The organism is Pontibacter anaerobius (genome assembly GCF_026241195.1).
GTDB classification, from domain to species: Bacteria; Bacteroidota; Bacteroidia; order Cytophagales; family Hymenobacteraceae; genus Pontibacter; species Pontibacter anaerobius.
The window spans coordinates 403,701-457,418 of sequence record NZ_JAPFQO010000003.1; the positions used below are offsets into that span (position 1 = coordinate 403,701).

Below are 53,718 nucleotides of genomic sequence, written 5' to 3' on the forward strand. Positions count from 1 at the left end.
GACGCCCTTTAAATTGCCAAATGGATCAATTCACTTGCTCCTGCCAGTAAAGGTGCTTCTAAATAGGTAGGGCAGGGGCACATTCTGTTTTTTATAAAAATGCATGCTGCAAGCCTGAGATGGAGGAGAACACACTTTTACTTATCAAATGCTTCTGTTGAAGGTGTTTATATTTAGTCCTTTCGGTTTTCTCAGCGCCTCTGTAGCTTATCCTTCTGTTCTATACAGGTTTTAGGGATTTAATATTTAAATACCGCTTTACTTTCTTCTATGGCTCATACTTCACTTATGGATACTTTCCAGTTCTGTGATTATAACAGCTTTAGCTAATTGTTGGCTTAACATAAGGTGTATTGCTGCCTCTGTGATTGATTACTTACTTTAAATAGAAATAAAAGAATAGAATAATTTTGCATATATAAATACATTAATTAATTTAACTCGTAGAAGAACAAGGACATCCAAAGCAATGGCTGCATAGCTCCATAATTCAGGGATGTTTATTAGGTATATTTCTTTTTTAGGAAGTCTGATTAATCACTTTTGTGTACTTGCAGCAAGGGTGGTTACATAAGATATATGAGTTGCTGGGTTAAGCCAATGGAGTTTTAGATCTGGTGGTAGCCGATAGCAAAATTATAAAGCTTCAAGGTTTTGCTAAAACGTTTTAGTATGCCTTTGTTTTTATCTTATAAGAAAATAAAATCCTATGAAACACCACTTTACAGGTTTGTTGAATGGTAGCAGTGTAAAGCAAAAGGGGCGGGTTTTCTGTACCGGGCTGCTTTCCTTTACAATGTGTGCGGGCATGACCGTCACACAAAGCTACGCAGCTGAAAAAAATCAGCTTAACACGCTCTCTTCGGCTCTTGTCCCTGCTAGCGGGGCAAGCACTTTTTCCAAGTATGATGTTCCGGTAAGGGGTACTGTAAAGGATGAAGATGGCACACCTTTACCGGGAGTAACAGTTCTTCTAAAAGGCACAAGCAGAGGCACCTCCACAAATGCGGATGGTAGTTTTTCCCTGAATGTGCCGGATGAGCAGCGAAATGGCACACTGGTTTTCTCTTTCATAGGTTTTGCAACACAGGAGGTTGCAATTACTGGGCAGGAGGTGATTGATGTAACCCTAGCTACTGACACCAAGGCGCTGGAAGAGGTGGTAGTGACAGGGTATGGCACCCAACGGAAATCAGATGTAACAGGCTCTGTAGGTGTTGTAAACTCAGACGAGTTGCTGAAAGCACCCGTTACAAACGCCCTTCAGGGATTGCAGGGGAAAATAGCTGGTGTAAACGTGAAGCTGAACTCCGGCTCGCCAACAAGTAGCCCCCGAGTCGTAATCCGGGGTGTCGGGACGATCAATTCATCAACCAGCCCGCTGTATGTAGTGGATGGTGTGGTAATGGAGGATATCCAGTTCCTCAACCCGAATGATATAGAAAGTATAGAGGTGCTGAAAGATGCATCTTCCACGGCTATATATGGAGCGCGCGGAGCCAACGGTGTGATCTTGGTGACTACCAGAAGAGGGGCGCTGACAGAGGGCGTTGAGGTAGGGTATGATGGCTTTGTAAGCGTTGGCAAACTCCGTAAAAAAATGGATTTGCTAAATGCGGAGGAGTGGCTGCAGGTAGTAGAGACTGGTATGGCAAATACTCCGAAATACCGACCTTCCGTAAACCCAGTCTTTACAAAGTCTGACCCAAATCTGTTTGATGCTAATGGCAACCCGCTGTACGATACAGACTGGCAGGAAGAAGCCACCCGCACCGCAGTATCGCACAACCACCAGCTTTCTTTACAAACAAAAGGTGATAAATCTTCTTTCGGCACGTTCCTGAACTACGCCAGGATGGAAGGTATTATGCTGAACAGTTGGCTGGAGCGTGTGAACGGTAAAGTTGCGTATGACGCGAATCCTAAAAAATGGCTCTCGGCAGGTGTAAACCTTCTGGTGAATTACACCAATGAAAATGAGGCTGAAGAGGGTGGAGGACATCAGATGCCTCGCCGAACTATGATCGAGATGCCTCCTATCTTTCCGGTTAAATTCCCGGATGGCACCTGGAGCAACAGTAGCCTGATCAGTGATGCCTATAATCTGGAGGGTATGGCCAACCCTGTGCACGTACTCCAAACCCAGGACCGCTTGAGGGAGCGCACGCAGTACTTTGGTAACACCTACCTTACCTTCCACCTTTTACCTGGCTTGGACCTGAGAACCCAATTCGGTTTCGACAAGCATAACAGGAGTTTCAAAGAGTATTACCCAACAGATCTGCTGAACATATCATCGCCTCTGGGAAGAGCATACCTGGCTGATGAGCAGGTAACATACTGGCAGGAGGAAACTTTCCTATCCTATAACAAGGAGATGGGTGACCACAGGATCAACTCGGTTCTGGGCCTTAGCTGGCAGGAGCGCACAGTAGAGTTCAACTCTGCCGAAGCGAGAGGATTTGCGGATGATTTCTTTCGGTTTAATAACATAGGGGCTGCCAGCCAGCCGGGTGCACCGCAGTCCGGTTATGACAACTGGGCCATGAACTCATACTTTCTGCGTGGGGGCTATGCTTTCAAAGACAAGTATTTGCTAACGCTGACAGGCAGGGTAGACGGGTCATCCCGCTTTGGAGAGAATAACAAGTATGGCTTCTTCCCATCACTGGGTGTTGGTTGGGTTGTCTCTAACGAGCCCTTTCTTCAGAATGTCAGCAGCTTAGATCAACTAAAGCTAAGAAGTAGCTATGGCGTTACGGGTAACACGGAGATACCAACCTACCAGTCGCTGGCAACAGTCTCTTCCGGTACTGTGCTGATCGGGGGGGAGCGACAAACGGCGAGTTATGCCAACAGGATGCCAAACCCTAACCTGCAGTGGGAAAGAACAAAGACGTTTGACATCGGCATCGATTCACGCTTCTTCAATAACAGGGTTGCGTTTGAATTTGATTACTACTATAAGTTAACAACCGATCTGCTGCTCGACAGGCCTATCCCTCATTCAACAGGTTTCTCCTCTGTAAGAGACAACATCGGTTCAGTGTCTAACCGTGGTATCGAGACCATGCTAACCACAACCAATATCGATAACAGTGACTTCAGATGGGAGTCTACCCTGAACTTCAACTACAATAAGAACAGGATTGAGAAACTCGGAGAGAACGACGAAGACATTGAGCCAGGCCCTTGGTGGGTGTCTGGTAGCCAAACCATCCTTCGCGTTGGCGAGCCGGTTAGCTCTTTCTGGGGCTATGAACGCCTGGGCGTTTGGGGTACAGATGAGGCGGATGAAGCAGCAAAAGTTGGTGCCGTGCCTGGAGAAGCGAAGCGTGCTAAGGAAAAGTCCATACTTGGCAAAGGCCTGCCAGATTGGACAGGCAGCTTCATCAACAACTTCAGGTATAAAAACTTTGACCTGACTGTTGACCTGCAGTTTGTTTACGGTGTGGATATCTTACAGCAGTTCTACCACTCAACCGAGGATCGCTCCGGTATCGCAAATGGCCTTCGTACTATCCTGACGGAAGGGTGGACGCCTGAGAACCAGAACACCATGGTGCAGGAAATCCGCAACCAGGCCTATGCAGGTCAGAATAGTGAGATTGACAGCCGCTGGGTGGCAGACGGTTCATACATACGTGGCAACCTGATCTCACTCGGCTACAACTTTGACAATACCTTCCTGCCAGCTCTGAACCTGAAAGCATTAAGGGTATATGCCAGCGTACAAAACGCGTTTGTCGTTCACTCAGATGATTTCCAGGGTTACGACCCGGAAGCAAGCTCTTGGGGAGGTAACCAATGGGGTCAGAATATCTTCTTCTTCCAGTACCCTAGACCTAGAACATACACATTGGGTTTAAATGTAAAATTCTAAACGATTCAAATGAGAAGAGATATGAAAAAGACAAGTCTAATGATATTGTTGGCAGGGATGATGTGCTTTTCCTGTGAAGATTTTCTGGATGAGGTGCCAAGGGACGAACTAAGCGCCAATCAGAATTTTACATTGCCAGCCCATGCCTATAACGCGGTAAACTCCCTGTACAGAAACGGAGCGCCACAGTTATTCGATGGCGGCGTGTACGGTGGAGCCGAAGCCATCCTGGGCAACTATATGTCCGGCTTCTTCGACAACGAATATAAGGGGCAGGAGGTGCATGTACAGCACGCTCAGCAACTGACGCTCAACGGCAATAACCTGAATGGTTACTTGGGAGGCATCTGGGACGATTTGTACCGAGGTATTTCCAGGGCTAACAATGCTATCAAGTATATCCCTACCACACCGGGGCTTACAGAAGAAGAGAGCAATCGGCTAGCTGCAGAAGCCAGATTCTTCAGGGCTTATGCTTACTTCTACCTGGTAAGAATGTTCGGAGAGGTGCCTGTGATAACAGAGCCATACGAATCGCTTGACAATCTGTATGTGGAGAGAAACTCAGTTAAAGAGGTGTATAACCTGATTGAGGAGGACCTGAAATTTGCGGTTAACCAAGGTGGCCTTGCGGAGATATCCATGGCTAACAACGGGAACCGCATTACGAAAGGTGCCGCCGCCACGCTGTTGGCAGACGTTTACCTGACCATGAGCGGGTACCCGCTGCAGGAAAACAGGTATGCAGATGCAGCCGCTATGGCAGAAACCGTGATCAACAGCGGAGCCTACAGCTTAACGCAGCATGACATGGCTGGCGGCAATGTGGTGATGGAGAACAGTGCCTACAACAAGATTCGTAAGAGCGATGCTGCGGCAAATGAGTATGTACTTTTCCATGAGTATGCAGTAGGTATTTCGAACAACTCTTACCCGCAGTGGTCTTACCCTGTATCAATGGCGCAGCATGTAGCTTATGCCCTTACCAACGGTGCATACCAGCCGGTAGATGCCTTCTTGTGGGGATATGACACCGAGAATGACCTGAGAGCACAGGAGAAGCAGTATTTCCATACTACCTTAACCCTGGACAACGGAACCGTTCAGACATTTGAGCCAACCCCATACATTTGGCACGATGACAACGCCATGTTTGAGACTGCCAGCTCTGGTAAAGATGTGGTGATGTACAGCTACTCAGATGTACTGCTGACAGCAGCCGAGGCGATAGCTAAATCACAGGGTGTAACAGCAGACGCTGTTAACTACCTAGCCCAGGTTAAAGGCCGTGCTTACTGGAAGCAGGATATGAACCAGATCAGAACCGAACTAGCCTCTTTGTCAGCGGATGAGTTTGTAGAAGAGGTTTGGGAAGAACGGTACAGAGAACTGGTATTCGAGTTCCGCCTGTGGTTCGATATGGTTAGAACCAGAAAGTACCCTGAAACATCAGCAAGCAATCCGGGCGAAATAAACTTTGTGGAACTGGTAGGCCATGCCAACACCTGGAACAAAGTATTTGAAGAGAAACACTTGCTGTTCCCGATCCCTGAAGCGGAAAGACAGAGAAACCCAAGTTTGGGGGCACAGAACCCAGGCTATTAATCGCTTTCAAGTATAAAAATTACTGACTTAGCAATCTGGCGATGCTATTGCCAGATTGGTATAAAAGGCCTTTACAGGCTGCCTATTAGCTTTACTTAACCTTAGGGGCCTGTGTCAGGAATACCTGAACAGCCTCTAAGGTTATATGTCTACTGAATGCTTTTAAAGCAACTATTGATTTCAGAGGGCTACTTCACCCTTGTATAAAGATTTTTATGGAAGACTTCCAGGTTAAAAAGAAAGTAAAAAAGTATGATGCTGTCATCGTTGGCTCAGGGGCGGGCGGCGGCATGGCTGCCTATGTTTTAGCCAATGCAGGTTTAAAAGTATGTTTGCTCGAGGCGGGCGCTATGTATGATCCAGCTACCGACTCAGCGCAGCTAAAGAATCCCTGGGAATCCCCTCGAAGAGGTGCCAGCACTAAGTTCAGGCCTTTCGGTGATTTTGACGGATGCTACTGGGGATGGGAAATAGACGGCGAGCCTTACACAAAGGCGGAAGGAACCGAGTGGGACTGGTGGCGCGCCCGCATGTTGGGAGGAAGAACCAACCACTGGGGCCGCATCTCGCTGCGTTTCGGACCGAAGGACTTTAAGCACAAAAGTATAGATGGGCTGGGGGAAGACTGGCCTATCGGGTATGAGGACGTAAAGCCATACTATGATAAGGTAGACCGTTTGATCGGGGTGTTTGGCACCAACGAAGGGTTGGAGGATGAGCCGGATGGTATTTTCCTGCCCCCGCCGTTGCCTCGCCTGCACGAACTGATGATCAAGAAAGCAGCCACGGGAATCGGCATTCCTGTTATACCATCCCGCTTGTCCGTACTTACCAAGAAGATAAACGATGAGCGGGGCCAGTGCTTCTACTGTGCCCAGTGCGGCCGAAGCTGTAAAGCCTACGCAGACTTCTCCTCTTCTTCCTGTTTGGTGAAACCAGCCGTGGCAACCGGTAACGTGGATGTTATTCCGCATGCGATGGCGCGTGAGGTACTAACCAACGCAGAGGGTACAGCAACGGGTGTGTCGTATGTAGACACGCTGGACATGCTGGACTACCAGGTAGACGGCAGAGTGGTGATACTGGCTGCCAGTGCCTGTGAAAGCGCGCGACTGCTGCTCAACTCGGTATCCCAGCGCCACCCGAACGGCCTGGCGAACTCCAGCGACGTGGTTGGTAAATACCTGCACGATTCGACAGGAGCTGCCGTGGGGGGCGTGCTTCCGCAGCTGATGGGCCGCAAGCGCTATAACGAGGATGGTGTTGGCGGTATGCACGTTTACACGCCGTGGTGGCTGGATAACAAAAAACTCGATTTCCCGAGAGGGTACCACATAGAGTACTGGGGAGGTATGCAGCAACCGGCCTACGGGTTTGGCTGGGGCATAGAGAACCTGAATGGGAAAATGCAGGTACATGGCAAAACGAAGGAAGCCGGCGGCTACGGTAAGTCCCTGAAAGACGACTATCGTTTTATGTACGGGGCAAGCGTGGGGATGGCCGGCCGTGGGGAAGCCATCGCTTTCGAGAGTAACTACTGCGAGATCGACCCCAATGTGGTGGATAAGTATGGCATTCCGGTTTTGCGGTTTAATGTGAAGTACTCCGACTACGAGATCAACCAGGCCAAGCATATGAACGAAACGTTCAAGGAGATCATGCATGAAATGGGGGCCGTCATTACGTGGGGTGGCGATGCCGGGCCGCACAACAACTGGGGGCTGGAGAATCCGGGCAAGATTATTCATGAGGCAGGTACTGTGCGCATGGGCAACGATCCAAAAAAATCTGCTCTGAACAAGTATAGCCAGGCGCATGACTGTAAAAACCTGTTCTGTGTAGACGGAGGCCAGTTCGTGTCGCAGGGAGACAAAAACATCACCTGGACCATAATGGCGCTTTCGATGCGGGCATCTGAGTACATTGTAGATCAAATGAAAAAGCAAAACCTCTAGCCCTGCTTTTGAGGTAAAAATTATACTTATATGGACAGAAGAGAATCTTTCAAAGCCATTGTGCTGGGCACTGTTTCTTCAGTGTTGCTCCTGGAGTCCTGCGACACCAAAACCGATGAGCAGGTTGTGCAAGTCATCGATAAGCCTGATGCTTCCGCCACGGATGGGCGTATGCCGGAGGAGGTTGCGCGCCTGAAGGAGATCAAGTCTAAAACTTTCTTCACCGAGCAGGAAATGGCTACCATCACAGTGCTTTCTGATATCATCATTCCGGAAGACGAGGTAAGTGGAAGCGCGTCTGAAGCCGGAGTGCCTGACTTTATAGAGTTCATCGTGAAAGACAAGCCGGAGTTACAGACACCAATGCGCAGTGGACTTAAGTGGTTGGATATACAGTGCCTGAACCGCTTTGAAAAACCATTTAAAGACTGTAAGCAAAGGCAGCAACTGGAAATGGTGGATGCCGTAGCTTACCCTGAAAAGGCAAAACCTGAGATGAAGAAAGGCGTGTCGTTCTTTAACCTGATGCGCAACCTGACGGCAACCGGCTTCTTTACCTCTGAAATGGGTGTGAAAGACCTGGACTACCAGGGAAACCGCCCGAACCAATGGAAGGGAGTGCCTGAGGATGTATTAAAGCAGTACAAGTTGGCTTATACAGAAAAAGAGTTGAGGGAATGCGTGACCTTTGACCGCACTGCATAACCTGGTTTTCATAAAAAGGTAAGAATCGCGGACAGATAAAATAAAGCACCAGATGACATCTAAACTCGTAATGATAGTCCTGTTAGCAGGTAGTTTTTTTATGGCACAGGCACAGCAAAAAGCAAAACCGGAAGATACGGAAGTATGGGAGCCCGTACCCGAAGTTGTAAAGCCCGGGCAAGTAAATATAGAGGCTCCGGCCGATGCAGTTTTCCTGTTCAATGGCGAGAACCTGGATCAATGGGTGTCTACTAATGACAGGTCCAAGTCTGCTGGTTGGGCAGTATCGAATGGGGTGATGACTGTAAACAAACAGGCAGGCAACATCGAGACGAAGGAGGCTTTTAAAGACTACCAGCTGCACATTGAGTGGCGTATTCCGGAAAACATCAACCTGGAGGGGCAGTCGCGGGGGAACAGCGGTATTTTCCTGGCCTCCACAGGCAAAGGCGATGCCGGTTACGAGCTGCAGTTGCTGGACTCCTATAACAACAAGACCTATGTGAACGGGATGGCAGGAAGTATATACAAGCAGTTTGTTCCGTTGGCAAACCCGGCCAGGAAACCCGGCGAGTGGCAGAGCTACGATATATTCTGGAAAGCGCCAGAATTTGAAGCGGATGGTTCGCTGAAATCTCCTGCGCGGGTAACGGTGCTGTTTAACGGCGTGCTGGTGCAAAACAATGTAGAGTTGTTGGGGCCTACGCAGTATATCGGTAAGCCATCCTATAAAAAGCATGGTGCAGCCCCCATAAAGTTGCAGGCGCATGGCGATAAGAGCGAGCCTATCAGCTTCCGTAATATCTGGATAAGAGAGCTGTAGCAATTCTCTCCGGCCAGTTGCCAGGGAGTACGATCCCTGTAAAATTAAACCTGAGTTATTGATAGATTGGTTGATTAGTAATAGTTTAAGGTGAATTTGCTGATGATCCTGGTACCAGTAATGGAATCAGGATCATTATGCTTTCTTTAGCCTGTGAAACAAACTAATTTATACTTTGGCAGCCCGCCGTAAACTTACTCTGCTCCGGATAGGTGGGACTAGGCTGGCTATACTTTGGGAAATGATATAAAGTATAAAATTCGTGGAGCAGGGCCCGGTTTTTAAGTAATAGCGATGAAGCTTACCCACTGAGCTTCTACCTTCCGGAGAACAGAGTAAAGCTTTGCTGTCCCATTTCCGTGAACCATAAAAGCTACTGATGAAGAAGTATAGTTTACTGTTAGCCGCCGCCTTGGCGAGTACCTTCCTTTCCTGTTCAACGAGCAGTACCAACACTGCAGTGCAGGCTGTTGCCCCGCCACAACCTGTGCTTCCCGTTCCTTCAGAGGCACAAATGGCCTGGCACGAGATGGAGATGAATGCCTTTATCCACTTCACAACCAACACCTTTACGGACCTGGAATGGGGCTACGGAGATGAGAGTCCGGCTATTTTCAACCCCTCTCAGTTGGATGCGGAGCAATGGGTGCGCACACTCAAGGGTGCCGGTTTTAAAGGAGTTATCCTTACCTGTAAGCACCACGATGGCTTTGCGCTTTGGCCTAGCAAGTATACGGAGCATTCCGTGAAGAACAGCCCCTACAAAGACGGAGAGGGAGACGTGGTGAAAGAGGTAGCGGATGCCTGCCAGAAGTATGGGATGAAGTTCGGCGTGTACCTCTCGCCCTGGGACAGGAACCGTGCGGATTACGGAAATCCCTCCTACATAGCATACTATAGAAATCAACTCGAAGAAATATTTACCTCCTACGGGCCTTTTTTTGAGATGTGGTTTGATGGAGCCAATGGCGGAGACGGTTACTACGGCGGCACCCGTGAAACCCGCAGAATAGACCGTGCTACGTACTACAATTGGCCTGCCACCCTACGTATGGTAGATCAGTTGCAGCCTAGCCCCGAGGTGTTGTTTTTCAGTGATGCAGGGCCTGATATACGCTGGGTCGGAAACGAGAAAGGCTTTGTCGGGGAAACGAACTGGAACACCATCAGCAACGATACGCTGTACGCAGGCAAGGCTGGCATCGAAGACCTCTTGAACACAGGTTCGGCAGACGGCGACAAATGGATTCCGGGAGAGGTAGACGTTTCGATCCGGCCAGGCTGGTTTTACCACGCCAAAGAAGACTCGCTGGTAAAGACGCCTGAGAAGCTGTTCGAGATATACCTGACCTCTGTCGGCCGCGGCTCCACACTACTCCTGAACGTGCCGCCAGACAAACGCGGGCTCATCCATGAAAACGACGTAGAAGCCTTGAAAGGGTGGAGGCAATTATTGGATGAAGCGTTTAAGACGAACCTGGCAGCGAAGGCAAAAGTCAAGGCCGATACCTTTCGCGGAAAAGCAGCAGCATACGCAGGAGCAAACGTGACAGATGGCGATAAAGAAACCTACTGGGCAACAGACGATGGAGTAACTTCGGGTACTCTGGAGCTAGATTTAGGCAAAGTACAGCTCGTAAAATATGTGCTGCTGCAGGAATACATAAAACTAGGGCAACGGGTGAAATCATTCACAGTGGATGTATGGCAGGACAATGCCTGGAAACCTGTGGCTGATGCAACCACCATTGGTTACAAGCGAATCCTTAAACTCGAGCAGCCTTCTGCCACAGATAAAATCCGCATCAATTTCACGGATGCCAGGGCAAACCCGGTCATCTCAAATATAGAAGTATATTAGGGAAGTGAATCGCAAAGTATAAATAGCCAAACCGGGTGGATTAATTGTTTATCAAGGTATGTAAAGGACGCCCGGTAAACGATTGGCCTCGGAAAACGACACAAGTATAAAAACTGGGGCCACGACTACGTTGCCCTAATCCATAAAGTATAAAACATGAGCACCAGACGTAAATTTATTAAGTTATCTGCCTTGGGCGCGACCTTTATGAGCGGAGGGTTCCAGTTTGCAAGCGCCTTTGGCGGTTCGCTAAAGACTGCCAAAAGCAACAAGCCCGTCGTGATCTCCACCTGGGAGCACGGCATCCCGGCCAACGCGGCGGCCTGGAAAATCCTCTCCGGAAAAGGCAGTGCCCTGGATGCCGTGGAGGCCGGGGTGCGGGTGCCGGAGGCCGATCCTGAGGTGCGTACCGTAGGCTATGGCGGCTTCCCGGACAGGGAAGGTAAAGTCACCCTGGACGCCTGCATTATGGACAAGGACAGCAATTGTGGTTCCGTGGCCTTTCTGCAACACATAAAGCACCCGATATCGGTGGCCCGCAAGGTGATGGAGGATACCCCGCACGTGATGCTGGTAGGGGAGGGTGCCCTGCAGTTCGCCGTGGAGAAGGGTTTTAAGAAAGAAAATCTGTTAACGCCCGCCTCGGAAAAGGATTGGCAGAACTGGCTGAAAGAGTCCAAGTATAAACCGGTCATCAACATCGAGAACCACGACACCATCGGCCTGCTGGCGCTGGATGCCAACGGAGACCTGGCCGGCGCCTGCACCACCAGCGGTGCCGCTTACAAAATGCACGGCCGCGTGGGCGATTCCCCGATCATTGGGGCTGGTTTGTTTGTGGATAACGAGGTGGGGGCCGCTACGGCCACGGGCCTGGGCGAGGCCGTGATTCGTATGGTGGGCAGCCACCTGGTGGTGGAACTCATGCGCCAGGGCAACTCGCCCGAGGACGCCTGCCGCCTGGCCGTGGAGCGCATCATATCGAAACAAAAAGACGTGAAGGACCTGCAGGTGGGCTTTATTGCGCTCAACAAGAACGGCGAGTATGGCGGTTACTGCATTCACAAGGGCTTTAACTATGCTGTACAGGAAAAAGCTGGCGTGAAGCTGATTGATGGAAAGAGTAAGTTCTAACCCGGTGCCGGTGCTGGAGGTCTGCATCGATTCTGTGGCCTCGGCCTTGGCTGCTGAGCAGGGCGGGGCCCAGCGGGTGGAACTCTGCGACTACCTGGCCGGCGGCGGCACCACGCCCAGCGCCGGCATGATCGGAGTGGTCCGGCAAAGTATAAACATTGGCCTGCACGTGCTCATACGCCCACGGCGCGGTGACTTTTTATATTCGGCTGCCGAATTCGAGATCATGAAGCGCGACATCAGGGTATGCCGTGAATTAGAAGTGGACGGGGTGGTGATCGGTGCCTTGACCAAAGGCGGAAGTATAGACATGGCTGGCACGCAGGCGCTGATCGAAGCCGCGGGAAGTATGAGCATCACCTTCCACCGTGCCTTCGACCTGGTGGCAGACCCGCACAAAGCACTGGGCGATTTGCTGCAACTGAACGTGCACCGCCTGCTCACCTCTGGCCAGCAGGAAACGGCGCTGCAGGGTGCCGACCTGATCCGGGAACTGAACGTACGGGCGGCGGGCAAGCTCATCATCATGCCCGGCGGTGGCGTAACGCCAAACAATGTACAGGAACTGGTCACCAGAACCGGGGTGCGGGAAGTACACGCTTCGCTCCGGAAATCAGTGGATAGCGGGATGCTTTTCCGCAAAGACTACCCGCCCATGTCCGGCAATCGGGTGCTTTCGGAGTTCGAGCAACTGGTGGCCGATGCAGAGCAGGTAACGGCTATGCGTGCAGCTTTTAAAGTATAACTGTTACGGTTAGCTGAGATGGATTATGGGGAGATGCACAATGAGCGTTTTTGCGAGCAACCTTGATGCCTTGGGTATAAGCGTGTTACTAACATTTTGCTGATCAAAATATCATACATGCCAGAAGCCTGCAAGCGGAAATGCTTGCAGGCTTTTTTGGTCGCGGGCGATGTTGGCTTTGCATGGCAGCACAGAGGTGGCAGTTTCTTTTTATGACACATAAAGCTGCGCTAAGCACCGTTTCATTCGATTTAATCGTAATTTCATGCTCCCTATACTTTGTGCCGATGCTTGAGTAGAGGTAGCATTTGTGTTGATCATACTTACCATATTCATGAAAAGAACCACCTTCAAGTCAAGTATACTTTTCACCCTTATGGCCTTGGGTGCCTGCCAGTCGCAGAAGCCTGCGGCCGAGGTTGGCAGAAGCGCCATCTGGCAGTCGGAAGCTTACACTATCTACCCTGACAGCGTGGTGCAGGGGGAATTTGTGGCGCGCGTACTGTCGCCCACAGAGCTGACCTCAAACTACAAGAGCCCGGCTAACGCCTTCCAAAGCCCACGCGTTACGTTCAAGTTCGCCATCAACGGCCGCGACAACGAGATGAAGTCCGGCACCGACCACCACTTCAACTGCCTCGGCGGCGACTGCCAGACCCCTGTCATCACTTTCGGGCAGCAGTTTAACGACTCAACCCAGGTGCCCAACGATGTATACCTGGCACCCAACACCGAGATGACGGTGCGCCTGGACATGCGCCCGGTGCTGGAGGCTTTCGAGAAGCAGGGGTTTTATACTTCGGCCACGGGAGATAAGATCTATAAAGAGGATTTCAAGGGCGTATACATTGCAGGTAACACCGCGCCACTGAGCTGGGACTTCGACAACCTGGGCGGAAAAAAGGAGGCGGAACTGCAGGACCCGGACGGTAACGGCATCTACGAGATCACCCTCACGCTCAACTCCCCAAAGGATGACAAATCTACCGCCACCCGTTGGGAGCTGACAAAAGATGTGGCCGCCTTCCCGCAGTATACTTCCACTTACCCGGTTAGCGATGCGCTGTACAACCTGGCGCTGGAGGAGATGGTAAATGCCGTGGAGCCAGACAGCACCTTCCGGACGGGCAAAGAGTGGGCTGGCGTCTGGACCCGTGATATCAGCTACAGCATTATCCTGAGTATGGCGCAGCTGCAGCCTAAAGTTTCTAAGTATAGTCTGATGCGCAAGGTGAAGGATGGCCGTATTGTGCAGGACACCGGCACGGGGGGGGCTTACCCTGTCTCCACGGACCGCATGGTTTGGGCCGTGGCTGCCTGGGAGGTTTACAAAGCAGCCGGCGACGAGCAGTGGCTGCGCGATACCTACGCCATCATCAAAAAATCCCTGGAGGAGGATTACTTGAACGCCTACGATTCTGAAACAGGCATGGTGCGCGGCGAATCATCGTTCCTGGACTGGCGCGAGCAGACCTACCCGCTCTGGATGCAGCCCGCCGATATTTATGAGTCTGAGAACCTGGGCACGAACGCCGTGCATTACCAAGCGAACCTGGTGGCCGCAAAGATGGCGGAACTACTGAACGACAAGGAGGCCATCGCTCAGTTTGAGCAGGTAGCCCAGGGTATAAAGGAGGGTATAAACAAGCTGCTGTGGCAGGAGGAGAAAGGCTATTACGGGCAGTACCTGTATGGGCGCAACTATGCCGTGCTGTCGCCGAAGGCAGAGGCTTTGGGCGAGGCGCTGAGCGTGCTGTACGGCGTGGCGGATACCGACCGTAGCAAGACCATTGTGGCTAGCACGCCCGTAACCGATTACGGCATTCCGAGCATTTACCCACAGATACCCGGCATCCCGCCCTACCATAACAATGGCATCTGGCCTTTTGTGCAAGCCTATTGGAGCCTGGCGGCGGCCAAGGCCGGCAACGAAGAAGCCCTCACCGAAAGCATCAGTGCCATCTACCGCCCGGCTGCCCTGTTCCTGACTAACAAGGAGAATTTTGTGGCTAGCAACGGCGACTACGCCGGCACGCAGATAAACTCCAGCAACATGCTCTGGAGCCTGGCCGGTAACCTGAGTATGGTGTACAAAGTGTTCTTTGGGATGAACTTTGAGGCCGATAAAATCGTGCTGAAGCCGTTTGTGCCGAAGGCCTTCGGCGGAGACCGCAAACTGACCAACTACAAGTATAGAAATGCGGTGTTGAACTTTGAGATGAGCGGCTATGGCAACGAGATCAAGTCGATCACCATGGATGGCAAGCCGCTGGAGAACGCTGAGATACCGGCAAGTATAACCGGCGAGCACAACATCAAGATTGAATTGGCAAACAAAGAGGCAGGAGGGGAGAGCAACCATACCGTGGATTATACTGCGCCAGACATGCCAAGGGTAAGCTATACTCCCAGCAAGCTCAGCTGGCCAACCGTGGAGGGTGCCATGGCTTACCAGGTGCTGAGAAACGGGGAGGAACTGGAGAAAACGGAGAGCACCAGCCTACAGGTAGATGCCAATGGCTACGCCGAGTATATGGTAATGGCAGTGGATGGGAACGGGGTAACCTCTTTTGGCAGCGAGCCCGTGGCAGTGGTGCCCGACAAGTATAAACTGGTGTACGAGCTGGAGAAATCTGCCCCCAAGGCCAGGCTGCCGTACCGAGATTTCTCCGGCACCGGCTTCGTGGAGATCAGCAAGAAACAGAACATAAGTATAAAAGTAAGCATCACCGTGGCAGAGGATGGTGTGTACGCCATCGATTTCCGCTACGCCAACGGCAACGGCCCGATCAACACTCAGAATAAAGCAGCCATCCGTACGCTTAAGAAAGACGGCGAGTTTGCAGGTACTATCGTGCTGCCGCAGCGTGGCACGGATGAGTGGAACAACTGGGGCTTCACCAACACCGTGGAAGTGCCGCTGCAGAAGGGTAGCCATACCTTCACGCTCTCTTTTGAGCCGCACAACGAGAACATGAACGGCGAGGTGAACCAGGCTATGGTGGATTACATGCGCGTGGTTAAGATCAGGTAGCCTTACAAAGTATAAACAGGAATCAGGAGCGCCTGCAGCCTAGCGGTTGCAGGCGCTTTCGTTTTTATACTTTAGGGTAACAAATTGAGCAGCTTTTAGGGTTTATCGGGACAAGCTTATCTTAAAACCTATAGGTTATACAAATACCTTTCTTAACCTGAGCAGCTTTTGCATTAGGCGAAAAGCCTGTATTTTATAGTTTAGCCAAATGTATCCCCTTAAAGTAAATAAAGGATTGACTAGTTGTTTGTTGCCTGTTTTTTTGTTTGATTAGTGGTATATTATACAAAGTCAATATAGAAGCTGTTTTTTTACATACTACAGGGTTTCTGTTCGGAGGTTGTTTTGTAGGTAGTGTGTTGTAATTCAATATTTTGTGGTTTTTTTATTTAAATTGCTAAAATGATTTAGCATAATGGTATGGGGAGGCTTGTGCTGAAAGTGTGGAGTTGTTTTAAGGTAATGGCAGATTAAAGCCTGCTATCAACGGAAGAGGCAAGGGATCATATTTGTGTGATAAAGTAAAATCAGCACAGTTTGGCGTCCGGAGTTGGATGTAGGCATTGATCGAGTGCTAACAGGCAGAGGCTGCACTTACATGGAATGTTGCAGGAGTGAATCAACTGAAAGTAATAGCCGGAATGGCTGGCTTATCAAAGTTGTGTAACATGATAGTTTGGGTGAAAATGTCCCATCAAGCAATCAGGCGCTTTTGATTGAGCTTTTTTACTTCTCATGAGAACACCAAAGTACTTTTTTATGAAAGCTGTACAGGACCTTGGCTGGCGCATCGAACCGATTACCTGTCGCATAAGTCTGACATCAGTTCTGCCGTGTACTGGTGCCGGACTTAGCCGCACGCCCATTTCCTCTGCGTTCTAAGTATAAACCGAAAGCCATCTGAAATCAGAATAAGACCAACTATATTATTGAGGAAACAAATGAAAAAAGTATACCTTCTGTTAACAGCCACTTTTCTTTTAAACTTTAGCACGGCGGATGCTCAGAATAAGGAATGGCGTATTGTTGAGGGGAAAATCACTTCCCCATGGGCCGAGAAAGTAGATCCATCTAACCCACTTCCGACGTATCCCCGCCCCCAGCTGGTGCGGGAAAACTGGCAGAACCTAAACGGCTTGTGGGACTATGCCATTACCCCCAGGTCTGAGCAGGAAAGCCTGCCTTCGGCCTTTGAAGGCAAAATCCTGGTGCCTTACCCTGTCGAGTCAGCCCTTTCAGGGGTAGGGAAAAATGTTGGAAAAGACAAAGAGCTATGGTATAAAAGAACGGTAAACATCCCATCCAAAATCAGGCGACATCGTGTGTTGCTCCACTTTGGCGCTGTAGACTGGCTTTGCCAGGTATATGTGAACGGAAAGAAAGTCGGCACGCACCAGGGGGGCTATGATCCTTTCTCCTTTGACATCACTACTGCCCTGAAGCGTGGCAGTAATCAGGAGATCGCCATTAGGGTGTGGGATCCTACAAACGAGGGCCCGCAGCCGCGCGGCAAGCAAGTCAACAAGCCGGAGGGTATCTGGTACACGCCCGTAACAGGTATATGGCAGACGGTGTGGGTAGAGGGGGTGCCCCAGACGTATATCGCAGAGACAAAGAATACACCGGATATTGATAAACAGACCCTTACTTTAGTAGCAGAGGTAGCAAACCAGCAGACAGGCGATAGATTAAGGGTTTCAGCCTGGGACGGTAAGACAAAAGTTGCTGAGCGGGAAGTAAGCGCTGGTGCAGAGGCCGTCCTGGAGATTAAGAACCCTAAGCTCTGGGGGCCGGGCAATCCGCACCTCTACGATCTGCGTGTGACCTTGGTGCGAGAAGGCAAAGTACTCGACGAAGTGGACAGCTATTTTGCCATGCGCAAGATTAGTATAGCTCCGGACGCATACGGCACACAGCGCATGATGCTTAACAATAAGTTTGTGTTCCAGTACGGCCCGCTGGACCAGGGTTGGTGGCCGGATGGGCTTTACACAGCCCCTACCGAAGAAGCCCTGCTTTTCGATATTGAAAAGACAAAAGAGATGGGCTTTAACATGATCCGCAAGCACGTGAAAGTGGAGCCTGCTATTTGGTATGCACACTGCGATAAAGTAGGCCTGCTGGTGTGGCAGGACATGCCTAGCGGCGATATGGGCAACAGGTGGGAGCCACGCCCAGGGGTAACGGGGCGCGGCACGGAGAAGGACCGGACCGGGGAATCGGAGAACATCTTCCGCCAAGAGTGGACAGAGATCATGGATGACCTGTACAACTTCCCGAGCATTGTGGTTTGGGTGCCGTTCAACGAAGCCTGGGGGCAGTTTAAAACCGTGGAGATTACCAACTGGACGATGCAGCATGACCCTACACGCCTCGTGAACAGTGCCAGCGGCGGAAACTTCTATCCCGTAGGGCATATCATTGACCTGCACAACTATCCTGATCCGGCCATGCCCCGACCAGAGCTTTTCGGCGCCAAGCAAGCCATTGTGCTGGGAGAGTTTGGAGGCCTGGGCTTGCCTGTACCAGGTCATACTTGGCAGCAGAAAGATAACTGGGGCTATCAGACCTTCAAGAATGCAGATGAGCTCTTCGAACGCTACAAAGAGTTCACCCAAACGCTGGAGCGGTTAATTGAGGAAGGCCTGTCGGCAGCCATTTACACCCAGACAACCGACGTGGAGGTCGAAACCAATGGCCTGATGACCTATGATCGTAAAGTGATAAAAGTTCCTGCCGAAAAGCTCCGGGAAGTACACGAGAAGCTCTACAATAATACTTTAGTGGAGATGGAAGCTGCTAGCTCAAGATAAGACAGGCTGTGCAGGCACGCCTATCACAGCTGGAAGGGTAGCCTGTTAGGTACCTATTTTCAAAGGCCTTTACTGTGAGTGTATTGGTTAGTTGTGGAAGGGCGGCAACCTAGTCCCCTTGCTACAGGTCAAGGGTTGGGTTGCCGCTTCAACCTTAAAAAACACTGTCTGTAAGCATGTTGCCAGGGCATAGTTTCCTAGCCTATTAATTTACACTAGGCTTGCTATGCGGCGGGCCGGTCAGGCGGACAGAGCCTGTGTGCCGGAGGGGGCTGCCGAATGTCGCTATACAATTAGGATAGCCTTGAACGCAGGGGGCTCTCTAGTGAATTTAACTTGTACATACATGACCATGTCTTAATGTATTTTCATCTATATGAAGAGAAGCAAAATAAACAAAAGGTTAGTGCTATTAGCGCTGGCAGGAGGCCTTGGCGCCGGTAGCCTTGCAGGCTGCTCTAATCCGGAAGGGAACGAGGAGCCCAATGAGCTTACCGCTACAAAAGACCAACAGCAAGGTATGGATATCAGGCAAGTGCCCTTCGGTACGACAAAAGAAGGCAAGGAGACCACGCTTTATACTCTGACCAATGCCAAGGGCATGCAAGTCCAAATCACTGACTACGGCGCCACCGTCACCTCCATTCTCGCGCCCGACCGCGACGGCGAGCTGGGCAACGTGGTGCTGGGCTTCGACAGCTTGGCTGGCTACCAAAGCCCGGAGTACCTGAAAAGCGGTCCGTACTTCGGAGCCATTGTGGGCCGCTACGGTAACCGTATTGCCAAAGGGCGTTTTACCCTGAAGGGGCAGAAGTACAGGCTGGCCACCAACAATGGCGAAAACCACCTGCACGGTGGCACCAAGGGGTTTGATAAAGTAGTGTGGCGGGCCGAGCCGCTGCCTGATCAGAACGCCGTCCGCTTCACTTACGTGAGCCCCGACGGAGAGGAAGGATACCCCGGTACGCTTACCTCAAGTGTCACCTACACGCTTACTGAGGATAACGCTCTTAAAATTGACTACAGCGCCACCACCGACAAGGCGACGCCAGTGAACCTGACGAACCACAGCTACTTCAATCTGGCTGCCGGACAGGCTAGTGACGCGCTGGACCATGTGATCACGCTAAATGCCGACAGGTATACTGTGGTGAATGCTTCGCTTATCCCAACAGGAGAACTGCGGGAGGTTGCGGGTACGGTAATGGACTTCACCGGACCACATGCTATCGGTGAGCGCGTAAAGCAGGTGGAAGGTGGTGGCTACGATCATAACTACGTGCTCAACGGCGAGAACGGCACCATGAAGAAGGCGGCCACTGTGTACGAACCAAACAGCGGCCGCGTGATGGAAGTGTTCACCACGGAGCCCGGCGTTCAGTTCTACTCCGGCAACTTCCTGGACGGCACAATCACCGGCAGTGGCAACAAGACCTACAACAGGCACTACGGCTTTGCCCTGGAAACCCAGCACTTCCCGGATTCACCAAACCAGCCAGATTTTCCATCCACTACATTAGAACCGGGCGAGACCTATGCGTCTACTACTATTTATAAGTTCTCTACTAGAGAAAATGATCAACCTGAGCAGCAGTCACGATAAGGAAGTGAGGCTCTTGCTCAGGCATGATATCATAGTGCCTGGTCTTGCCGGCGGCCATTAACAAGGATGTGACACCGATGCAGAACGTGGGCCTAGATCTACGTCCGGCATCGGTGTTATTTTCAGGAAGGTATCGTAGATGGCTGACAGGGTGGTTTCAAGAGGCCAAGCCTTTTCCAAAGTTTAAAAGGTTGCCAAGTAATGGTTAGCCTCGCCTAAGCCGCAATCTTACACGAGGGGATAATTTTAGGCAAGCACTGAAAGAAATAACGAATGAAAAAATTAAAGGGTATTTTATGTGTGTTAGCAGCCTTGTCTGTCTTTTCCTGTACTAAAACAGATCAGCAGGGGCGCAGTGGCGGCACTGAAATCAGCGCTTATCTTAGCGAGCACACGCGTTTGGTCAACACACTGATCGGCACGGCCCCGCTGCTGGACCCACAGGTAATTGGCTATACCCCGCCCAAAGACTGGCGGGTGTGGGCAGGCTTGGTATACCCGGGCAGTTCGCTTCCCAATGCGATGGTACAGCTAAGCCCGATCACCGAGTTCGGTTCGGGGGCAGGCTACGAATACGAGGATACGGTGATCCATGCCTTTACGCATACAAACAAGGGGCACTGGAACCTGTGCAACGTCCCGGTGCTGCCGGTGTCAGGTAGCACCGAGGGCAAGGAGCAATTCTCCTCTACCTTCTCTCATGACAAAGAGGCCGCCTCGCCTGGGTTCTATAGCGTAGTTCTGGAGGATTACCAGGTGCAGGCGAACCTGACTTCGACGCTCCGGGGCGGCTATCACCAATATCACTATCCTACGGCAAAAGACCGCAGCATCGTCTTTAAGCTCTCCAGGGCCAACAACAGGGTGCACAGCTGGAGCATAGAGCAGGTAGATGACTTTTCTGTGCAGGGAGTGCAGGACATCGGAGGGGACAGGATCTATTTCTATGCTCTGCTTAACAGGGAGCTGGAAAGCCTGGAGAAGAGAGGCGAAAACACCAAGAGCGGGCTTGCGATCCTGCACCTTAAAGATGGTGGTGGCAAAACAGTAGAGATGAAAATAGGGCTTTCTTTTGTGAGTGCCGAAAATGCCAGGCAGAATCTGGAAAGCGAAATGGCAGGAAAGACGTTTGCCCAGGTAAGGAGTGAGGCCAACCAGACATGGGAAAACCTGCTATCGAAAATAGAGGTGAAGGGTGGTAGCGAGAAACAGAGGCAGCTGTTTTATACTTCGCTGTACCGGGCTTTTCTCTGGCCTGCCCTGCGTAGCGATGTGAACGGGGAGTACACGGATGCAAGCCGGAATGTGGTGAAGGCGGATTTTAGTTATTATACCATTCCCTCCTTGTGGGATACTTACCGCAATAAGCTGGTGTTGCTTAGCATCATTTCACCTAAGGTTACAGAGGATGTGATCAAGTCGCTGAAGGATATTGGCGATAAAACAGGTTACATACCCACCTTCTTTCACGGCGATCATGCGGCTGCATTTATCACCGGCTCATACCTTAGGGGCATAGACGGCTTTGACGTGGAGGGGGCTTACAAACTGCTGCTCAAGAGCGCCAACCAAGATGGCGGCAGCCGTCCGCACGCCAAGGAGTATATTAAGAAAGGGTATATCTCTGAGCCACATATTGACAACCCGCATGTGGAGACGAAGGCAAAGGCAGGCGTTTCCAAGACGCTGGAGTATGCTTATGATGATTATTCACTGGCCCAACTGGGCAGGGCACTGGGTGATACGGCCAACTACCGCGTCCTGATGCAACGGTCCCAGAACTACCGCAACATGTTTGACCCGAAGACGAGGTTTATGCGGGGCAGGCTGGAGAATGGCGAATGGATAAAGGACTTCAACCCGCAGTACCCTTACTATGAGTACATGTACCGCGAGGCCAATGCCTGGCAACTGTCCTTTTTCGCGCCGCATGACATGCAGGGACTGGTGGCCCTGTACGGCGGTGCAGAAGGTTTCGAGTCGAAGTTGGACTCGCTCTTCACCTTGCCCTGGAACCCAAATCACATCGCTCGGAATGTGTCTAGCTTCATCGGCCAGTACTGTCACGGCAACCAGCCCGACCATGAGGCTCCCTTTGCCTACCATTTCATCGGCAAGCCCGAAAAGTCACAGAAGATCATCGATAAAATTCTCAACGACCTCTATGGCATCGGGGAGCACGGCCTTGCCCTGAGCGGCATGGATGATGCAGGGGAGATGTCTTCCTGGTACGTATTCAGCGCGCTGGGGCTCTACCCTTATTCTCCGGCAGACGACGAGTACCTGGTGACCGTGCCGCTATTTGATGAGGTGCGCTGGAAAATGAGCAATGGAATGGAACTGGTGATAAAGAAGCCGAATGCTGGCAGAGCCTTAGAAACAATTCTTGTGGACGGGAAAGAGCATGAAGGTTATTTCGTGTCGCATGACCTATTCCGCAAGGGAGGTGAAATCAACATACAGACAGCTGATCAGGCCGTGCCGGATGAACATTTTGATAAATAATGATCTCCGTCTGAAGCCGATAGGTGCCCTGGACCTCTGACTTTAACCTGTTACCTTGTCTGAGGCCATTATATTGTTGGTGGGTTGGCTATTCTGCATGTATGTTTGAGTTTAGGTTATGGCCCGGCAGGCTTCTCAGAGCAAGCCTGTAACCGCCCCCTAGCTGTTGATAGAATAGATGAGAAATTTTTAGAAAAACAGAGAAAAACTCTTGGTAACTTCCGGCGTCGAAACGGAAGCCAAATGCATCCTACGCCTGGAGGCCCATGAGGTCTGAGCTTTCTTTGGCTTTTTTGTAAGCAATTTCTTCACCATACACACAGTTACATGCACCCACTTTTTACCAATTCTGTCAAATTCTCCGCTAAAAAACATTTGCTGCCGCTGCTGTTTATGCTCATGCTTTTTTCGCCGCACAAGCAGGCTTTCTCTCAGGTTTTATATGAGGGGGGCTCAAACATTCAGCTGCTCTACGGCAGGCACCTGAACCAATCAGATGATCTGGTCACCATCACGTTTGAGCATTTCGGCATGACGGGTGCTTTCGAGCACTTTGGTTTTGCGGATCTTTCCAACGATGTCACTCTGGCGGGGCCGTCGCTATATTCGGAGTGGTACCCAAAGCTTAGCCTTAGCCGTGCCACCAAAAGCGAGGTGGCGCTGGGGCCGATAAGTGATGTACTGTTGGGCGGCGGTGTTAACGTGCTGTTCGGCGGCGACGAGGACTTTTTTGTGTACCTGCTGGGGCCAGCCTTCAAGTTCCGCCTGCCGGGTCAGGGGCTGCTACAGCTCGAAACATTCTACTATAAGCAAAACGGCTCCGAATATGAGGGAACCTACCAGTTTACCCCGAGCTGGGACATTCCTTTGCCAGCCTCCGAGAAAGTGCACCTGCGCTTTCGTGGCTTCATGGATTTCATTGGCGACCGTGGCCCGGGTACTACACAATACCTGACACAGCCGCAGCTGCTGCTGGACCTGGGTAACCTCCGTGGCAAGCCGGGCAAAGTATTCGCGGGTACGGAGTGGCGCTACTGGCACAATGTGGTAGGTCTGGAGGGGATCAACGAGTCTGTGCTGCAGGTAAACGTCCTGTTTCAGCTGTAGATAAGAGAATAGCTCAATAGTTAAGCGTATCCCAGCAAGAGGGGATGCTCCGCTAAAGACAAAAGCCACTCTGGATTCGCTCAGAGTGGCTTTTGTCTTTAGCGGAGCTAAATCTTTTTAGCAAAATTTTTTATAGCTTCAGGGAGCGGATAGCAGCCAAAGTTAATGTATAAACATCCTTTAGCTGTTCTTTTGAAAATACTTTTATAAGATTTGCTTTTAAAACTGAGCACTCACTTGATTTTCTGCATACTTTCAAATATATTGATTCCTGAAATTGCAAAACCTGCAGGTGGGCTCCATTCTCTTTAAGCTAATTTTTTGCTTTCGGGTATTTGCGCACCAAGTATGGCTTCAGTCTGATTTAATAACTAAATACTCAAGTTTAAGATCTCACCCTTTCTTATGGCGGACAATGTATATGATGCAATCGTAGTAGGCTCAGGTATATCCGGTGGCTGGGCAGCCAAGGAGCTTACTGAAAAAGGATTGAAAACAATTATGCTGGAGCGTGGCCGAAACGTGGAGCACGTGAAGGACTATGTGAATGCTACCAAGAACCCTTGGGATTTTCCGCACCGCGGGCGCAGAACGCAGCAGATGATCGAGGACTACCCGGTGCTGAAGCGTGATTACCCGCTGCAGGAAACTAACCTGGAGTATTGGGTGAACGAAAAGGAAAGTCCTTATACGGAGATAAAGCGCTTCGACTGGTACCGTGGCTACCAGGTTGGAGGGCGTTCTCTAATGTGGGGCCGCCAAAGCTACCGCCTCGCCGACCTGGATTTTGAGGCAAACGCCAAAGAGGGTATCGCCGTGGACTGGCCTATCCGCTACAAAGACCTCGCGCCATGGTATAGCCATGTAGAGAAGTTTGCCGGCATCAGCGGTTCCAGAGACGGTATTCCGCACCTGCCAGACGGCGATTTTATGCCTCCGATGGAGATGAACTGCGTGGAGAAAGACGTGGCGAAACGCCTGAAGGAACACTACAATAATAACCGCCATATGATCATTGGCCGTGTGGCCAACATCACAGAGCCGCACCATAACCGCACGAACTGCCAGTACCGTAACAAATGCTGGCTGGGCTGCCCGTTCGGCGGGTATTTCAGTACGCAGTCGGCCACGCTTCCGGCGGCTATGGCTACAGGCAACCTTACCCTGCGCCCATTCTCTATCGTTACCAAAGTGATTTACGACAAAGATACTAAACGCGCCAAAGGGGTGGAGGTGCTGGACGCTGAGACAAACCAGACCTACGAGTACTTTGCCAAAGTTGTCTTCCTGAACGCTTCTACCCTAAACACTACCTGGGTGCTGATGAACTCTGCCACCGATGTTTGGGATGGCGGCCTGGGCAGCAGCAGCGGCGTATTGGGGCATAACCTAATGGACCACCACTTCCGTGCGGGTGCCTCCGGCGTGGCTGAGGGGTATGAGGATAAGTACTTGTATGGCCGTCGTCCGAATGGTATCTACATACCGCGCTTCAGGAACATAAACGGCGACAAGCGCGATTACATCCGTGGCTTTGGCTACCAGGGCAGTGCAGGGCGTGAAGGCTGGAGCCGTGAGCTGGCAGAGCTAAGTATAGGTGGCGAGTTTAAAGACGCCCTGACAGAGCCTGGGCAGTGGACCATGGGTATTACGGCCTTCGGCGAGACCCTGCCATACCATGAGAACAAGGTAACCCTGGATAAGAACAGGAAAGATAAGTGGGGCTTGCCTGTGCTAGCCATCGATGCCGAGATCAAGGAGAATGAGAAGAAGATGCGCATCGATATGATGGAGGATGCGAAGGAGATGCTGGAGAACGCTGGCCTGAAGAACGTGAACACCTACGATGCCGGCTATGCACTGGGGCAGGGTATTCATGAGATGGGTACAGCGCGTATGGGCCGCGACCCTAAAACATCGGTGCTGAACGCACATAACCAGATGTGGGATGCCCCGAACGTGTATGTTACGGACGGAGCGGCCATGACCTCAGCCGGTTGCCAGAACCCATCGCTGACGTATATGGCGCTTACCGCCAGAGCGGTAGACCATGCGGTAGGAGAGCTGAAGCGACAGAATATCTAAGCAGGTATGCTTGCAAGAAGGCTAAAAGTATAGAGGATATATCTGGAGAAAGTATAACACCTCAACAGGTAGACCCTCTATACATTAGTTATCCTGTGTTTTTCCATACTTTCCATTGTTCCAACTTACCTTAACAAACCATGTCTGAAAAAGAAAGTCAATCCTCTTTAGGCAGCTCCAGGAGGAACTTCATGAAAGTCGGTGCGCTGGCCGCAGCGGGCTTTTTTATTGTGCCACGCCATGTGCTGGGCAAAGGCTACATAGCCCCCAGCGATAAACTGGTGGTAGCAGGTGTTGGTGTAGGAGGGATGGGTGGAAACGACATAGCAGGCGTCTATAAGAGCGGTAAGGCCGAAATCGGTTTTCTGTGTGATGTAGACGATAGAAGAGCCGAAAAGTCGCGGGCGAGTTTCCCGAATGCAAAGTACTACAAAGACTGGCGTGAGCTTTTTGAGAAGGAATCCCAAAACTTTGATGCCGTAACCGTATCCACCCCGGACCATAACCACGCGGTGGTGGCCATGGCGGCCATGCAGATGGGCAAGCACGTATATGTGCAGAAGCCACTGACCCACGATATTTACGAGGCGCGCATGCTGACCGACGCTGCCAAACGCTATAAGGTGGTAACGCAGATGGGCAACCAGGGTTCCTCCGGCGATGGCGTGCGGCAGATGCGGGAATGGTACGACTCCAACGCCATCGGCGATGTGCACACAGTGTACTGCTGGACCAACCGCCCAGTGTGGCCGCAGGGCATATCCTGGCCCGCAACAAAGGCCGAAGTACCCAAAGAACTGGACTGGAATCTGTGGCTCGGCACAGCCCCCTATACCGATTATGTAGACAAGCTCGTGCCGTTTAACTGGCGCGGCTGGTGGGACTACGGAACAGGGGCATTAGGTGACATGGGCTGCCACATTGTGGAGGCGCCTTTTAGCGTACTCAACCTGAAGTATGCCCAGGATGTGCAGGCCAGCGTAGGCAGCGTGTACGTGGATGAGTTTAAGCGGGGCTACTTCCCGGAGAGCTGTCCGCCCTCCAGCCACGTTACCCTTACTTTCCCTAAAACAGATAAAACCAAAGGCGAGGTTACGCTCCATTGGATGGATGGCGGTATTCAGCCGGCACGCCCGGAGGAACTGGCACCCGGCGAGGTGTTCGGCGACGGGGAAAACGGTACGCTGTTTATTGGCACAAAAGGCAAGATGATGGCAGGGTGCTATGGCGAAAACCCGCAGCTGCTGCCAACAAGCCGCTCGTCAAGTTTTAAAGTAAAAGACAAGTATAAATTAGCACGCGTGCCGGGTAGCGCAGGCGGCCACTATAACCAGTGGGTGGAGGCATGCATTGCGGGCCCAGGCAACAAAGAGGTGAGCTCTCCTTTTGAGATTGCCGGTCCGCTCACAGAGGCGCTGCTCATGGCAAACCTTGCTATCCGTGGCATCGATATCCGTGTGCCGAAAGCAGATGGCAAAGGCTATGACTACCCGGGCCGTGACATAAAACTGATCTGGGACAACAACCAGATGCGTGTCACTAATTTTGACGAGGTAAACAAGTTTGTGAAGCGCGATTACCGAAGTGGCTGGACACTCGGCGTATAAGCCTGTTCTGACTGCCGCTTTTTCGCTGAATTTTAATTGATCAAAATCGCTGTAACTATAACATATGAACAGAAGAGAAGCATTAGGAGCTGTTAGCTGGATTTTGGGTGGCGCCCTGGTAAGTGCCGACCTGTTAGTGGCCTGCACCTCCAAACCAAACAAGGTAAACGACCTGTTTGATCAGGATCAGGTTGCTTTCCTGAACGAGGTGGGCGATACCATACTTCCCGAGACCAGCACACCGGGTGCCAAAGCTGCGGATGTAGGTAGCCTGATGGCCGTGATGGTACAGGACTGCTATACCAAGGAAGATCAGGACATCTTTATGAAAGGCATCACCCAGATAGATGAAGCCAGCAAAGAGAAGTTCGATAAGAAGTTCCTGAAGCTGGACCAGAAGCAGCGCACAGAACTGCTGACTGCCCTGGATGCTGAGCAGAAGAAATACCAGGCCGAGAAAGCCCCAGAAGCTCCGAACCACTACTTCCGGATGATGAAGGAGCTTACTCTATTCGGTTTCTTCACGTCTGAGGTAGGGGCCACCCAAGCTTTGCGCTACGTGGAAACCCCGGGCCGCTACGATGGCTGCATGCCTTACAAAAAAGGCGACAGAGCCTGGGCCACCTAAGCCTCAACTACATTTCCTTCCTCAGAGGGGTTAGGGGTGGGTTATGCTATGAGTAGAACCACCCTGACATAAAGTATAACACACTGCAATGGAGCGGGCACTGCATGTGTACGCAAAATTGCGGAGACCAAAGTATGACAAAGTATACATGCAGCCGTAAAAGCCTGTATTTATACTTTGTTTATATGTTACATCCACTCCACTTCAGGAGTAGAACCTTATTTTAGAGCATGTCGAAAAAACTACGCTTAGGTATGATTGGCGGCGGGCAGGGAGCCTTTATAGGCGCTGTTCACCGGATTGCGCTGCAAATGGACGGAGAGTATGAGCTTGTCTGCGGCGCTTTTAGTAGTAACCCTGAAAAATCGAAAGCGAGCGGAGAACTGCTGGGGCTTAAGCCGGAGCGGGTATACACCTCCTACCACGAATTATTTGAGCGTGAGCTGCAGTTGCCCGAAGACCAGCGGGTACAGGTCATCAGTATCGTTACGCCGAACCATGTGCACTTTGAGCCAGCCAAGCTTGCGCTGGAGAATGGCTTCCATGTGGTGCTGGATAAGCCCATGACCTTTACTTTGCAGGAAGCGCTGGAACTGCGCAAAGTGGCCGAGGCCTCTGGCAAGCGCTTCTGCCTTACCCATACTTATACCGGTTACCCCATGGTGAAAGAGGCCCGACAAGTGGTGGCTTCCGGTAAGCTCGGCAAAATCAGGAAAGTTTACGTGGAGTACCCGCAGGGCTGGCTGAGCCGGTTTGAGGAGGGCAGCGACAACAAGCAGGCCTCCTGGCGCACCGACCCGAACCAAAGCGGTATAGCCGGCGCCATGGGCGATATCGGTACCCACGCCTTTAACCTGGCGGAGTACGTGAGCGGGCTTTCCGTTACAAAACTCTGTGCCGATATAAACATTGTGGTGGAAGGCCGCCAACTGGACGACGACGGTGCTGTGCTGCTAAAGTTTGACAACGGGGCCAGCGGTGTGCTGATAGCAACCCAGGTGGCAGCCGGCGAAGAGAACAACGTAAAGATACGCGTGTACGGAGAGCACGGCGGTGTAGAGTGGCAGCAAAGCGACGAAAACACCATGCTCCTGAAGTGGCTGGATAAGCCTGTAGAAGTATGGCGCACCGGCACTGGCTACGTCAGCTCTTACGCACAGCATAACTCCCGCACCCCGGCCGGACACCCGGAAGGCTACCTGGAGGCCTTTGCCAACCTGTACCGTAACTTTGCCCTTTGCATTCAGGCAGACCTTGCCGGCAAAGAGCCGCAGCCGGAGTGGCTGGACTACCCGGGTATGGAAGAAGGCGTTCGCGGCATGGCTTTTATTGAACAAGTCATCGCCTCAGGCAAATCAGACCAGAAATGGACGAACTTTAGCATCTAAAAACTATGAATACAATCAAAGGACCCGCACTATTTATTGCCCAGTTTATACAGGATCAGGCACCGTTCAACAACCTGAAAGATATCAGCAAATGGGCTGCAGACCTGGGATACAAAGGCATACAGATTCCATCGCATGACCCACGCTTTATAGACCTGCAGAAGGCCGCAGAGAGCAAGACCTATGCCGATGAGGTGAACGGCATTGTGAAAGAGGCCGGAATCCAGATCACGGAGCTTTCCACACACCTGCAGGGGCAGTTGGTGGCCGTTCACCCGACCTACGATGCCCTGTTTGATGGTTTTGCCCCGGAGGCATACCGCAACAACGCTAAAGCCAGAACCGAGTGGGCTGTGCAGCAACTGAAGTATGCGGCCAAAGCCTCTAAGAATCTGGGCCTGAACGCCTGCGCCACGTTTAGCGGGGCCTTGCTATGGCCGATGGTATACCCGTGGCCACAGCGTCCGGCCGGCCTGGTAGAAACTGGCTTTAAAGAGCTAGGGAAACGTTGGTTGCCTATCCTGAACGAGTTTCAGGAAAACGGTGTGGACCTATGCTATGAACTCCACCCGGGGGAGGACCTGCATGATGGCATTTCTTATGAGATGTTCCTGGATGAGGTGCACCAGCACCCGAGCGCCTGTGTGCTCTACGATCCGTCCCACTTCGTGCTTCAGGCGATGGATTACCTGTCTTTCATCGACCACTATCACGAGCGTATCAAAATGTTCCATGTGAAAGATGCCGAGTTTAATCCTACCGGTAAGCAGGGCGTGTACGGCGGCTACCAGAGCTGGGTAAACCGCGCCGGCCGCTTCCGCTCCCTGGGCGACGGGCAGGTAGACTTTACCGGCGTTTTCAGCAAGCTCACGCAGTATGACTATAAAGGCTGGGCCGTGCTGGAGTGGGAGTGCGCCCTGAAGCACCCTGAGGATGGAGCCCGCGAAGGTGCGCCGTTCATCCAAAACCACATCATCCGGGTAACCGAAAGGGCCTTCGATGATTTTGCCGCTTCCGGAGTGGATGAGAGCAAGAACAAAGAGCTGCTAGGCTTATCTTAAGAAGAACACCATACAAACACATACTTTGAATTATGAAAAAGAATCTACTCATACTTGGCTGCCTGGCTTTTACCCTAGCCTGCGGCAACTCTTCTGATAATGCAGCAGAAGAGGCTAGCGTGCCGGAAGAAGGAACTTACAGCGCTAACGGAGAAATGGACTCCACCTCAGGGGCGGCGGTAAGCGCTGCGTCCAAACAGTCAGAAGTTGATACCAATAGAATGGACATCGGGAACGACCGCACGGAAGGCGGAGCAATTGCAGCAGGCGGCAACTATGAAAACGGGGCCAAGCTCATTGCAGCCTCCGATTGCCTTTCCTGCCACCAGGAAGAGAAAAAGCTGGTAGGCCCATCTTATGTAGAGGTTGCCGGAAAGTATGAGATGAACGACAAGAACGTGGATTACCTGGCAGACAAAATTATTAAGGGTGGCGCCGGAGTATGGGGCCAGGTGCCCATGACGCCGCACCCTACCATTGAAAAAGAGGATGCCAAGGAAATGGCCCGTTATATCTTATCGCTAAATAAATAACCGCACATGCTGAAAAACTACATTGCAGCCCTGGCCATACTCACTTTGGCAGGCTGCCAGTCAACTGAATCGGAAAACACAATGGCAGAAAACGATCAGAACCAGCAGGTAGAAGCTGAAGGAGAGTGGATCTCACTTTTCGACGGCAAAACCACCAACGGCTGGCACACCTATGGCAAAGACTCTGTTGGCAGAGCCTGGGTGATAGACGACGGAGCCCTGCACCTGGATGCCTCTAATAAAAAGGACTGGCAGACAAGCGACGGCGGCGACATTGTGACGGAGGAGGAGTTTGAGGACTTCCACCTGGAACTGGAGTGGAAAGTAGCCGAGAACGGCAACAGCGGCATTATCTTCTATGTGAAGGAGGATACCGCTAAGTATGATTACACCTGGAACACAGGCCTGGAAATGCAGGTACTGGATAACAACGGGCACCCGGATGCGAAGATCGAGAAGCACCGCGCAGGCGACCTTTACGACCTGATTGCCAGCAGCCCTGAAACCGTGAAGCCAGCGGGAGAGTGGAACAAAGCGGAGATCATCAGCGATAACGGCCAACTTGTTTTTCACCTGAACGGAGAGAAAGTGCTGGAGACAACCCTGTGGGATGACAACTGGCGCCAGATGGTGGCAGGCAGCAAGTTTGCCGACATGGAGAACTGGGGCACCTTCCGCTCCGGTAAGATCGCGATACAAGACCACGGCGATAACGTGTGGTACCGCAACATCCGCATCAAACGATTATAAGCCTCATAAAAATCTCATCCTTAATACACCGCAACCATGAATTCGGTAACCCGCATTAAACTTTCTACCATGATGTTCCTGGAGTTCTTCATCTGGGGCGCATGGTTTGTTACCTTAGGCACCTTTCTGGGCAACAACCTAAAGGCAACAGAACTTGAAACAGCCAGTGTGTTCTCCACACAATCCTTCGGAGCGATCATCGCCCCCTTCATCATCGGACTTATTGCAGATAAGTACTTTAATGCAGAGAGGATTCTGGGGGTACTGCACCTGGTAGGCGCTTTCCTGATGTATCAGATGTATAACGCTGATAATGTTGGGGCCTTCTATCCTTACGTGCTGGCCTATATGATTGCTTACATGCCCACGCTTGCCCTGGTAAACTCCGTTTCGTTCCGCCAGATGCGTAATCCGGAGAAAGAGTTCTCCGTGATCAGGGTATGGGGTACTATCGGCTGGATTGCTGCCGGTTTATCGATAAGCTACATTTTCCATTGGGATTCTGCCGATGGTATAGGCGAAGGTTTGCTGAGAAACACCTTTATGATGGCGGGAATCGCTTCACTTATACTTGGTATCTATAGCTTTATGCTGCCTAAAACACCTCCTGTGGCACAAGAGGGCAAGAGCAGCTCTATTTCCGAGATTCTGGGCTTGGATGCCATTAAGCTGTTGCAGAACAGAAACTTCCTGATCTTCTTCCTCTCATCCATACTTATTTGTATTCCGTTGGCATTCTACTACCAGAACGCTAACCCGTTTTTAACAGACATCGGCCTGGAGAACCCGACAGGTAAGATGACGATCGGGCAGATTTCTGAGGTGCTGTTCTTATTGTTGCTGCCAGTGTTCTTCTCAAGGTTTGGCTTTAAGAAAACCATACTGGTAGGTATGGCTGCCTGGGCCCTGCGTTACGTGCTGTTTGCCTATGGCAATGCCGATGAGCTTTCCTTTATGCTGATCATAGGTATTGCGCTGCACGGTATCTGCTATGACTTCTTCTTTGTTTCGGGCCAGATCTATACAGATGCAAGAGCCGGGGAGAAGTATAAAAGCTCAGCCCAGGGTTTGGTAACGCTGGCTACATACGGTGTAGGTATGCTGATCGGCTTCTGGGTTGCAGGTTTTATAAGTGAGTACTACAGAGCTGCCGATACGGAGAATTTCTGGCAGAGTGTATGGCTTGTTCCGGCAGGTATAGCGGCTGTTGTTGCATTAATATTCATGCTGCTTTTCCGTGATGAGAAAGATACCGCCGGTAACGCAACCGACAAGCCGTATGGCATCGAGTCTGAGAGACAGGAGCTGACCAGCTTACCATAGACAGCCTCTTAACTTATACTACCATGTTAGAGAAACCGAGTCGCAGGACCACCATTAAGAAAATCATGGCCGGAACAGCTTCGCTGACTGCGGCAGGTATGTTACCAACCCTAACCGCATGTGCGCAGGGGCAGGAAGCCGCAGAAACTACCAAAGAACTGAAAGGCAATGTAAACCACTCCGTGTGCCGCTGGTGCTTCGACGATATGTCGGTGGAGGAACTCTGCGTTGCGGCAAAGGATATGGGGCTAAAAGGCATAGACCTGGTTGGCCCGAAAGACTGGCCCGTGCTTCAGAAGCACGGGCTGGAATCCACGATGTGCAATGGCGCCGAGATTAACCTGGTAGATGGGTGGAACGATAAGCAGTTTCATGCCCGGTTGATCAAGAACTATTCTGAGATGATACCGAAAGTAGCCAAGGCAGGCTATAAGAACCTGATCTGCTTCAGCGGTAACCGCCGCGGTAAGTCTGATGAAACTGGCTGGAACAACTGCGTGGAAGGCCTGAAGCAGGTGTTGCCGCTGGCTGAGAAGCACAACGTAACGCTGGTGATGGAGTTGCTGAATAGTAAAATTAACCACGAAGACTACCAGGCGGATAAAACAGCCTGGGGTGTGGAACTGGCAAAAAGACTCGGGTCTGAGAATTTTAAGCTGCTTTACGATATCTACCACATGCAGATAGACGAGGGCGACGTGATCCGAACCATCCGTGATAACCACCAGTACATTGGCCATTACCATACCGCCGGCGTGCCTGGCCGCCATGAGATTGATGAGACGCAGGAACTCTACTATCCTGCCATCATGAGAGCTATCGTGGAAACCGGCTTTAAAGGCTATGTGGCACAGGAATTTATACCTTCCAACCCGGATAAACTGGCGTCTTTAAGAAAGGCTATCCAGATCTGCGATGTGTAGCGGAGCGCTTGCAACCCTTACCTTAATTTACCCTTAATCGAAAGATCAACCCCAAAGAGAAACAACAGATGACAACAAGAAGAAATTTTCTACAGCAGGCAGGTCTGCTTACGGCAGGTATAATCATAGCGCCAAGTTGTATGATGTCTAAGGCAGAAAGCAACAAGAACATAGGCATACAACTCTACACGCTGCGTGAGGAGTTGCCCAAGGATGCAAAAGGTGTGATCGGGAAAGTAGCCCAGGCGGGTTACAAAGAGGTGGAGACGTTTGGTTACTCCAGCGAGGGGGGATTTTTCGGGATGAAGCCAACTGAGTTCGCCGACCTGCTGAAGCAGCATGAGCTGAAAGCCTCAAGCGGCCATTTTGGATTTGACCCTTACATTTCCGGGGAAAACGAGGACCTGCTAAAGTCCTACATCGACGCGGCCAAGGCTGTGGACATGAAGTATATCATAGTGCCTTACCTGGGCGAGAACCTGCGCCAGAGCGCAGCAGACTACCAGCGTGTTGCCGAGCGCCTAACTAAGGCGGCAGAGCAGTGCAAAGCGGCCGGGCTACAGTTAGGTTACCACAACCACGACTTTGAATTCAAGAAGTTCGGTGATACCACAGGCTATGAGATCCTGCTGAAAGAGACGGACCCGGATCTTGTTGTTTTTGAGGCGGATCTGTACTGGGTAGTAAGAGCTGGGCTAGACCCGGTGGCATTGTTTAAGGATCACCCTGGCCGCTTTAAGTTATGGCACGTGAAGGATATGGATAAGGCAAATCCTAAAATCAACACGGAGATCGGCTCGGGGTCTGTCAACTTCAAGGAGATTTTCGCTAATGCCGAGGTAGCAGGCGTAGAGCACTACATTGTGGAGCAGGAGAACTTTTCTCTGGATCCTTTTGAGAGCATCGCGCAAAGTCATACTTATCTAAAGGAAAACCTGCTGTAAGTAAAGCTAAAGTATAAGTATAAAGCCAGGCTGTACGCTGCCATCAGGTTGCGGATAGCTTGGCTTTTTTATGTATTATAGGCCGACTAAAAATAGGTTGTGGCCGCCACTTACTTTACCCCTTGATTCCTGGTGGAGCATTAGATGCAAGTAGTAGTGCCGGGTTATACTTTCGTCCAGCTTTGTCTTGCCTTGTGTAGGGAGAAGGGGGCCTGCTATACTAGGACATGTAAGTATGTGGCAAGCTATGGTGCGTACATTTCTTTAAAAGTTGCCCAAAATATAAAAAACCTTTGGCTACCGAAGTATAAAAAAGGCGCTGCCCGGAATCTTCATCCCGGGCAGCGCCTTTTTTATAGCTCTTTAAAGCTGAAGTATGGTTAACTATGCTTTTCTCCCAACTTTGTGCCCTTTGGCGGCATAGAAAAGGATAAATAGGTAACATGGCACCATAATCCAGTAGGCCTGGCTCGGGTTCCAGGCGTCGGCTAGGGCTCCGTAAATAAGGGGTAGAATGGCGCCACCGGCTATGCCCATAATAATAAGTGATGAGCCGATTTTAGTGAAACGGCCCAGGTCCGCAATGGCCAGTGGCCAGATGGCCGGCCACATCAGCGCATTGGCAAGGCCCAGCAAGGCGATAAATAATACCGAAACATAGCCGCTGGTAAGGATGGCGCCAACGGTAAACAGTACGCCTACAATGGCTGATATCTTCAAGGCTTTTTCCTGGCTTATATACTTCGGAATGCTAAAGACGCCGATAAAGTAGGCCACCACCATTGCTCCCAGGGTAAAGGAGGTAAAGAACTTAGCAGTTGTGTAAGGGATACCCTGCGCGGCCCCGTAGCTCACAATGGTGTCGCCGGCCATTACCTCAACGCCTACATACAGGAACATGGTAAAAGCGCCCAGCAATAGGTGCGGGAACTGCAGGATGCTCGTCTTGTTCACGTTGGCGGCTGCTACGGTTTCGTTTTCCTGGTCGGTATCTACCTCAGGCAACGATGAGAAGTAAATTACCACCGCCAGGGCTACCAGTACGGCCATAATCAGCACGTATGGCAGGATTACTTTAGATGCCATGGCATCCAGCTCAACTACCTTCTCTGCCAAGCTTAGTGTCTCAAGCTTTGCTACAACTTCATCAGCATTAGAGAGTACAATAGCCCCCAACGCGATAGAACCTATCACACCGCCAATCTTATTGCTAACGCCCATGATGCTGATGCGTTTGGCGGCACTCTCCAGCGGCCCCAAAATAGTGATGTATGGGTTAGATGCCGTCTGAAGTACCGCAAGGCCAGTTCCCTGAACAAACAAGCCGATCAGGAAGAGCTCCAACGTTCGGGTCATCGCTGCAGGTACAAAAATCAACGCACCTACTGCCATGATGAGCAAACCAACCGACATGCCATTTTTAAAGCCAGTCATTTTCAGTACCCAGGCAGATGGGATCGCCATCACAAAGTACGAAATATAAAAGGCGAAGGCCACCAGGTATGACTGGAAGTTGTTTAGCTCCAGCGATATTTTAAAGTATGGGATAAGGATGGCATTGAGCCAGGTAACAAAGCCAAAGATGAAGAACAACGCGCCGATGATGACCATCGCGCCCGTGTTACTTTTCTGGCTGAGCTCCGGTGTGTGCTGCCGCTCTTGTTTGATGGACGTGTTTGCCATAGTTAAGTTAATCAGGTTGGATTATTGGGAAAATATTTTGCTCAATATCAAGTAGTTTCGCGCTGCTGAGGCTCCAAGCCTTAACGCTACAGCCCATGTTCTGGCAAATATATTTTATACTTGCACCAGCGCTGCTAGAACCACTGTTTCAGCTGGCTACTGATATGCAAGATACTTTTATTTTTAAAAAATCACCTGAGTAATCACTTTCAGTTTAGATCTAAGTATAAATTTTCCGGTTGCCGGTGTCACAAGGTGGTTTTGCGACCTGTTTTGGCTTAAAAAGCGTTTCAGGATGAGCTTAGGAAACCTGCCTAAGGAGCAGGTTTATACTTGATTATATCTGCTTTGCCTCCAGGTTGATAAAAGGCACCTGAAAATTTTCGGGCCATAGCCACAGCACCAACAGCCCGCCAGCCAGCACAATGCCGAACAGCAGGGCTACTTTCATGAAAACAGAACGGCTGCCAAGCACACCTACCAATCCTGCTTTGAAGGCCAGGTTTGAGAGCGCGGCCACCAGTATGAGGCGCCAGCCATTCGCCGGCTCCATACTTCCTACCTGCATCAGGCGGGAGGTAGAAAGGGTAATGGCATCAACATCGGTAAGGCCGGAAATAACAGCCACAATGTAAAGGCCGCTGCTGCCAAGCTGGTCTTTGGCAAAGGCGGTGGCTAGTATGACAGCCGCATAAATAGCCCCGAAAATTAAGGCTGTTTTAAGGTGTGCCGGGTTAGCCTGTTCAGGCATACTATCCTTGGCGCTGCCTTTAAAGAAGTATAAAATGCCTCCAAGCACCAGCATGAGCAAAAGAAGTGCCGCCAGGGGAGGTGCCACGGTCGGGAGTGTGCTGGGGGCTACTACGGCAACCTCCGTTATAATGCGCACAACAGAAACAGCTGACGCAATAAATATGACTAGGGCTGCCAGCATGCTGCTTGCTTTGCCGTGGTCTTTGGTGCGCCGGGCATAGCTTACGGTGGTAGCGGTGCTGGAGATTAACCCACCCAGAATGCCGCCCAGCACCGTGCCCGACTTCTGCCCAAAAATCTTGTAAGCAAAGTATCCCAATAACCCGATGCCCACGATCAGCACCACCATCAACCAAATATTGTGCGGGTTCAGTACACCGTAAGGGCCGTAAGTACGGTCCGGGAGCACGGGTAGCACCACCAGGGAAATAACCACGAACTGCATGATCGCCCTCAGGTCATTTTGCCCAATTTTAGCCACAATGCGGTGTAAGGTTTCTTTGAGGTGGAGCAGCACGGCCACCACAGCGCCAACTGCTACGGCCACTGTAACCTGGCCCAGCACCAGGTAGGCTCCTACCACATACATAAGCAGGGCGGCGGCTTCGGTTGTGAGGCCAATATCCACATGAGGCGCTCTGCTCCGCATAAAGTTGGCTACTGCCACAAGGATGGCCAGGCTCAGAATGCCCATGGCTATGATCCACCCGCCAAAGTCTTGTGCCAGGAAACCGGAAATAGTGCCGAACAGGGTAATGAGCGGAAACGTGCGGATACCGGCCAGCTGTGACTGGTCGTGCTGCCGCTGCAGCCCTACCAGCAAACCCAGGCCCAGCGATATGCCAAGTGTCTCGAATAGCTCTAACTCCATATGGGTGTAATTGACTGCCTGAAGGTACAGCCTTAAAGTATAAAAGTATAGCCATGGCTATACTTTTATACTTTAGTAAACGGTAAGGTTATAGTTGGCTATCCTGTACCAGCGTGCTGGTAAGCCGCTTTAGCTCTATTTCTGCCGTTTTAGCCTGGTATTGAATGTCGATCAGGCGATTGGAGGCGACCAGTTCGTTTCGCTGCGCTTCGCGTAGCTCTATGGCGGTTAGAATACCCAGTTTGTATCGTTCCAGCGCAATCTGTGCGTTCTCCTGGGCTAGTTTTACGTTGCTTTCCTCCAGTTCGAGCAGTTGCAGGCGGTTAGCGTACTGGCTGTAGGCACGGGCCAGGTCGGCCTGCAGGCGGTTCTCCTCCCGCTGCAGCTCCAGGTTTGCCGTTTCCAGGCTGATGCGTGCGTTCTGCGCCTGGCGGTTGATGTTAAAGCCGTTAAAGATGGGCACGTTTACGCTCAGGCCATAGTTGTAGCCTTTGTTTTGATTAAAACGCGCCTGAAACTCGTTGAGTGGTTCTGCCTCGGAGCGGCTGAAATTGTAGGCACTCAGCACACTGACAGTCGGGAAACGGCTGGCCCGAACGGATCTGATGTCGAGCGTTGCCAGTTGGCGCTCCAGCTGCAGACGCTGTAGCAGTGGGTTAGCGGCCTGCAGGTTGTTGGTGGCAATGCTGTAGTTTAAGGAAGAATCAACCAAAATGCTGTCCGTCACCACAAAGTCAATGTCGGGGTCGCGGCCCAGCAGCTGGTTCAGGTTAATCTTGGCGTTTTGCAGTACCTCCTGCTGCAGCAGCAGTTCCGACCGGTCGGTGTTGTAGTCTACCTGCGCCCGCAGGATCTCTACCTTGGCGCTCACGCCAACCTCATACTGTGCCTGGGCTATCTCCACACGCGCCTCCGAAATGGCGATGGCATCCTGTATGGCCTGCATCTTAAAAGACTGGCGGGCCACCTCGAAGTAGCTGGCCGTGATATCGGCCAAGGTGTTTTCAACTGTCTGCTTAGTAAATAGCTCACCCGATTTCTCCAGGGCCTTCAGTCGCTCCAGGTTTATAAACATCCCCAGGCCATCAAATACCACCCAATTCAGGTTAACGCCATAGCTCAGGTTGTTAGAGCTCGCACCTGAGCGCACACGGTCAGGGCCGGTAGTAAACTCTTGCCTGGAGTTGTTCTCACTGAAATTACGGGAGGCCCTGCCGCTCACATCCGGAAGGAAGCCAGCGTTGCCCAGCGTGACATTGTTCTCAGAGATAGCCTCCTGCCTGGAGGCTATTCGTATGTCGTAGTTGTTTTGCAGGCCGATTCGGATGGCCTGCTCCAGCGAAAGTTGCTCCTGGCTCAGGGCCCGGCCTGGTAGTAGCAGTGCAAACCCAATGAGGAGAAGCGCCGCGGCTTTGTATGAAAACATTTATACTTGATCTATCGCGTTAAAATCTTTTGGCTAAAATACTCAGATGGATGCTCAGAGAAATTTACACATACTCCGGTTGTGGCTTTCTGGCCTCCGCTTTTTCCTCCTCGTCGTCCGTATCGCTTATCACGTTGGCCTCAGCAGATGAGAAGTATGAATACACTGCCGGAATCACGTAAAGCGTCAGACCGGTGGCGAAGATTAGGCCGCCTACCACCGCAATACCCATCGATACACGGCTTTCAGCACCGGCGCCCAATGCCAAGGCAATCGGCAAGGTACCCAGTATGGTGGACATAGAAGTCATCAGGATCGGGCGGAAACGCTGTACGGCTGCATCTGTGGCGGCTTCCAGTTTGGTAAGGCCCGCCTCTTTGCGTTGGTTGGCGAACTCCACCAGCAGGATACCGTTCTTCGTTACCAGACCCACCAGCATGATCATACCGATCTGGCTGAAGATGTTCAGGGTCTCACCAAAGTACCAGATGCTTACCAAGGCTCCTGCCAGGGCAAGCGGTACGGTAAACATGATGATTACCGGGTCGCGGAAACTCTCGAACTGTGCTGAGAGCGCCAGGTAGATCAGGCCGAGTGCCAGCAGGAACGCAAACAGCAAGCTGCTGGAGCTCTCCGAGAAGTCGCGCGACTGGCCTGCCAACGAGGTCTGGTAGGTATCATCAAGCACTTTATCGGCAATGGCATCCATGGCCTCTATACCGTCGCTGATGGTTTTGCCTTTGGCCAGCGAGGCGCTGAACGTAGCAGAGGCAAAGCGGTTAAAGCGGTAAAGTTGCGGCGAAGCGCTCTCTTCCTGCAACTCGATCAGGTTATCCAACTGAATTAACTGGCCTGAGTTGTTTTTCACATAGAGGCTGCGTAGGTCGATAGGGGCAGAGCGGTTCTCGCGTGCTACCTGGCCAAGTACCTGGTACTGCTTGCCATCCTTTATAAAATAGCCATAACGCTGACCGCTAAGGCCTGCCTGCAGGGTTTGGGCCACATCGCGTACGCTTACGCCCATAGCCTGTGCTTTCTCACGGTTAATCTCCACGCGCAGCTCAGGTTTGTTAAACTTCAGGTTGACATCCACAAAGCCAAAGGTCGGGTCTTTGCGTGCCTCTTCCATTATCTGCGGAATGATCTCGCGTAGTTTAGAGCCGTCCGGTGACTGCACCACGAACTGTACCGGCTGGCCGGAGCCGCGTCCGCCACCCAGGCCTTTGTCGCCGGAGCCGAAGGCGCGTGCGCCTGGCAACTGGCCCGAAAGCTGTGAGATCTTATCCACGATTTCCTGCTGCGTCATGTTGCGCTTTTCTGGGTCCACCAGCCTTACACGCAGGAAGCCGGAGTTGGAGCCACCACCACCGAAGCCTGGGGAGGTCATGGCCACCATGTTATCTATACCTTGTATGGAGTCGTTCACGAGTTGGGTCAGCTCACTCATGTAGGCATCCATAAACTCGTAAGAGGCACCCTCAGGGCCTGTTACGCCGATACGCAAGCCGCTGCGGTCCTCGTCCGGGGCAAGTTCTGAGGGCAGGTTCTTCATCAGCGTGTAAATACCTCCTGCGGCCACTACTACTATCACAAAAGCTACCCAGCGCACGCGCATAAAGCTTTCGAGGCTGTTACGGTAGCCGTTGGTGAGGGCTGTAAAGAATGGCTCTGTTTTGCGGTAGAACCAGTTTGGCCGTTCGCGGTGCTTGAGCATGCGCGAGCACATCATCGGTGTCAGCGTCAGGGAAACGAAGGAGGAGATGATCACAGAGCCTGCCACCACAATACCGAACTCCCGGAACAGGCGGCCGGTTATACCCTCCAGGAATATCACCGGCATAAACACTGCGGCCAGGGCTACGGTAGTGGAGATAATGGCAAAGTATATTTCCTCGGATCCTTTGTTGGCCGCTTTCATGGGTTGCTGCCCGCCCTCAATCCTGGAGTATATGTTCTCCAGCATTACGATGGCGTCGTCCACCACCAGGCCAATAGCGAGCACAATGCCCAGCAGCGTCAGCACGTTGATGGAGAAATCCATCAGGTACATGATAAAGAAGGCACCGATCAGGGAAACCGGAATGGCCACCACAGGAATTACCGTAGAGCGCCAGTCTCTCAGGAACAGGAAGATGATGATGACCACCAGGCCAAAGGCCACAAAGATGGTCTCTTTTACTTCGGCAATAGAGGCTTTAATGTACTGGGTGTTATCGAAACCGATCACCACTTCCAGGTCCTCCGGAAGGTCTTTCTTTATCTGCTCCAGGCGCACGTAAAATTCGTCGGCAATCTCTACCTGGTTAGAGCCTGGCTGCGGAATAAGTACCACGCCCACCATCGGGATACCGTCGCGGCGAAGTATGGATTTCTCGTTTTCCGGCGCCAACTCGGCATGGCCGATGTCGCTGAAACGGATCAGGCGATCGGCATCCTCGCGTACGATCAGCTGATTGAACTCGTCTGCTGTGGAGATCTTGCCCATGGTGCGTACCGAGAGCTCCGTGGTGGCGCCCTCAATTCTACCTGAAGGCAGCTCCAGGTTCTGGCGCACCAGTGCATTTTGTACTTCTATGGGCGTAACCTGCAGCGCGGCGAGTTTGTCCGGGTCCAGCCACAGGCGCATGGCGTAGCGCTTCTCGCCCCAGATATCCACAGAACTTACGCCCGGTATGGTCTGCAGGCGCTCTTTAAACACGTTCTGGGCAATGGCAGAGATATCAAGGAGCGAACGTGTGGCACTTTTAATACCCACAAAGATAATGGGGTTGGCATCTGCGTCGGCTTTGGAAACAGTAGGAGGGTCAGCGTTGTCGGGGAGCCTGCGCTGGGCACGGGCCACGCGGTCGCGCACGTCGTTGGCGGCGGCCTCCATGTCTACGCCCAGGTTAAACTCTACGGTAATATTGCTGCTACCCTCGCGGCTGCTGGAGGTAAGGGTACGGATACCGGCAATACCGTTGATGGACTCCTCCAGCGGCTCGGTAATCTCCGACTCAATGGTCTCGGCGTTGGCACCCGTGTAGCTGGTAGACACGTTCACGATTGGCGGATCCACGCTCGGGTACTCCCGCACCCCCAGCATGCTGATACCGATGATACCGAACACAATGATCGTGATGCTCATCACGATGGCCAGTACCGGGCGTTTTATACTTATTGATGATAAACTTGCCATACACTTAATTAAGAAATCTCGTCTGAAACCTTGCTATCAGCTGCTGCTAACCTTATTCCCCGGTCTTCACGTTACGAATAGACAGGTCCGCGCCGGGGCGTGCCTGCAGTACACCAGATTGTATGATAGTATCGCCTGGCTCAATGCCTTCCAGTATCTGGATCAGTTTCTCGGAGCGCTGCCCGATCTTCACCATCTTCGGCACGGCTTTCTCGTCTTTCACCAGGAACACCTTGTGGCCCTCGGCCTCCGGTATGATGGACTCCGTCGGGATCAGGATGGCTTCTTCAACCTCCTTCAGTCCTAATGATATTCTTACGAAAGCGCCGGGCTTTACCTCCTCGTTTTTATTGTCGAAAAGGGCGCGCACCTGCAGGGTGCGTGTGGCGGGGTCTATGTTCGGCTGGATGGCGTAAATGCGGGCCTGGTGTTCCTGCGGGCTGCCTTCCGCTGTAAACGTGATCATGTCGCCTTCTTTTACCATCTGGCTGTAGCGGCCAGGTATGGCAAAATCTATCTTCACCGGGCTCACATCCACGATGCGGGCAATGGGTGTGGTGGCGGTAACGTAGCTGCCTTCGCTTACCTGGCGCAGGCCGATCACCCCATCAAAGGGCGCGCGGATATAGGCTTTGGCAAGGGTGGCCTTCAGGGCCTGTATGTCGGCGGTGGCAGTGGCCAGTTGGTTACTTACCTGGTCGTACTCCTGCCTGCTGATATACTCTTTCTCCAGCAGGGTGCGCTGGCGCTCCTCCATGTCGCGGTACAGCTTTTGGTTAGACTGCAGCTTCTGTAGCTGCGCCTGCATTTCGGCGGCGTTTACCGTGAGCAGTAGCTGCCCTTTGCGCACGCGGCTGCCCTCTTCAAAGTTTATACCTGTTACACGGCCGGATATCTCGCTGCGCAGCTCCACGTCCTCGTTTGGCAGCACAGTGCCTGTCGATACAATCCTGTTCTGGTAGGCAGTCGGCGAGACCACGTATACATCCACGGCTACTTTCTGTGCCATGGGGCCACCGGCATCAGCCATTTTCACTGGCTCAGCAGCAAACTGCTTGTAAGCAAAGTAACCTACTGCCGCAACGGCTACAAGAATCAGGATAGTTTTTAAAGTTTTGTTCATTTGTGTTTTAACACAGGTTTAGTTTAGCGTTGCCCGTTATACTTTCAAAATCAGTTCCAATAGTTTCGAAGTATAATGCAGCATTAAATATACATCCAATATTGCCTACTATAAAAGTTGCCGTATCTTAAACTCTACAAACAGGCACTATTAAAAGACAAACAACGATACCGAAGGTTTAAACAGAGGAGACTGAAATGGCAAAAAAAGATAGCAAGGAGAATTTCTTCCAGAATGTGTACGAGGTCGTGCAGCTGATACCGGCTGGCCGGGTAACCTCTTATGGCGCTATTGCCAGTTATTTAGGGGCAAAAGGCTCAGCCAGAATGGTGGGCTGGGCCCTGATCGCCTCGCACCCGATGACGAACATTCCGGCGCACCGGGTCGTGAACCGGGTCGGCATGCTTACCGGCAGTCAGTATTTCGATACACCCAACGCCATGCAGGAGCGGCTGGAGCAGGAGGGGGTGCGTGTGGAGAAAGGCCAGGTAGTGGAGTTCGATAGGCTGTTCTGGGATCCGTCGAAGGAACTGCTGTGACAGCGATTTTTACCTTAGAAGTAAGATTTAGCCAGTAGGGTAACCCTGAAAAGAAAGTATGGGGGCTGAGGGGCGCTTACAATGGTTTACCAACAACGGCTAAAGTATACTTATACTTTGTAAGGCAAATCAACCGCCTCAAGTATAATTTAATGCAATTCGTTCAACAGGTCCTCCAGGTCGAGGGGCTTTGTGTACATTTCCAGGGAGCCGTCCGGCTTTTGAGGCCACTGGGCCTTGGGCCTGTCCCAGTAAAGTTCCACGCCGTTATGATCGGGGTCATTGAGGTACAGCGCTTCCGAAACACCATGGTCCGACGCGCCGGTTAAAGGGTAATGCGCATCCCTTAACCGCTGCAAAATGGTGGCAAGGTCTTTCCGGGTGGGGTAGAGGATGGCCGTATGAAACAAGCCTACAGAGTTTCGGGCTGCCGGTGTGGCGTTTTTGCTGTACCACACATTCAGCCCTATATGGTGGTGGTAACCTCCAGCCGAAATAAAGACTGCCTCCTCGCCATACGTTGTAGTGACCTCAAACCCGAGCAAGCCGCAGTAAAAGTCAACCGAGCGCTGTATGTCCGATACTTTTAAGTGTACATGCCCTATGTGGGCTTCCTGTGGTATTTTATACTTTGTCTGCGTACTCATCCTGCGGCTCCTTCTTTTTTGTCTGTTTTATACTTGTGTACGATACCATAAAGTATAAGGCGGTGGCCATGATAAGTTTATAAAGCACCAGTAAGTACAGCAGGCTGGCATTACAGCGATTTTTTACTTTTCAGGTGGTAGTACGCCATGCTATCAGCCAAAAGATACATAGGATTGGAAATTGGTTGAATACTGAAATGATTGAATGGGCCCTGATAATAGGCATTGGCTTTTATCTTGTTTTTGCTTCACCTACTCTATACCAGCTTCTGTCATCATTTCTCCTCCATAGCTGGCCTGCTCACGCTTTACACCTATAGTTAAGTATAAATGCGAAGAACTATATAGCATTGTATAGTAGCTTTTTATATATTTAGGAGGGGGGTGGTCCGGGAGAAGAACTCATGCTATGAACCTTGTTTGAATTTCCCGAACAGTGAAAGGCCATCTCATCTTTAAAATCACGGTCTGAGAAGGTGATCTAAAATCCACCTAAACTTAAAAGACGCAAGTATAACAGCGCTACAAAAATGAAGCACCAGCTCGTAACAATAGCTGATCTTTGCCTGGATATTTTGTTTACCGCTGATGTGGTGCCAAAGTATGGACAGGTAGAGCAGTTCGTGAATGACTACCATGTAGACCTTGGCGGGTCCGCAGCCATATTTGCCTCTCAGTTCGCCAAACTGGGTGGAAACCCGGCTTTGTTCGGGGTAGTGGGCACGGATACTTTTGGAGATATACTGACCCTTAAACTGCACGAGTCGGGCATTATGACTGACTATCTGGTAAAAGACACCGAAACGAAAACTGCCGTTGGTCTGGGCTTGGCTAAGGGGGACGACCGCGCGATGCTAACATACAAGGGCACCATGCAAAGCGTAACGCCTGAGCGTATCCGCAAGGCAGGTATACTTCGTGAGGCAAAGCATATCCACATCGCCAGCTTTTACCTGCTCGACCAACTTCATGAGCTGTGGGAGCAGGAGCTCAAAAGCCTGAAGCAAAATGGGGTAACTGTTTCTTTAGACACGAACTGGGCACCGGAGGGCAACTGGCAGGCAGTGCACAGCATCCTGGGTTATGTCGATGTTTTCATCCCTAACGAAGAAGAAGCCTTGTTGATCTCCGGGCAGCCAACCTGCGACCTTGCCGGCGAGTGGCTAAGTACAAAATGCGGCTTGGTGGTGATTAAGAGAGGGGCAGCGGGAGCAAGCGTGTATCAAAACAAAGAAGCTGTACATTTTCAGGTACCCAGTGCGCTGACGAAGCATCTTGAAATTGCTGATACAACCGGGGCCGGAGATAATTTTGCAGCAGGCTTTGTATACGCCTGGCTAAACCAAAACAGTATTGCCGAAAGCGTTAACCTTGCCATGCGCTGTGGCACAACTAGTCTGTCAAAAATTGGCGGTATTGCCGGACAATATGTACCTTAAGGTCAGTAATATAAATTAGGAGCAATACGCGCTATGGAAAATGAATTTGATGCCATTGTAGTTGGTTCCGGTATATCGGGTGGTTGGGCAGCGAAAGAACTTTGCGAACAGGGCCTCAAAACCCTGGTGTTGGAGCGGGGAAGAAACGTGGAGCACCTCAAGGACTACCCGACAGCCACGAAGGCTCCATGGGAGCTGGAGCATAGGGGATGGGTAACCCAGGACTTCTATGAGAAGAACCCTTTGATCACAAAAGCAGCCGGGTTTGGCGAAGACACAGCGCATTTCTTCATTAAGGATGCAGACCACCCCTATGTGCAGAAAAAACCTTTTGTCTGGATACGCGGCTACCAGGTCGGCGGGAAATCGCTGATCTGGGGGCGCGCCTGCCAGCGGTGGAGCGACTATGAATTTAAGGCTCCTGCCAAGTATGGCTATGGCATCGGGTGGCCCATCGGTTACAATGACATCGCTCCCTGGTACTCGCATGTGGAGAAGTTTATAGGAGTTTGCGGCAACAAGGATGGAGTTGAGGCTATGCCGGATGGTGAGTTTCTGCCGCCGTTTGAGCTTAGCTGCGTGGAGCAGCACATGAAGCAGAAGTTACAGGAGCACTATCCGGACAGGCATTTGGTACAGGGCCGTTGGGCACATCTCAGCCAGCCGCAGCCTGTACATTTGGAACAGGGCAGAGGCAAATGCTTAAGCCGGAACCTGTGCATGCGCGGTTGCCCTTACGGGGGATACTTCTCCTCCAACTCCTCCACCTTGCCCTGGGCCAGCAAAACCGAAAACCTCACGGTAAGGCCTTTTTCGGTGGTGCATTCCGTGGTTTATGACGAGGCAACTGGCAAAGCATCAGGCGTGAAAGTGATCGATGCCAACACCAAAGAGGAGATCATCTACAAGGCCAGGGTTATCTTCCTGAATGCCTCGGCCCTGAACAGTACGCTTATACTTCTAAACTCCAAATCGGAGCGCTTCCCCAACGGCCTGGGCAACGACCATGATATCCTGGGCAGGTACGTGGGCTTCCATCTGTACCGCGGCTGGGCGAACGGCAGAATGCCAGGTTTTGAGGACAAGTACGTGTATGGCCGCAACCCCACCGAATGCATCATAGCCAATTACAGAAACCTGAAACAGCGGGATACCGATTTTGTGGGCGGCTACACCATTTTTACGGGCGGCTATAGAAGCAGGGCCTCCGAAGTGCCTGAGGATGAGCCACAGCTGGGAGGGGAGTACAAGGATAAGCTCTCAGTGCCGGGCAGCTGGCACGTGTACATGTACATGCAAGGCGAAACCATACCCAAGGCCTCGAACCGGGTCACGCTGAGCCCCGACAAGACCGACCAGTGGGGCATTCCACTGCTGGTTACCGATGTTGGTTACGACGAGAACGACGAAAAGATGGTGCAGGATTTTCTGACGGAAAGCAGAAGTATGATGGAGAAAATGGGTTGCACCGACATTCAGACAGTCGATAACAAACAGGCACCAGGGTTGGACATACACGAAATGGGCGGCGCACGCATGGGGCTCGATCCCCAAACCTCCATACTTAATGCCTATAACCAGGTGCATACTTGCCCGAACGTTTTCGTTACCGATGGGGCCTGCATGACAAGCACGGGCAATCAAAGCCCATCCATTTTATACATGGCGCTAACCGCCAGGGCAGCTACGTATGCTGTGGAACAATTAAAAACCGGAAAATTTTAACATCAGATATCTATGGAAAAGAAAGTAGGCGTAGGCCTGATCGGGTCGCAGTTCATTTCAACGATTCATGCAGAGGCATTAAAGCGAGTGGCAGATGCCGAAATTTTGGCGGTTATGTCACCTACCCCCGGCAATGCCAAAAGTTTTGCGGAGAAGTTCAACATCCCGAACCACTTTACTGACCTGGAGGAGATGCTGGCCATGGATGAACTGGACATGATCGTGATCGGCGCACCGAACTACCTGCACTGCGATATCACCCTGAAAATAGCCGAGGCTGGCAAGCATGTGGTGGTGGAAAAACCGCTCTGCATGAACCTGGAAGAAGCCGACCGCATGATCGAGGCCTGCAAAAAGGCCAACGTGAAACTGATGTATGCCGAAGAACTCTGCTTCACACCAAAGTATGTGCGCCTGAAGGGGCTGCTGGACGAAGGCGCGTTGGGCAGGCCGGTGTTGTTTAAACAACTTGAAAAGCACGATGGGCCGCATTCCGACCATTTCTGGGATGTGGAGCGGTCTGGCGGCGGCGTGACCATGGACATGGGTTGCCACGGCATACAGTTTTTCCGGTGGCTGCACCCGGGCGTGCCCATCAAATCGGTGTATGCGCAGATGAGCACCACCGTACACCAGGCCAAAACCAAGGGCGACGACAATGCCATCGTGATCATGGAGTTTGAGGATGGCGTGGTGGCCATGATGGAGGAAAGCTGGACGAAGCTCGGCGGCATGGACGACAGGGCCGAGATACACGGCTCGGAAGGCGTGGCCTACGCCGATGTGCTGCAGGGCAACTCCATACTTACGTATAGCAACAAGGGCGTAGGGTATGCTGTGGAGAAGGCAGGCAATACGGTGGGCTGGAGCTTTACGATGTATGAGGAAATGTGGAACTACGGTTTTCCGCAGGAGTTTGAGCACTTTGTGGACTGCGTGAAAAACGACAAGCAGCCGCTGGTAACCGGCGAGGACGGCAAGGCTGTGCTGGAGGTGATCTTTGCCGCTTATGAGTCGGCCGGAACGGGAAGAAAAGTGGAGCTGCCGTTTAAGACCGATGCCGAGAAACCCATCCGGCTCTGGAAAAAATAAGTTGAAGTAAAAGTATAAAAAGCCTTGCCTTTAGCTGCTGCAGAATACCATGGCTGTGAGCAAGGGCAGGCTTTTTTTAAAACAAGCTAGTACAGCTCCATGAACATCCAGCACTTTAAAGACTACGAGGCCATGAGCCTTGCGGCGGCAGAGATGGTTTATACTTCCGTGCAGGCTAAGCCCGACCTGCTGCTTTGTGCGGCAACGGGTAACTCACCCACAGGCTTATATTTGCAGCTGCAGAAGTGTAACTCTGAAAGAAGTGAGGACTTCAGCAAAATGCGTGTGCTGAAGCTGGATGAGTGGGGCGGCTTGAGTTCAGAACACCCAGCCACTTGCGAGCACTACTTGCAGCAACACCTTATTCAGCCGCTAAGTATAAGCAGCTCGCGTTACTTTGGGTTTAATGCCGACACGAAGAACCCCGAACAGGAGTGTAAGCGGGTGCAAACAGAACTGGATGCGAACGGCCCCATTGATATCTGTATCCTGGGAATAGGCGTGAACGGCCATTTGGGCCTTAACGAACCCGCGGAGCAGTTAACGGAGCATTGCCATGTGGCACAGCTGGCGGACACTACCTTAAACCACACCATGGTAGCCGGTCTGGAAGCCAAACCTAAGTATGGCATGACTTTGGGAATGCAGGCTATCCTGGCCTCCCGGCACATTATTCTCTTGATTTCAGGCGCCGGCAAGGAAAAGGCAACGCAGCAGTTGCTTTCCGGCGAGATCACAAATGCGTACCCGGCCACACACCTTTGGAAGCACCCGAAGGTAGATTGTTTGGTGGTGGGGTAGGGACAAGTATTGTTCTGTAGCTCTACCAATTGCAAACTCCCGCATTTAAAGCGAAATTGCCGCAAAACCAGTAACAGATGAAGATTAAACTCATTGTAATAAGCAAAACCGACGAGAAGTTTCTGGACGAGGGGATAGAGAAGTACCTGAAGCGGTTGAAGCACTACCACTCGGTGGAGTTTGTCATCATCCCGGACGTTAAGCAAGGGGGTAAACTTGCACCGGACAAACTGAAAGAGGCAGAAGGAAAACTGATCCTTCAGAAGCTGCAGGACGGCGACCACCTCATCCTCCTCGACGAGAAAGGCAAGTCCTTCACCTCCTCCGAGTTCGCCACTTTTCTTCAGAAGAAGCTGAACGCCGTGACCACTAACCTGGTGTTTGCGGTGGGCGGTGCCTTTGGTTTCTCGCCGGAAGTATACGCCCGGGCCAACGACAAGATCTCCCTCTCCAAAATGACCTTCACCCACCAGATGGTACGCATGTTCTTTTTCGAGCAGCTATACCGGGGCTTCACGATCCTGAGAGGGGAGAAGTACCATAATGATTGAGGAGATAGGCTAATTATCCTGCTGTTTCGGTCATCCGTGTCCAAAACTCTCCTGATACGGACATCCTTGTCCGCGTAAATAGTAACACGGGGGACAAGGATGTCCCCGGCAGAGTGCTTCCGGACTTGGAAGTCCGGAGGAGCTTAGTAAAAGTGCGAGTTACTTAGCTGTAAGTATAAATCCAGCTAGTTTCTTAAAATCTTCTCAATAGCCTTCCCTTTCGCCAGTTCATCGATCAGTTTATCAAGTTGCCGAATTTTCTGCATCAACGGATGTGCGATTTCCTCTACGCGATAGCCACAGATCACACCGGTAATCTTAGAGGCATTGGGATGCATTTGCGGAGCCTGGGCAAAGAAGGTCTCAAAATCCGCTTTACTATCTATCTGCTGCTGCAAAGAGGTTTGGTCATACCCGGTTAGCCAGCAAATAAGCGTGTCTACTTCCGCCTTTGTGCGGCCTTTCTTCTCTGCCTTTTGGATGTAGTGCGGGTACACACCTGCAAATGACATTTTAAACACTCTTTCGTTTTGCATGGGTTTTGAGGTGGTTAGAGGGGAGGTGTTTCGTGTGAAAAAAGTTTTTAAATGAACGTGTTGGGCTATGAGGCGGCACAGCTGCCTTATAGGTGTTGTTGTACGCTGATGTTTTATTCTGTATTTGATAGGCTATCCAGCAGTTGAAATTTGTGAGGCGGAATATACTCCCAAGTATGTCTCCTGTCTTTAAGTGTATAGCTGTAAGTAACATCATTAATTCTGACACCAGTGCTGTCGTAGGAAAATGTGATTGGGTCAGCATTCGGGATGACGATACCACCTATGTAAACATGGCTTTTGTCTACAGCAATACAAAACTTCTTCGGACCTGTCAATACTTTTAAGCTCCTTACATCCGCAACGGTAATTATTTCTCCACTATAATAAACAGCATTTTCGTCTAAGGCATAGTCTCTTTCGAGGTATTTGAAAGAGGAGGGCTGGGCGCCCTCCACAACATATTCGGCGCAAATCATGGTAGCACAGTTTGTATAATGATCGCTCATGAGTAATATAGGATAGTAAACAGCATTCATGTCTTTAGCATAACCTGAACCTGGGTATACCTGGAAGGAACCGACGTCTACTCCACTCATTGACTCATCTCCGCATGGAGTACCACCACAGTAAATTTTGCCATTCTTCCTATAATAACCGTCCATTGCTTGATCTTCTTGGAGTGCTATCCAGTCTGATGCAGTATTAGTGGTCTGTGATTCAGGAGCCACTTTAGTTTGAAATGAGTGGATTTTGTTGGTGCCACAGCTGCAAATCAACAGCAATACAGCTATAAAATTTATTGTGAAGCTTATTTTCATAGTAATATTTGAGGTACAACGGTGAGTGCATGCGTAATGGTGGATTTTGGAGCTTATCACTATCGAACCGAGATGGTGTTGATGCGAGCCACATACTTTGATATTTTCTGCTTTTCCCGCCATTACGTATGACACATTGTTATGTGCTGGCATTTTATCTTGAATAGTATTACAATTCCACCAAATCCTGTTGTCTCGTTCTCTTTTGATACACTAAGTCATTCAAACCAATTATCTTACAGCCTTTACTTTCATAATATTGTATCATATCTGGAATTTGCTTTTTACTCCAACTGGTAATGCCATCGGATAAGACAGTGACTTCGTAATTTGCCTTGCGTAAATTAAAACACGTTGATTTAACACAAATAGTAGCATCTCCTCCTACTATAAAAAATTCACTAACTTCATTTTTACTAATAAAGTCTGCAAACTCCTCATTGGTTAATGCACTTCCTTTGTTCTTTGTGAAAACATTTTTTGATACTATTTTCAAGTCTGTTGCTAATTCAGACCCGAATGTACCGGGTTTGAAGTTCTTTGAACCGGCTGATAAATTTTCATGCTTTATATAGATAACATGAATATTATTATTGACTGCCCAGTCAACGGCATTGTTTATATTGTCAATTACCTCTTTGTAGTTCTTTGGTGTATCATTTTGAATATCTATTATTAACAATGCTTTGCTCATTTTCTTTACTTTTTGTGTCCTTATTGGACGGTTTATATTAAAGGTTATATTCTGCTTTTATTTCCTTTTTACACTGTCGCTTGCTTGCACATAACGGTACTCGTACAGGCTAAGAATGAGGCGTAGACGAATTTGAAGCCTGTGCCGTGTTGGTGGCAGTCATATACATTTCTTTCAGGTCTTCTTCTATCTTTCTCCAAAGCTCATCAAGTATATTTCTTGGCAGGATCCAGCCTTTGAGATCCTGAATCAACTCAGCCAGTTCTTTGTCAGTTATTGAGGCATTTTCAACAAATAAGGTAAGTCCAGGATAAATAAAAAAATTCAGGTTAGCTGGCTCAAACGCTTTCCTTCCTCCAAACTTGTTTTCATAAGCAGGAAAACCTGCAAAGTGCTGAAGAACAGAATTCACTGTCTGTTGGTCATTAGTTTCTATATAACCCTTGAAAAACCTGCTGTTGGAAGTGCCATAGACAATCTTTGTTTTGCTTTCCCACCCGTTTAGCTTTACTATCTTTCCGTCATATGCCTCTATTTCCTCGTCCTCAATTCCATTGGTGTACACTACCCAGGCAGGTGGTAAGCTTTCTTTTTTGACAGGCTCGTAGTCACTATAGTAACCTTGGGTTATCGAACTCATTTTTTTATACTTCTTGATTACCATCAACGGCTTTGCTATGAGGTGGCGCAGCTACCTTATAGGTTTGGTGTGCGCCCAGTATGGGCACCTGATACGAAAGGTATCATATTATTCCAGAGGGTGCAAGTCCCTTACAGGCGAGTTGGTGAAGCCTGTTAGCAAGCCGCAAGCTGGCTGGCCGTGA

Annotated in this window: 39 protein-coding genes; 29 read left to right on the forward strand and 10 right to left on the reverse strand. The window is 51.0% G+C overall.

Going from position 1 to position 53,718, the window contains the following annotated elements:
* Positions 1–808 precede the first annotated feature (808 nt).
* The 23 genes from OO017_RS07285 to OO017_RS07395 all read left to right on the forward strand — a co-directional run bounded on the left by OO017_RS07285 (position 809) and on the right by OO017_RS07395 (position 35,015).
* Positions 809–3,883, forward strand: a complete 3,075-nt coding sequence (locus OO017_RS07285) for a SusC/RagA family TonB-linked outer membrane protein (protein ID WP_266051801.1) — start codon at positions 809–811, stop codon at positions 3,881–3,883.
* A gap of 21 nt (positions 3,884–3,904) precedes the next feature.
* A complete protein-coding gene (locus OO017_RS07290) occupies positions 3,905–5,488 on the forward strand; it encodes a RagB/SusD family nutrient uptake outer membrane protein (protein ID WP_266051802.1) in 1,584 nt (527 codons plus the stop codon).
* Between the two features lie 215 nt (positions 5,489–5,703).
* On the forward strand, positions 5,704–7,443 hold the full coding sequence (locus OO017_RS07295; RefSeq protein ID WP_266051803.1) for a GMC family oxidoreductase: 1,740 nt from the start codon (positions 5,704–5,706) through the stop codon (positions 7,441–7,443).
* Between the two features lie 30 nt (positions 7,444–7,473).
* The gene (locus OO017_RS07300; RefSeq protein WP_266051804.1) at positions 7,474–8,148 is read left to right on the forward strand and encodes a gluconate 2-dehydrogenase subunit 3 family protein; all 675 of its coding nucleotides are present in this window, start codon (positions 7,474–7,476) and stop codon (positions 8,146–8,148) included.
* A 70-nt stretch (positions 8,149–8,218) separates the two neighbouring features.
* The gene (locus OO017_RS07305) at positions 8,219–8,971 is read left to right on the forward strand and encodes a 3-keto-disaccharide hydrolase (protein WP_266051805.1); all 753 of its coding nucleotides are present in this window, start codon (positions 8,219–8,221) and stop codon (positions 8,969–8,971) included.
* A gap of 379 nt (positions 8,972–9,350) precedes the next feature.
* Positions 9,351–10,832, forward strand: coding sequence for an alpha-L-fucosidase (locus OO017_RS07310; protein ID WP_266051806.1), 1,482 nt, complete (start codon positions 9,351–9,353; stop codon positions 10,830–10,832).
* Between the two features lie 156 nt (positions 10,833–10,988).
* Positions 10,989–11,966, forward strand: coding sequence for an isoaspartyl peptidase/L-asparaginase family protein (locus OO017_RS07315; protein ID WP_266051807.1), 978 nt, complete (start codon positions 10,989–10,991; stop codon positions 11,964–11,966).
* Positions 11,947–12,711 carry a copper homeostasis protein CutC gene (locus OO017_RS07320; RefSeq protein ID WP_266051808.1) on the forward strand — a complete coding sequence of 255 codons (765 nt, stop codon included), beginning with the start codon at positions 11,947–11,949 and terminating at the stop codon, positions 12,709–12,711. Before OO017_RS07315 ends, OO017_RS07320 begins: the two co-directional genes overlap by 20 nt.
* Before the next feature lie 334 nt (positions 12,712–13,045).
* Positions 13,046–15,745 carry an alpha-L-rhamnosidase-related protein gene (locus OO017_RS07325; protein WP_266051809.1) on the forward strand — a complete coding sequence of 900 codons (2,700 nt, stop codon included), beginning with the start codon at positions 13,046–13,048 and terminating at the stop codon, positions 15,743–15,745.
* Between the two features lie 941 nt (positions 15,746–16,686).
* Positions 16,687–18,558 carry a glycoside hydrolase family 2 protein gene (locus tag OO017_RS07330; protein ID WP_266051810.1) on the forward strand — a complete coding sequence of 624 codons (1,872 nt, stop codon included), beginning with the start codon at positions 16,687–16,689 and terminating at the stop codon, positions 18,556–18,558.
* A 376-nt stretch (positions 18,559–18,934) separates the two neighbouring features.
* Positions 18,935–20,161: an aldose epimerase family protein gene (locus OO017_RS07335; protein WP_439651300.1), complete on the forward strand. Its 1,227-nt coding sequence runs from the start codon at positions 18,935–18,937 to the stop codon at positions 20,159–20,161.
* A gap of 273 nt (positions 20,162–20,434) precedes the next feature.
* Positions 20,435–22,666, forward strand: a complete 2,232-nt coding sequence (locus tag OO017_RS07340; RefSeq protein ID WP_266051812.1) for a GH92 family glycosyl hydrolase — start codon at positions 20,435–20,437, stop codon at positions 22,664–22,666.
* Between the two features lie 327 nt (positions 22,667–22,993).
* Positions 22,994–23,773 (forward strand): hypothetical protein, encoded by a 780-nt coding sequence (locus tag OO017_RS07345; protein ID WP_266051813.1) that lies wholly within the window; start codon positions 22,994–22,996, stop codon positions 23,771–23,773.
* 405 nt (positions 23,774–24,178) lie between these two features.
* Positions 24,179–25,858, forward strand: a complete 1,680-nt coding sequence (locus OO017_RS07350; RefSeq protein ID WP_266051814.1) for a GMC oxidoreductase — start codon at positions 24,179–24,181, stop codon at positions 25,856–25,858.
* 140 nt (positions 25,859–25,998) lie between these two features.
* Entirely contained in the window at positions 25,999–27,465 is a 1,467-nt protein-coding gene (locus OO017_RS07355) for a Gfo/Idh/MocA family protein (RefSeq protein WP_266051815.1), read from the forward strand.
* 64 nt (positions 27,466–27,529) lie between these two features.
* Entirely contained in the window at positions 27,530–28,093 is a 564-nt protein-coding gene (locus OO017_RS07360) for a gluconate 2-dehydrogenase subunit 3 family protein (protein WP_266051816.1), read from the forward strand.
* A 230-nt stretch (positions 28,094–28,323) separates the two neighbouring features.
* Positions 28,324–29,481 carry a Gfo/Idh/MocA family protein gene (locus OO017_RS07365; RefSeq protein ID WP_266051817.1) on the forward strand — a complete coding sequence of 386 codons (1,158 nt, stop codon included), beginning with the start codon at positions 28,324–28,326 and terminating at the stop codon, positions 29,479–29,481.
* Positions 29,482–29,486: 5 nt separating this feature from the next.
* Positions 29,487–30,542, forward strand: coding sequence for a sugar phosphate isomerase/epimerase family protein (locus OO017_RS07370; RefSeq protein ID WP_266051818.1), 1,056 nt, complete (start codon positions 29,487–29,489; stop codon positions 30,540–30,542).
* A 32-nt stretch (positions 30,543–30,574) separates the two neighbouring features.
* Positions 30,575–31,075: a c-type cytochrome gene (locus tag OO017_RS07375; RefSeq protein ID WP_266051819.1), complete on the forward strand. Its 501-nt coding sequence runs from the start codon at positions 30,575–30,577 to the stop codon at positions 31,073–31,075.
* Between the two features lie 6 nt (positions 31,076–31,081).
* Entirely contained in the window at positions 31,082–31,825 is a 744-nt protein-coding gene (locus OO017_RS07380) for a 3-keto-disaccharide hydrolase (protein WP_266051820.1), read from the forward strand.
* 36 nt (positions 31,826–31,861) lie between these two features.
* A complete protein-coding gene (locus tag OO017_RS07385; RefSeq protein ID WP_266051821.1) occupies positions 31,862–33,148 on the forward strand; it encodes a nucleoside permease in 1,287 nt (428 codons plus the stop codon).
* A 23-nt stretch (positions 33,149–33,171) separates the two neighbouring features.
* The gene (locus OO017_RS07390; RefSeq protein WP_266051822.1) at positions 33,172–34,071 is read left to right on the forward strand and encodes a hydroxypyruvate isomerase family protein; all 900 of its coding nucleotides are present in this window, start codon (positions 33,172–33,174) and stop codon (positions 34,069–34,071) included.
* 68 nt (positions 34,072–34,139) lie between these two features.
* The gene (locus tag OO017_RS07395) at positions 34,140–35,015 is read left to right on the forward strand and encodes a sugar phosphate isomerase/epimerase family protein (RefSeq protein WP_266051823.1); all 876 of its coding nucleotides are present in this window, start codon (positions 34,140–34,142) and stop codon (positions 35,013–35,015) included.
* 384 nt (positions 35,016–35,399) lie between these two features.
* Here OO017_RS07395 and OO017_RS07400 read toward each other — a convergent pair whose 3' ends face one another.
* From OO017_RS07400 to OO017_RS07420, 5 genes are all read right to left on the reverse strand, one after another.
* Entirely contained in the window at positions 35,400–36,698 is a 1,299-nt protein-coding gene (locus OO017_RS07400) for a sugar MFS transporter (protein ID WP_266051824.1), read from the reverse strand.
* Between the two features lie 337 nt (positions 36,699–37,035).
* On the reverse strand, positions 37,036–38,322 hold the full coding sequence (locus tag OO017_RS07405) for an MgtC/SapB family protein (protein ID WP_266051825.1): 1,287 nt from the start codon (positions 38,320–38,322) through the stop codon (positions 37,036–37,038).
* 88 nt (positions 38,323–38,410) lie between these two features.
* Entirely contained in the window at positions 38,411–39,748 is a 1,338-nt protein-coding gene (locus tag OO017_RS07410) for a TolC family protein (protein WP_266051826.1), read from the reverse strand.
* A gap of 64 nt (positions 39,749–39,812) precedes the next feature.
* The gene (locus tag OO017_RS07415) at positions 39,813–42,926 is read right to left on the reverse strand and encodes an efflux RND transporter permease subunit (protein ID WP_266051827.1); all 3,114 of its coding nucleotides are present in this window, start codon (positions 42,924–42,926) and stop codon (positions 39,813–39,815) included.
* Positions 42,927–42,978: 52 nt separating this feature from the next.
* On the reverse strand, positions 42,979–44,049 hold the full coding sequence (locus OO017_RS07420) for an efflux RND transporter periplasmic adaptor subunit (protein ID WP_266051828.1): 1,071 nt from the start codon (positions 44,047–44,049) through the stop codon (positions 42,979–42,981).
* 197 nt (positions 44,050–44,246) lie between these two features.
* On the opposite strand from OO017_RS07420, the gene OO017_RS07425 reads away from it, so the two are divergent.
* Complete coding sequence (locus OO017_RS07425) at positions 44,247–44,588, forward strand: MGMT family protein (RefSeq protein WP_266051829.1); 342 nt, start codon at positions 44,247–44,249, stop codon at positions 44,586–44,588.
* A 149-nt stretch (positions 44,589–44,737) separates the two neighbouring features.
* Here OO017_RS07425 and OO017_RS07430 read toward each other — a convergent pair whose 3' ends face one another.
* Positions 44,738–45,235 carry a VOC family protein gene (locus OO017_RS07430; RefSeq protein WP_266051830.1) on the reverse strand — a complete coding sequence of 166 codons (498 nt, stop codon included), beginning with the start codon at positions 45,233–45,235 and terminating at the stop codon, positions 44,738–44,740.
* A 530-nt stretch (positions 45,236–45,765) separates the two neighbouring features.
* Here OO017_RS07430 and OO017_RS07435 point away from each other — a divergent pair.
* From OO017_RS07435 to rlmH, 5 genes are all read left to right on the forward strand, one after another.
* Entirely contained in the window at positions 45,766–46,674 is a 909-nt protein-coding gene (locus tag OO017_RS07435; RefSeq protein ID WP_266051831.1) for a carbohydrate kinase family protein, read from the forward strand.
* 33 nt (positions 46,675–46,707) lie between these two features.
* Positions 46,708–48,399 (forward strand): GMC oxidoreductase, encoded by a 1,692-nt coding sequence (locus OO017_RS07440; RefSeq protein ID WP_266051832.1) that lies wholly within the window; start codon positions 46,708–46,710, stop codon positions 48,397–48,399.
* A gap of 12 nt (positions 48,400–48,411) precedes the next feature.
* A complete protein-coding gene (locus OO017_RS07445; RefSeq protein WP_266051833.1) occupies positions 48,412–49,491 on the forward strand; it encodes a Gfo/Idh/MocA family protein in 1,080 nt (359 codons plus the stop codon).
* A 99-nt stretch (positions 49,492–49,590) separates the two neighbouring features.
* A complete protein-coding gene (locus tag OO017_RS07450) occupies positions 49,591–50,292 on the forward strand; it encodes a galactosamine-6-phosphate isomerase (RefSeq protein WP_266051834.1) in 702 nt (233 codons plus the stop codon).
* Positions 50,293–50,369: 77 nt separating this feature from the next.
* Positions 50,370–50,843 (forward strand): 23S rRNA (pseudouridine(1915)-N(3))-methyltransferase RlmH, encoded by a 474-nt coding sequence (gene rlmH, locus OO017_RS07455; RefSeq protein ID WP_266051835.1) that lies wholly within the window; start codon positions 50,370–50,372, stop codon positions 50,841–50,843.
* Between the two features lie 185 nt (positions 50,844–51,028).
* Here rlmH and OO017_RS07460 read toward each other — a convergent pair whose 3' ends face one another.
* The 4 genes from OO017_RS07460 to OO017_RS07475 form a co-directional block, all read right to left on the reverse strand.
* Entirely contained in the window at positions 51,029–51,379 is a 351-nt protein-coding gene (locus OO017_RS07460) for a DUF2200 domain-containing protein (RefSeq protein ID WP_266051836.1), read from the reverse strand.
* A gap of 113 nt (positions 51,380–51,492) precedes the next feature.
* The gene (locus OO017_RS07465; protein WP_266051837.1) at positions 51,493–52,200 is read right to left on the reverse strand and encodes a DKNYY domain-containing protein; all 708 of its coding nucleotides are present in this window, start codon (positions 52,198–52,200) and stop codon (positions 51,493–51,495) included.
* A gap of 169 nt (positions 52,201–52,369) precedes the next feature.
* Positions 52,370–52,894, reverse strand: coding sequence for a cysteine hydrolase family protein (locus tag OO017_RS07470; RefSeq protein WP_266051838.1), 525 nt, complete (start codon positions 52,892–52,894; stop codon positions 52,370–52,372).
* Between the two features lie 109 nt (positions 52,895–53,003).
* Positions 53,004–53,558, reverse strand: coding sequence for a hypothetical protein (locus tag OO017_RS07475; RefSeq protein WP_266051839.1), 555 nt, complete (start codon positions 53,556–53,558; stop codon positions 53,004–53,006).
* Positions 53,559–53,718: the final 160 nt, after the last annotated feature.

Coding starts and splice junctions, on each gene's coding strand:
- OO017_RS07285 (WP_266051801.1), top strand. CDS start 809: ATGACCGTCACACAAAGCTACGCAGCTGAAAAAAATCAGCTTAACACG.
- OO017_RS07290 (WP_266051802.1), top strand. CDS start 3,905: ATGAAAAAGACAAGTCTAATGATATTGTTGGCAGGGATGATGTGCTTT.
- OO017_RS07295 (WP_266051803.1), top strand. CDS start 5,704: ATGGAAGACTTCCAGGTTAAAAAGAAAGTAAAAAAGTATGATGCTGTC.
- OO017_RS07300 (WP_266051804.1), top strand. CDS start 7,474: ATGGACAGAAGAGAATCTTTCAAAGCCATTGTGCTGGGCACTGTTTCT.
- OO017_RS07305 (WP_266051805.1), top strand. CDS start 8,219: ATGATAGTCCTGTTAGCAGGTAGTTTTTTTATGGCACAGGCACAGCAA.
- OO017_RS07310 (WP_266051806.1), top strand. CDS start 9,351: ATGAAGAAGTATAGTTTACTGTTAGCCGCCGCCTTGGCGAGTACCTTC.
- OO017_RS07315 (WP_266051807.1), top strand. CDS start 10,989: ATGAGCACCAGACGTAAATTTATTAAGTTATCTGCCTTGGGCGCGACC.
- OO017_RS07320 (WP_266051808.1), top strand. CDS start 11,947: ATGGAAAGAGTAAGTTCTAACCCGGTGCCGGTGCTGGAGGTCTGCATC.
- OO017_RS07325 (WP_266051809.1), top strand. CDS start 13,046: ATGAAAAGAACCACCTTCAAGTCAAGTATACTTTTCACCCTTATGGCC.
- OO017_RS07330 (WP_266051810.1), top strand. CDS start 16,687: ATGAAAAAAGTATACCTTCTGTTAACAGCCACTTTTCTTTTAAACTTT.
- OO017_RS07335 (WP_439651300.1), top strand. CDS start 18,935: ATGAAGAGAAGCAAAATAAACAAAAGGTTAGTGCTATTAGCGCTGGCA.
- OO017_RS07340 (WP_266051812.1), top strand. CDS start 20,435: ATGAAAAAATTAAAGGGTATTTTATGTGTGTTAGCAGCCTTGTCTGTC.
- OO017_RS07345 (WP_266051813.1), top strand. CDS start 22,994: ATGCACCCACTTTTTACCAATTCTGTCAAATTCTCCGCTAAAAAACAT.
- OO017_RS07350 (WP_266051814.1), top strand. CDS start 24,179: ATGGCGGACAATGTATATGATGCAATCGTAGTAGGCTCAGGTATATCC.
- OO017_RS07355 (WP_266051815.1), top strand. CDS start 25,999: ATGTCTGAAAAAGAAAGTCAATCCTCTTTAGGCAGCTCCAGGAGGAAC.
- OO017_RS07360 (WP_266051816.1), top strand. CDS start 27,530: ATGAACAGAAGAGAAGCATTAGGAGCTGTTAGCTGGATTTTGGGTGGC.
- OO017_RS07365 (WP_266051817.1), top strand. CDS start 28,324: ATGTCGAAAAAACTACGCTTAGGTATGATTGGCGGCGGGCAGGGAGCC.
- OO017_RS07370 (WP_266051818.1), top strand. CDS start 29,487: ATGAATACAATCAAAGGACCCGCACTATTTATTGCCCAGTTTATACAG.
- OO017_RS07375 (WP_266051819.1), top strand. CDS start 30,575: ATGAAAAAGAATCTACTCATACTTGGCTGCCTGGCTTTTACCCTAGCC.
- OO017_RS07380 (WP_266051820.1), top strand. CDS start 31,082: ATGCTGAAAAACTACATTGCAGCCCTGGCCATACTCACTTTGGCAGGC.
- OO017_RS07385 (WP_266051821.1), top strand. CDS start 31,862: ATGAATTCGGTAACCCGCATTAAACTTTCTACCATGATGTTCCTGGAG.
- OO017_RS07390 (WP_266051822.1), top strand. CDS start 33,172: ATGTTAGAGAAACCGAGTCGCAGGACCACCATTAAGAAAATCATGGCC.
- OO017_RS07395 (WP_266051823.1), top strand. CDS start 34,140: ATGACAACAAGAAGAAATTTTCTACAGCAGGCAGGTCTGCTTACGGCA.
- OO017_RS07400 (WP_266051824.1), bottom strand. CDS start 36,698: ATGGCAAACACGTCCATCAAACAAGAGCGGCAGCACACACCGGAGCTC.
- OO017_RS07405 (WP_266051825.1), bottom strand. CDS start 38,322: ATGGAGTTAGAGCTATTCGAGACACTTGGCATATCGCTGGGCCTGGGT.
- OO017_RS07410 (WP_266051826.1), bottom strand. CDS start 39,748: ATGTTTTCATACAAAGCCGCGGCGCTTCTCCTCATTGGGTTTGCACTG.
- OO017_RS07415 (WP_266051827.1), bottom strand. CDS start 42,926: ATGGCAAGTTTATCATCAATAAGTATAAAACGCCCGGTACTGGCCATC.
- OO017_RS07420 (WP_266051828.1), bottom strand. CDS start 44,049: ATGAACAAAACTTTAAAAACTATCCTGATTCTTGTAGCCGTTGCGGCA.
- OO017_RS07425 (WP_266051829.1), top strand. CDS start 44,247: ATGGCAAAAAAAGATAGCAAGGAGAATTTCTTCCAGAATGTGTACGAG.
- OO017_RS07430 (WP_266051830.1), bottom strand. CDS start 45,235: ATGAGTACGCAGACAAAGTATAAAATACCACAGGAAGCCCACATAGGG.
- OO017_RS07435 (WP_266051831.1), top strand. CDS start 45,766: ATGAAGCACCAGCTCGTAACAATAGCTGATCTTTGCCTGGATATTTTG.
- OO017_RS07440 (WP_266051832.1), top strand. CDS start 46,708: ATGGAAAATGAATTTGATGCCATTGTAGTTGGTTCCGGTATATCGGGT.
- OO017_RS07445 (WP_266051833.1), top strand. CDS start 48,412: ATGGAAAAGAAAGTAGGCGTAGGCCTGATCGGGTCGCAGTTCATTTCA.
- OO017_RS07450 (WP_266051834.1), top strand. CDS start 49,591: ATGAACATCCAGCACTTTAAAGACTACGAGGCCATGAGCCTTGCGGCG.
- rlmH (WP_266051835.1), top strand. CDS start 50,370: ATGAAGATTAAACTCATTGTAATAAGCAAAACCGACGAGAAGTTTCTG.
- OO017_RS07460 (WP_266051836.1), bottom strand. CDS start 51,379: ATGCAAAACGAAAGAGTGTTTAAAATGTCATTTGCAGGTGTGTACCCG.
- OO017_RS07465 (WP_266051837.1), bottom strand. CDS start 52,200: ATGAAAATAAGCTTCACAATAAATTTTATAGCTGTATTGCTGTTGATT.
- OO017_RS07470 (WP_266051838.1), bottom strand. CDS start 52,894: ATGAGCAAAGCATTGTTAATAATAGATATTCAAAATGATACACCAAAG.
- OO017_RS07475 (WP_266051839.1), bottom strand. CDS start 53,558: ATGGTAATCAAGAAGTATAAAAAAATGAGTTCGATAACCCAAGGTTAC.